Here is a 57,671-nt window from a genome sequence, read left to right on the forward strand (position 1 = left end):
GTTTGGGAGGTAGACTCGCCTGGGCGGGTCGATCTGATACCAATCGCCATCGGCATCGAGAAAGAACTGCAATCCTTCAGCCGCGAAGTGGCCAGCCATATCGTCAAAGAGCAAGTCGCAGATCAGCCCGGTTCCGCGAAGCGCCGTGTGCATCGGACGCCAAGGGTTTTCCCGATCGTGCGCTTCCCGCTCCTGTCGTTCCTTGATGGTCATTTCTCAGTGCCGATCCTTTCCTTGATAGGCGTTGGATTTTGGTTTCGGTGGCTGGTAGTCAGCCTCGCCACGAGCTGACTTCCAGAGAGGGGCGAACCCGTTCAAAGACTGGTAACCTTCGATCTCGGGCAGGTACTGCAGCGTTACGTCACCCTTGCGGCCCGACCAAGAGAAGCGAGCCTTCTTCACCCAGACGACGGTTTCGTTCAGAGCCGGATCGGGAACGTCGATCACGACGCCGTGGTCTGGCTTGTTGTACCAGGCAGCCGATCCCTCGATGTCGTACATGGTCGGAGTTCTGGCTTCGCCGCCTTTGGCGAGATCCTTGGTGGGATGCGCGACGACGATCGCCAGCACACCGTACCGAAGTGCAAACTTCCTGATCTGCCGGAGCGCCCGGTTGATGTATTGCGTCTCGCTCTCGTTTCGCGGCCGGTAATGCTCGACCTCGTTCCACGGATCGATGACCAGGACCTTGATCGAATATCGCATGACCGCGTCCGCGGCGCGCTCGAGTAGCCATTCCAGCGTCATATCATCGTCAGTCTCGCCGGTTGGATCGGCATCGATGAAGACGAAATGCTTTTGGATAAATACGTCGGCTTCGGCGACAAGGTCGCGCGTCCATTGCTTCGTTTCCGTTCCGGTAGTCGCCAGACGGAGCTTGAAGCGAAGCGCCGGCACAGTCGGGATTTCGAAAGAGGCAACGCCTACCCGCCAGCCGTGGGCACGAGCGACGTTGACGCAAAGATTCATTGTCCAGGTCGATTTGCCGTGGCCCGGAATGCCGGTGACTACCAGCAGCTCGCCGAGCCAGAGCTGAAGGTAGGGATCGAGATCCGGCCAGCCTGTTGAATAGGTTTTCGGCTCGTCGAGCTCCGGATAGTCCGAGAGCAGATAGATGCCCTTCACCGGGTAGGACTTGGCTTCGGTGAGGACCCTGACGACCGCATCGGCGCCATAGCGCATTTTGACGTCGTTGAGATCCTTACAGCCTTCAGGATAGGTCACGAACGCACAGCGGGCGGCACCAAGACGGCGAACCAGTTCCGCCGCCAGCCGCCGGCCCGGTGGATCGTTATCGACGGCGAGGATGAACCGCTTGATCCGCTTGATGCGGTGACGGTTGTTGAAGACGAACTCGAACTTGCCGTGACTGTCGTCGTCAGGAACGACGTCGTCGAGCTGGTCGGGATCTTCACCTTGCGGCACGGGTGGAGCGCCGTCAGGCACGCTGACCGTCGTGTGAAAACCACAATCGATAGCCGTCAGCCCGTCGATCTCACCTTCGGTGATGATCAGAGCCTTGTGGCCTTCCTCAAGCGCTGGATCGTCCATGCAGTCGGCATTCCAGAATGTTTTCCGGCCGCCCTTGCGCTGCCAGAACTTTTTGCCGGGTGCCCGGTACTTCTCGCCGACCGCGCTGCCGCCGTCGATGAACGGAAAGACGACGATGTTGCCGGCGGTATCTGGCTCAACCGCATTGCTGCCGTCAGCCATGGTGACCACCCTACCCGTATAGGCTCCGGAAAGTTCGGCGACCGCCGGGTCGATCTGCCGGTTTTGAAAAGCCTGGACGCCCACCGGGCCTAGCTTGTTCGTCAAAATAGTCGCCTCCTTGGAAGCCGCAGTGGTGGCAGTTGAACTGGACGCCCTGACTGTCGATGCGCACCGAGAGACAGGGCTCTCGTTTGTTCCGCCTCGACGCTGAGCACTTCGGGCATGTCGTTTTTTGATTTCCGGTTACAATACGCCGAAGGCGAATGCCGTATTTGTCGAGGATGTCGGTCGCGGTTTTCATATTCGGGGATCAGACCGTGGTCGGCCTCCCCCTCGATCACGGATTGCGGCGGCCGCGGCTACGCGCTCGGAAGCTTCTCGTTCCTTTTTCGCCAACGCTCCGCTCACGGCCGTGAACCAGCGCTTGCCTTTGGTGCCGGCCCACTCGTCCAGAGCCCATAGCTCCGCCTCGAGCGAGATATGTGGGAATGCTTTCCGCCACTGCTCCAGGTTCGCCTCAGTCAGTCGGATTGCCTGGGCTTCGAAGGCGAAAATCTGACATTTGGGGGGGTCGGCGGCAACAACATCGTCAGATGTTGTATTATCTTCTATTCCCTTCTCTTCCCTTCCCTTCCCTTCGTGCTCTGTTACAGAGTCAGTGACATTCTCTGTCACAGTGTCTGTCACAGAAGACTGACGTTGGCGTTCTCGCGCCTCCCGAGCTGCCGCAGTGCGCGTCTTGTTCGTGCGAAGCTTACCGACAGCCTCTGTGGCGAGCTCTATGACAGTGCTGTGCCACACCCGGCCGTCGCGCCGATCCCAACCCTTGAGGATATCAGCTTTCAGCTCTTCCCATTTCTCCGGTGAGCACATCGCGGCATCGGCTAAAACATCGTCGTCGTCTTCGATGCTGCCGGCGGGTATCTCATGCCAGGCACGCATCCAAAGGTTTACCATATAGAAGGCAACCTCGGGATTACGCTTGCAACGGAGCCACGCCTTCGATCTTCTCAGGCGCTCGATCTGCAGAGGCATATATGGAAGGCATTGCACGTCTAGATTCAGAATCATTGTCCGCACCCGCCCGGCGGCCTAGTCTTGTGGACGGGGAATGCTGTAACTTTGGTCGGTTGCCTCGGAGCCAGCGGCAATTGCCGACACTCCGGCAGGAAGAGGTTCGCAAACTCCTTCCACGCTGTGATAGCGGCAAGACCGTCCTCGATCCGTAGTGTTTTATCGGCCCGACGTTTCGCATCAGCGTAACGATCCCAAGCCTCGATCTGCTGTTCGGTGCTGGCGGTCAACATGCTTTGACCTCAGGCGGCGACTTGAATTGCTGCGGCACGCTCGCGGAGAAACTTGGCGATCGCGCTCTCCGGCCAAGCGACCAAGCGCTTGCCTAGCGCCACTGGACGAGGAAATTTTCCCTCACTCATCATTGCATAAATGGTGCTCCGGCTAAGGCCGGTAACATCGATAACGGCAGGCAATCTCAGGTGTTTCTCAAGCATGCGTAGCTCCCATTGGTGGGCATTGAACATGCTCGGAAGTTGCCGTGATTTTCTGGCTAATGGAATATTAGAAAAACGCAGCTTAGGCGGTTTGGCAATTATCACCAAGGGCTTAAGCTGATAGTCAGATACGGAATTTCGCTTATGCGCTGCGATCTTTTACTGGCAAGCGCCTAAGCGGTTTTATGCCGAACATTGCTTCGAACCTTGCCTTTAGTTCTCCACCGGCTTCGCCGCGTCGAATCTCCCCAATATATTCCGACACCTGACCGCGACCCTGCTTCCAGAGCGCGGGACTTTCGTCAGCGCAGATTTTAATCGCCAATTTAGCAACGGCTTCGGGACCCAACTCGCAGATGTCCGGATTATTTTTCGCTACCTTTTCCATCGCCCGCATTAGATCGAGACGCCGCGTATGTCGCGCTTGAGCTGATTTTTCACTACCGGCTATCCCAGCTTTCTTTCGCATTTCAAGAGAATGCAGCGCAGCGGATTCCACCCCATGGACCAGCGTTTCCAAGTCGCGCCAAAAATATCCAGCGGCGAAATCATCAAGTGTTATGTAATAGTGGAACTGATATAAGGCAGCCACGTACGCGGGAGACGAAGAGGGTAAATTCAAGCAGCAATATTCATAGACCGCTGCAACAGTCCAATTTTCACCGAATTGGCTTTTCAGCTTTTCAATTCTTTTCGACCCAACGGCGTCGAGGACCAACTTGGAAACGCCGCTTCTATAGCTGCTCAGGCCTGCTTGATCGAGCACATCAAAAGCGAGTCCTCCATCACCGCCGCCTCCCCTTGGGGCGAATCTGCCGTCGATACTCCCGCGCACGAAGCTGATCTGCCTGAGATCGACTTCGTGCCTGATTAGATCGATCTCTGATCCAACAGGATGCTTTTCTAAGAAGGCTTTTGCATCAGCCTCTGTTTCGAACAGGTATAGGGAGGAAGTCTCAGGTAGCAAGCCTGTGCGGGTTCGCACAAAGACTCTCCATGCCTCTTTAGATGGATCCTCGAACGCGGCCAGAGGGTGCATCGGATCTCCCGGCTGGGTGTGGGCGATGCTAGCGCTGATCACAACTGTTTTTCGAACTGCATCCGTGTAGTTCATCACCCGATCCTAACCACCTTGTCTTTGCGGCCCTCTTCAACAAATGCCGCCCACGCATCCATCATCTTGCGCCGTTTCAGAAATACATCCGACCGTGCATAGGCTCGCTCAACGGCATCGCCGGCTAAATGGGCCAGTGCCGCCTCGGCAATCTCACGCGGGAAATTGGTTCGCTCCTGAGCCCATGTTCTGAATGAGGTTCGAAAGCCATGAACATCAACGGGATAGCCAAGCTCTTTCACTAGCTTCGATAAGGTCATGTCGGAAAGTTGCTTGCCCTTTTTTGTGCCGGGGAAGACCAAGCCGCTTTCGTCATCGAGCTCCTTCGCTTCATCCAGAATGGCAAGCGCTCGCTCGCATAACGGCACTCGATGCAGTTTTTTCATCTTCATGCGTTCGGCTGGGATTGTCCAAACCCTGGCAGCGAGATCGAATTCCTCCCAACGCGCGCCACGAACTTCGCCTGAGCGGCATGCAGTCAAGATCAACAACTCGATCGCCAATTTGGTCGACTTTCCAGCCCCGCTCTTCAAAATTGTCTCAATGCAGTCGTGAACATCATCGTAGGGAAGCGCCTTTCGCTGGCCAGAGCTCTTCTCTTGCCGCGGCAATGCCAACGCCTCTGCGAGCGCAGGATTGTCTGCACGCATGCCTTCCGCGATCGCCCATTTGAAAACGGCTGAAATGCGGAACGTGAGCTTTCGGGCAACCTCCGGCGCCGTCTTACGAGCATTCAAGATAGTTTTGCGAATATCCGCGCTCGTGACCTCGGAAATGAGCGTCGATCCGAAATCTGGGAACACATGCTTTTCCAGCGTCGACAGAAACGCGGCCCGATCCTTGGGGTTTTTCCACGTCGGAGAAAGTTCGACATGCACCCGCTCTGCAGCAGCCCTGAAGGTGAGAATATCCTTCGCCTGTCGTTTATCAGCGATCGGATCTCCACCGGCGCGTGCGCTCTTGCGGTTCTCGATGGCGGCTGACCGAGCCTCAGCGAGAGAAATCAGCGACGCAGGACCAAGACCAATCTCTCGCCTCTTGCCACGAATTACGATACGCTGAACCCAATAACGGCCGCCACCGTCGTCGACGCGCAGATAAAGCCCATGACCGTCAAAATACTTTCCAGGCGTTGAGGCGCTCTTTACGAATTGCGCCGTCAAAGCTTTCTCTGGACGGCGATTTAACGTTGTCAATCTTTCCCCCTTCCCTTCCCCCAATATAGCCCGGAACAAGCGGAACGTTACTGGAACGCTTCGTACAATGGAAGAGGCAAAACCCCTATTCCACAAGGCATCTCTGGTTATCGTTGGAAATCGCTGGAAATAAGAATGGCGCATGTCGGGTGCGCCAATTTTTTCAGGCATTTTCGGGATTTGCATCAGCGGCGAAAAGCTGCAGGAAGCATATAGGAAACAAGCTCCAATAGCCTTGTCCACATCTCTCATGCCTCACTTCGCCGTTTAGCTGTGGCGCGGCGAGATCTTTGGCGCAACCTGGCACGAGGTTGTCACACGAAAACAAAAGATAACGTCGCCGCCAAAATCGTCCGGCCCGGCAGTTGTTCTTTCGATGCGAGTTATGTGCATTTAACTGCTCCTTGCGGCGGATTTGCCTTGATGCCAATGGCAGCGACCCTGACCTTGCCATGCCTCTCGACAATCTGGCTGCCATTCTATCCGAGCAGCTGAAGTGTTGGCTGACGACATCGCTGACATGGAAGATGACGACACTTACGATCTGAGCGGTTCAGTCAAATCTCTTAAATCGCGGATCTGAGGGGCACCGCGGAACCATTGATTGCCTTACGGTTTTCGTAAACTACCCTTCATTTCCGAGAGCGGTTTGAGGACGCTCCAAAGGGCATCCCGCATGAGGAGCATACAATGATCCACGAATTGCGCATCTATACATGTTTGCCGGAGAGGCTGCCGGCACTACAGCAGCGTTTCGAGACCGCGACGCTGGCGATCTGGGAACGCCTCGGCATCCGCTCACTCGGCTTCTGGACGACGATGATCGGTTCTTCCAGCAACGATCTGACCTATCTGCTCGAATGGCGGTCGCTGGCGGAGCGCGAGCAGAAATGGGCCGAATTCATCGCTGATCGTGAGTGGCAGGAAGCGAAGGCGAAGAGCGAGGCGGATGGGGCGATCGTCGCCAACATCACCAGTTCGCTGCTCAAGCCGACACGCTTCTACCGCGGCTTCTCCAACCGGTCGGAATAACGGTTACGGCCGGCCACGACCACGCGCGACACCGTCACCCTCCCTGAAGACGCCGCCAGCCGGATCGCAGATAGTTCGCGAGCTGATTTGCCGATCATGCGATGGTGATGGAAGTGCCTAAACCGTATTATGGCGAGCACCTACGTGCGAAATGATGACAGCCAAGCGGTCTACTTACACCTCTACCTTCATCGAGCCGTACGGGAGCGGCCTAGCGAGCTTAGTCATCATGCCTTCTAGCGCCATTTCTGTTTGAGCGCGCCGCCAACCGTGGACATTTGAGGCTCCCGAGTTCGACGGAACAGCCTCGATCCCACAGAGAGTCGGACAGCAGGCATTTAAGTCACTGCTAATGCTCCCCATATAAGATGCTGCGCCGGTCGGGTTCTTCGTCCGGCGTAGCGGCGTGCTCCTGCGTTCATGGATGGTGCAGTTGAGCCGCCGCACTTCTTTCTCAACGGAAGCCGAAGAAGCTCAGGATAGCGAGTACGATGACTACGGCGCCGACGAGCCAGATTAGGTTATTCACGTGAAATCTCCTTCAAGATGAAATGAGCCAAGCTGCAAGCACATAATGTGTGGCGGCAGTTCATGTTCCATTTCTCATTGCCTGGACATAGACGAGCTGCCCTCCTTTGCGCGCGGCGAGCGGATGCCTCCCGATGCCGCCGAACGAGGCTGTCGACTTCTCATATCCAATGATCGCGAAGCTGTCGCTCTGGATGCATTTGATCTTCAGTCACTCGCCGCCTCGGCCGCTCCGATAGGTGCTGTTCCGATCTTTGGCGATGATCCCCTCCCCGCTCCCTCGTAAACATCTATCGAACGAATGGGGAAGAGATCGGGAAGAAGCTCCTTGTGGAAGGCTTCGCTCGCAGCTGGAGCCCGAGGCGACGCAACGATTGGTGTGATTGAGGTCGAATAGGGGATGGCCGCCCAACGCACAGGAGATACAATGCTTGGGGTATAGCAAAGTGATCGCTGAGCAGCCCACCCACCTCAATGTTACGAGATATTACTGCAAGTAGAAGTCAATTTGTGTTTTCGTGCGAAATCGAAAAATATTCCCACTGGTTGAAAATTCATTTGTGAACGCAGAACCGTTAAAAGTAATATTTTTGAAAAATTTCTGAGCTCGTGCAAAGTAATTTGCAGCGCCCAGGTGCGCGATTCCTTCAAAAGAACCCCACTGTGCCAACCCCCGCTAAGCTGCGGGGCGCTGTTTGTCCAGCATCGTACCGGAACCGCATTGGACAATACAGGTTAACTCACCGGATCGCGGGAGAAAGCCAGTACTTCAGATCGCATAATGCCTTCCTCTCGGCGATCCACCCAGAGTTGGGTCGTGCGGAGGCAATTTTCCGGTCCACTCCCAAGCGACGCTCCGCGCGACCCTCCTCAGCAAGGCTGAGCGCCCTCAGTGGCGCGTCAGAAATCAATCCTGTCTGGTGCGAAGATGATAGCAGTTGCGTCGCTTCTTCTGATTGTCCGTTGAGGAGGGTTCCGGAATGCTGAACTACAACAGCGCAGAAAATTAAGGTCGGAATCGACCCCGCCCCCAAACCTTTTAGCAGGCCCTACTGTTCTCCCGCCAGGATCTCTGTGCTAGGCAGCCCCGAAAGCGCCACTGATGCGCGCGACCAGAGTTACCCTCTCGATATCGAAGGCAGTACGCTTGAAGGTTTACCGACCAGAGATTGACGGCCTAAGGGCCATATCGGTGATAGCGGTTATTCTCTATCACGCCGAGTTCACGGTTGCCGGCCACACGTTGCTTCAGGGTGGATACATCGGCGTCGATGTGTTTTTTGTGATCAGCGGCTTCCTGATTTCCCGGATTTTGCTGACAGAAATCGAAGCGACGGGACGTATCGATTTCCTCAAATTCTATGCCCGGCGTGCCCGAAGAATTCTGCCTGCATTGTTCGCAGTCATTTTCGCGACGATGCCCTTCGCCTATTATTTTTTGTTGCCGTTGGAACTCACTGACTACGCGAACTCCATAGGCTCTTCGCTCCTGTTTGGATCGAACATCTATTTTTATTTTACCGCCGCGCAGTACGGGGAGCCCAATACCCTTCTCAAGCCTTTTCTTCACACCTGGTCGTTGAGCGTCGAAGAGCAATTTTATATTGGGTTTCCGGTCTTGTTGCTGATCGTGCGCCGATACCTGAAATCCAGGTTTTTGCCGTGCGTGTTGGTCGCGGCAGCCCTGAGCTTTGTATTCTGTTTCGTCACGGTACGGCACGATCCGCAACAGGCCTTCTACTCGCCGCTCACCCGGGCCTGGGAACTGCTGGCCGGAACACTGCTCGCCTATTACGAGGTACGGCGTGGACGGCCTCGCCCCCAGCCGTTGCTCGCGGCGGCCGGGCTTATCCTCGTTGTTGGTTCACTCATCTTGTTTGAAAAGGGTACGGTTCATCCTGGCCGGGTCACTGTGATTCCAGTTCTCGGGACCTGTCTGGTGCTCGCATTCGCCAGCCGCGAGAACGCAATCGGGCGCCTGTTGGCTTCTCGGCCTGCGGCGCTCACCGGATTGGTGTCCTACTCCTTATATTTGTGGCATTATCCGGTCTTCGCCTTCTGGCGGCTGACGAGCTTGGATTTCGGCAACAGCGACAAGTTTCTCGCCATCACGGTGACGGTCCTGGTCTCAGTCGTCAGCTTTGTCGTCGTCGAAAAGCCCCTTCGCCACAGCAGGAGAAGCCGCGCTCTCTGGGTCACCTTAAGCTCATCCGTTGCAACCATCGCGGCTGCTGTCCTTTCAGCAATCATGATGGCCGGTTTTCCTCACAGGTTGGATGACGTCTATTCACCTCTCGCGCAGGCGAACGAAGCACGGCTCGAAAGCACGTTTTTAAGCTTGAACGACAACATTCAAGCTGAGAAGCCCGTGATCTTCATCATTGGGGACTCGCACGCCAGAAACTGGTCGATTGCGCTGAAAAATTACATCGATACCGACCGGTATCAAGTCGTGGCCCTCAGCTATTTGAACTGCATGGTCGAGATCAAGAACGATAATGTCAAAGCCCCCTCTCGCGCCAGCATTTACGACAAATACTGCATTCCCTTTGAACAATTTATCAACGACAAATCATTGCTCAGCCGAACGAAAGCGATCTTCCTCACGAGCCTTCGGCCTTTCGAGTACACCGCCAACGCGTTCAGGTTCGAGCTTATTTCCTGGATGAAAAGCCACTCGGATAACGCGCGCGTTTTCGTTTTCGGAAACTATTTCCAGCTCGACGAATCGCACTCGTGCCTGGGGCTGATGTTTCAGAGAAAATCCGATGCCTCCATATGCCTGCGGGAAGCGAGCTATCCGCCGGCCAACCAGCCTTTGGCGCAATTGCCGTTGTTCCCTTCCGATCTTGCGTTCACCTATGTCGATATCGTCAAGCTTCACTGCGATTACGACAAGGAGAAATGCCTCACCAGCAGCAAGGGTGTTCCGTTCATCACAGACTGGAACCATATGACAGCAGAATTTCTGACAACCTTGATTGGTGACATTCTGGAAAAGAGAACCGCCGATCTACGCAGCGACGGCCTGCTCGATTTCCTGGTACCGCCGCACGCCAGCCAAGCCGAACGAACGGCAAGTTCTCAGCCGAACGCCACCTCTTCCGCTTCTCCATCGAATTAAGCGGTGAGACGCCAAGCTTGCGCAACTGATCGTTAGGAATTTGTTGACCATAAACTGGCTTTACTGAGCCTGATGGATGCGGCGTTCCCGCGCGTCGTCCGAGTGTTTGGTGTGGGACGGGTTTGTTCGTGTTGAAGTATTCACAGGGTTTATCGGGTGAAGCCTTGGGCGGAATTGCCGCGCTCCTGTCGCGTGCCAAACGCTTCGCAGCGCAGACCATTCTGCCGGCTCTATTTGCGCTGCCGGCACTTATCGGTTCTGCGTCCCTCGCCTCAGCGGAAGATCGGGCGCTGAAGCTGTTCTTTACCCATACGGGCGAAAGGGCCACGATTACCTACAAGCGGGATGGAAAGTTCGATCCCAGGGGCCTGTCTCAGATCAACCGGTTTCTGCGCGACTGGCGAAGGAACGAGCCGACGCGGATGGATCCGCGGCTGCTGGACCTGGTCTGGGAGGTGTACAAGAAGAGCGGCGGCAAGGATTATATCCACGTCGTCTCCGCCTATCGGTCCCCTGCCACCAACAACATGCTGCGCAATCGCTCGCGCAGCACTGGAGTCGCCAAGAAGAGCCAGCACATGCTGGGCAAGGCGATGGATTTCTACGTTCCCGGCGTGAAGCTTTCAACGCTGCGTGCCATTGCCATGCAGATGCAGGTCGGCGGTGTCGGGTATTATCCGACCTCGGGATCGCCCTTCGTGCATCTCGACGTCGGCAATGTCCGGGCCTGGCCCCGCATGTCCCGGCAGGAACTCGCGCGCATATTCCCGAATGGGAAGACGATGCATCTTCCGGCCGATGGCCGCCCGCTGCCGGGATATAACCAGGCGGTTGCAAACTACAGGAAGCGCGTCAGTGCCACCGCGATCGAGATCGCCAGCACCGCCGGAGAAGACGAAGACGTGGCGGCGTCGAGCACGCCGAGCGGCGACACCAAGGACAGCAAGCTGGTGACGGCGCTGCTGCCGGCGCCGAAGAGCCGGGCCTTGAATGCGCTCGCGCAGCAGACTGGCGCGGTCGAGCGGGATGACAAAGGCTCTGCTTCGGATCTTTCATCTCTCCCGATTCCGATACCGGCGATGCGCCCGTCAGCCGTTGCGCAGGACGCGGGCGCGGACGACAGGCTGGAAACTGCCTCGATCGGCCCGATTGCAGCCCTTCCGGAGAAACGGCCGCCCGCATCGCCGGCTCACGCGCGCTTCCATCCCGTGGTCGGCGCACAGCAGACCTCCAGGCAGGACGTTGACATGATCGCCTCCCTGCCGATGATCGCGTCTTGGGAAGAAGCAGATTTCCTTGGATCGACGTCCGAAGCGGCGCTGATGCAATGGGCGCTGCATTCTCCCGGGGCGGCGTTTGGCTTGAGCGCGCCTCGCCTTTCTCCCCGCACGGTTCATCGCGAAGCGCATGTCGCGGCTTCAGACGAGAATCCCGTTCCGGTCGCCGCCACAGGTCCGTTCGACGCCAGCCGGTTTTCGTCGCTCCCGGAGGGTTGACCACTGGAAAACGATAGAAGGCGTTTCTAGGCTTGCGTCAGAGAATTGCTCAGTTGCTGTAGGGACAATGGCGGAGAGCTGATGGCGACGCGGCAATAACAGAGATGCTCTTCTCTCTCTTCGCGATCAGATCAGAGCGATCAAAAAGTTTCAACGCAAAGTTTGAACTATATCATCACTCGCCCAGTGCTCAAGATCCGTATTGATAGATCATGCGTCGCAGGAACTTCTTCAGTACCGGTGCGTTAGGAGTGCGAATGTGATCGTCGCTCGGTCGACCTCGCATTTGTCCTTTCCAACTCTTTGCAGCCCCGCAAGTCAGCGGGGCTTTATTTTGCAGAAGTACTTTGCTCCGTACGGCACCGTACGGAAACTCTTGCGGCCCGCGGGCGTTTCTTGCTTCGGATCGCGCAGAGGGAGCCTCTCCTGTCTCCGCGCGCACCCCTATGCTCTGTGCGATCCACAATACCTCAAGACACCGACCCACCATTTCATGCCGCCGTACAAATGCCGCCGCCTCAGGCAACATCTCACTGGCTCAGTGAACAACCGCGATCACCCGTATTCCGGCTTCCTCCGCGGCGCGAATGAGTGCGGCGCGCGCTACATGGGGCGAAATATTGCCCTGGATCGCGTCCAGGCAGGTCTTTACAGCCGCTATATATTCCCGGCCGTCATCCGTCGGCCAGGCGGCGATAAGCGCGCCGGCGACCTCGCCGAGCGACCGGACCAGCCTGTGTTTTTCCTGACCGTCCATTACAAGCATCAGAGGCGCGAAGTCTTCGCTTGTGTGCCAGTCCACGATACCGACCGTCTGTATTGCCATTCGTTGCTTTACCCTCACAAGAAGCCTTCCCTATCCCCTGAAACGCGGGGCCTGGATCGGCAGGTTGGCGCTTCGCCAGGAGGTCTCGGCGGTGTTTCGCGACAGACCAAAACCTTCCTGAGATGTCCCTTGAATCGGACGGGAAGCATCTAAGGCAGGTGATGCCGGGGAAAAGCCGGACCTAAGTCGGACTGGAAGGGCGGCACCTGCTGTTCATATAACAGAGTCATGTAACCTGCAGGTCCGTGGAGGGGCGGAACGGGAGGAGGAGATGAAGTTCGGCCCTGACAACAACAACCACGAAGAGCGCTGTCCGCAAGGCCACAGTTCGGCAGCGACCATCGCCACAATCGAAGCAGCCCTTTCCGCTGATCCCGACATCGACAGCAGCGCTATCGAGGTCAGGATGCTCGGTCCCGTCGTGCTGCTGGAAGGCTATATTACAAAGCCCGCCGACCGCGAGAAAGCCATCTCGCTGGCGGCGATGATCGTCGGCCAGGAGAATGTCCACGACCGGATGCTGAGCCGTTTCCCGACGCAGTAAGGAGACGATGGAAGCAGTCGACCGACCACGATGCGACGACGGCAAAACAAGAGCGCTCCCGCCTAGGCTTCGAGCGGCTTTCTCATTCTGATCAGGGGAACGCTTGCGCCGCCGCGTGCGTCTTCCACACGTTCAATGGCGCGGTATCCGCACGTGCGATAGAGCGGTTCACCCGATAACGTCGCCATCAATTCGATTTCCCGGAAGCCTTCCTTGTGCGCCGCCGCCTCGCAGAGCGCCATGATCAGCCGGCCGACGCCGCGTCGGGTAAAGTTCGGGTGCGTGTACATCGCCCTGATACGGGCCGGGTCTCTGACAGGATCGAGGAGAGCGGCATCGCGACCGGGCGTGCGACCGCCGCCATAGAGCGTTGCGCGTCGGCTCCATCCACCACACCCCACCAGAACGCCGTCGATCTCGACGACGAAATAGGTGCCGTCAGCAACCAGCTGACTATCCAGGCCCATGATGGCGCGGCCGGCGCGGACGCAGGAGAGCCGGATAGCCACATTGAGTGACTCGCGTTCCTCTTGGCTTGGGCGTTTACTCTATCGCTCTGGCGGAGGAAGCAGACCATGGCCATGTATCTCACACGCTTCAGCTACACGCCCGAGACCTGGGCGCGCATGATCGAAAAGCCTGAGGATCGCCGAGAGGCGGCACGCAGCTACATCGAATCCGTGGGCGGCAAACTCCATGGATTCTGGTACGCCTTCGGCGAGCATGACGGATGGAATTTGTGGGAGGCGCCTGACAACGTATCGATGGCGGCCGTCACGCTTGCGATCGGCGCCGGCGGCGCGCTCAGCTCGATCGAGACCACCGTGCTGCTCGAAGTCGAGGATACGATCCTGGCCCTGGAAAGAGCGAAGTCGATCCGATACCGCCCGCCGGCAGCCTAGGTTGCGGTAGCATCAAAGCGCCGAGACCCTTCGGATCCGCTCGCGCTTCAGCTCATGGTTTACGCAGGCGGCTGTCGAAGGATCGCAGCCTACTCGCTCTGCCTGAAATTCCGGATGCGATCGAACAGCACCGCCAGCACGATCGCGCCGCCGATAAAGGTCCCCTGCCAGAAGGCGTTGATGCCGAGCAGGCCGAGGCTGTTGCGGATCACTTCGATCAGCGCCGCGCCGACCAGGGCGCCGAAGGCGGTGCCGACGCCGCCGGCGAGATTGGCGCCGCCGATGACGGCGGCGGCGATGACCTGCAGCTCCATGCCGGCGCCGATATTGGTGGTGACGGCGCCGAGCCAGCCGGTCTGGACGATGCCGGCAATGCCGGCAGACAGCGCCGAGATCATGTAGACGGCGACCTTGATGCGGCGCACGGGAACCCCGGTCAGTGTTGCGGCGTGTTCATTGCCGCCGATGGCAAAGATATAGCGGCCGAAGCGCGTCCAGCGCAGCACGAAGCCGGTGAGCAGCGCCAGGATGATCATGTAAAGGACGGGATTGGCAATGCCGAGGAACCAGGCGCCGCCGCCGAGCGCCAGCAGCTTGTCGTGATCGGGACCGAACTGGAAAACGACGGTGTTGTTGGAGGCGACCATGGCGAGGCTGCGCGCCACTGACAGCATGCCGAGCGTCACCACGAAGGGCGGGAAATCGAGATAGGCGATCATCACGCCGTTGAAGGCGCCGACGACAAGCGCCGTGCCGATGGCGGCCGCGATGCCGATTTCGATGCCGTAGCCGGCATGCATGGTGACCGCCAACACCATGCTGCAGAGGCAGAGCACCGAGCCCACGGAGAGGTCGATGCCGCCGGTGATGATGACGAGCGTCATGCCGAGCGCGATGATGGCGACAAAGGTGACATTGCGGGTGATGTTGTAGAGGTTCTTCGCCGTCGCGAAGGAATCGGTGGCGAAGGACAGGAAGAGGCAGGCGAGAATGACGGCGATCAGCACCCAGAAGGTCTGGCTGCCGACGAACTCCGAAAGCCGGCTTCGCTCTCTCTGCGCAATCGTCTGGTCAAGGGTAACTGCCATTGCTGACCTTCTTTCCTGCCGGTGCCGCGCCGCTCAAACCTGTTCGATGGCGCCTGTTATGAGACCCGTCACTTCCTCCGGCGAACTCGCCGCAATCGGTTTGTCGGCGACTTTCCGGCCGCGGCGCATGACGATGACCCGATCGGCGACGGTGAACACGTCGGGCATGCGATGGCTGATCAGCACGACCGCAATGCCGCGATCGCGCAGCTCGCGGATCAGGTTCAAGACCTCGGCCACCTGGCGAACCGAAATGGCGGCCGTCGGCTCGTCCATCAGCACGATCTTCGCCTCCGACAGCATGGTGCGGGCGATCGCCACCGCCTGCCGCTGACCGCCCGACATCTGTTTGACGAGATCGCGCGGGCGGGTTTCCGATTTCAGCTCCTTGAAGATCTCGCCGGCGCGCCGATACATCGTCTTGTAATCGAGAATGCGGAACGGGCCGACGCCGCGGCTGAGCTCGCGGCCGAGGAAGACGTTGGCGGCGGCCGTCAGATTGTTGCAGAGCGCCAGATCCTGATGGACGATCTCGATGCCGTGCTGGCGCGCCTCGACCGGCCGGTGCATGACGATCTCCTTGCCGTCGAGGCGCATCGTGCCCTCGCTCGGCCGGAAGTTGCCGGCGATCATCTTGACCAGCGTGCTCTTTCCGGCGCCGTTATCGCCCATCAGGCCGACGACCTGGCCGGCTTCGAGCGTAAACGACACGTCATTGACAGCCTGGATGGCGCCGAAGTGCTTAGAAATATTGGTGAGTTCGAGAACCGCAACCAGCCGACCACCCTCCCCGGAACCTGCAGGTCTGCCTTCGCCGCCAGTTGCCGGTCAGACGCCTGCGATCTCGCTTTTGCCGATCTCCTCCCGGAAGAGCGATTGAGTTCATTAATGCAAAAGCGCCAGGAATCGTCAATCGAATGTCCGCTAAAACGGCCCCTCATCACAAAAATCTATTTAGTACGACAAATACAGATTGACGCGGGAAACGCGCGCATATTAGCTGTTGCTGGGGAGAGAGGTATGCTGATCCTTGTCACCGGGGCTACGGGCAAGGTCGGGCGGCGCTTCATTACTGGGCTGCTTGACGAGCCGCGATTTTCCAAAGCACGCATTCGCGCGCTTTGCCATAATCGCGTGCTTGATGAAACCGACCGCGTCAGTGTCGTGAAGGGTTCGATCGCCGACAGCGACGTCGTCGCAGCGGCGATGGACGGTGTCACCCATGTCGTGCACCTCGCCACCTGCAAGGAGATCCCCGCGGATGTGATGGACATCACCGTCAAGGGGCTGTTCTGGCTGCTCGAGGCGTTCCGCGCCAGCCCCACGGCAAAGCAGTTCATCCTGATCGGCGGCGATGCCGGCATCGGGCATTTCTTCTATCGCCATGACGGACCGGTGACCGAAAAGACGCCGCATAGCGCCTATCCCGGCTGCTACGCGCTCTCCAAGGTGCTGGAAGAGGTGATGCTCGAGCAGTTCGCCATCCAATACGGCATCAACAGCTGCTGCCTGCGCGCTCCCTGGATCATGGAGAAGGACGATTTCAAGTTTACCCTCTCTTTTGGTGACGATGTCTTCGGCGGGCCGGACTGGAAGAGCCTGGTGCCGCCGGCCGATGCGGAACGTTATGCGCGCGCCGGCACGGTGCCGCTGCTGCGCGATGCCGACGGGCGGCCGCTGAAGCGCAATTTCGTCCATGTCGACGATCTTGTCACGGCGATCCTGGCGGCGATCGACAATCCGCGCGCCGTGGGGCAGCTTTTCAACATCGCGATGGACCGGCCGGTCGATTACGGCGAGGTCGCCGCTTATCTCGCCCGCACGCGCGGGCTCGGCTCGGTCGACATCCCGAGCGAATATCACTCGAACTGGATGGATAACAGCAAGGCGAAGTTCCTCTTGGACTGGCGCCCCGTCTACGATCTGGAAAAGCTCATCGATTCAGCCTGGGAATACCGGCGTTCAAGGGAGGAGCCTCGTATCGTCTGGTATCCCGGTTGATAACAGGGCGGGCGAAGGCGTCCGCCATTTCAAAAGGGAGGAAGCTATGAGGAAGGCATTATTGCTGGCTGCTGCTGCAGTCCTGGCGTTCACGGCCGGTGAGGCCATGGCCGCCAAGAAGCAGCTGGTCATCGTCGTCAAGGGCCTCGACAATCCGTTCTTCGAGGCGATCAACCAGGGTTGCCAGAAGTGGAACAAGGAAAACGCCTCGGCCGAATATGAATGCTTCTATACCGGCCCGGCATCGACCTCGGACGAGGCCGGCGAAGCGCAGATCGTCCAGGATATGCTCGGCAAGGCCGATACGGCGGCAATCGCCATCTCGCCCTCCAACGCCAAGCTGATCGCCCAGACGCTGAAGACGGCCAATCCGAGCGTGCCCGTCATGACGCTCGACGCCGATCTGGCGGCCGAAGATTCGGCTCTGCGCAAGACCTATCTCGGCACCGACAACTACCTGATGGGCGCCAAGATCGGCGAGTATATCAAGAAGGCCAAGCCGAAGGGCGGCAAGATCTGCACCATCGAGGGCAATCCCGGCGCCGACAACATCCTGCGCCGCGCCCAGGGCATGCGTGACACGCTGAGCGGCAAGAAGGGGCTCGACGCCCTGAAGGGCGAAGGCGGCTGGACCGAGGTGGCGGGCTGCCCGGTCTTTACCAATGACGACGGCGCCAAGGGCGTGCAGGCGATGACCGACATCCTTGCCGCCAATCCCGACCTCGATGCCTTCGGCATCATGGGCGGTTGGCCGCTGTTCGGCGCACCGCAGCCCTATCGCGACCTGTTCAAGCCGATGGCCGACAAGATCGGCAAGAACGAATTCGTCATCGGCGCCGCCGACACGATCGGCGACGAAGTGGCGATCGCCAAGGAGGGCCTCGTGACCGCGCTCGTCGGCCAGCGGCCCTTCGAAATGGGCTACAAGGCGCCGACCGTGATGATGGATCTCATCGCCGGCAAGAAGGTCGACGATCCGGTCTTCACCGGGCTTGACGAGTGCACCAAGGATACGGTCGACACCTGCATCCAGAAATGACGCCCTAATCGGAGCGCCCATTCCGGTGGGCGCTCCCCTGCATTACCCTTCGATTTCCGAAAAGATCCAGTCGGAAAAAATGCGCATGGCCGGCGTGACCGGCCGCGACTGCAGGCGCGTCAGCCAATAGTTTCCGAGCGAGATGGCGGTGGCGAAAGGCTGAACGATCGCGCCCGAGCAGAGGTGCCTTGAAAACATCGCGGGCGGGGCGAGCGCCACGCCGAGCCCTTGCAGGGCCGCCTCCATCATGCCGACGGAGGAATCGAAGACGATGCCGGCATTGACTTGGGCGGCCGGCGGCACGCCCGCGGCCTGGAACCAGGTGCTCCACTCATCCGTGCGGTAGCTGCGAAGCAGCGTCACTCCGGCAAGGTCTGCCGGCGATTGGAGATCATCGGCCAGTTTCGGGATGCAGAGAGGCGAAAACGGCGCTTCGAACAGGCGCTCAGCCTGCGTGCCGTGCCATGAGCCGCTGCCGAAGCGGATGGCGAAATCGAGCCCTTCCGCCGCCGGATCGACGCGGTTGTTGTTGGTGGAAATGCGCAGATCGATGAAGGGATGCCGGCGCTGGAAATCCGCAAGCCGCGGCAGGAGCCAGCCGACGGCGAAGGTTCCGACGACGCCGAGGAACAGCAGCTCGCGCACCTGCCCTGCCTCGATCCTGCCGAGCGTCGTCGCCATCTGGTCGAAGGAGGCGGTGACCGTCGGCAGCAGCGCTTCGCCTTCCGCGGTGATCTTCAAGCCGCGGGGAAGGCGCTGAAACAGCGCCACCCCCAACCGCTTCTCCAGGCCCTTGACCTGCTGGCTGACGGCCGCCTGGGTGACGCAGAGCTCGATTGCGGCGCGGGTGAAGCTCAGATGTCGCGCGGAGGCTTCGAAGGCGCGGAGACCGTTCAGCGGAAGGAATGGACGAACCATGTAAGCCCTAGATTTTCTTTTATCTCCCGCGAGATATCATCGTTTGTGATCGGAAAACAGCGCCTTTAAACGCGGCCTGAGTGCGCTTCACGCTCTGTTGACCGACCTTTGGAGGATGACCGATATGAATATTATTGGGGTAAGAATTTTATCAGCCGCTTTGATCTCGACATGCACTTGCGCAAGCGGCTTTGCCGCCGATGCCGCGAAAGTGAGGGCGATCGCCGACGCCGCGATCAAGCCGGTCATGGAGAAGAATGCCATCCCGGGCGTTGCCGTCGGCATCACCATCGATGGAGAGCAGCATGTCTTCACCTATGGCGTCGAGTCGAAAGAGACCGGCCGGTCCGTGGCGCCGACGACGCTGTTCGAACTCGGATCGATCAGCAAGACTTTCACTGCGACGCTGGCATCTTACGCTGACGCGAAGGGCGGGTTTTCGCTTGACGGCAAGGTGAGCACATATCTGCCGGCGATGAAGGGCAAGCCGTTCGGCGATGTCGCGCTGATCAATCTCGCCACCCATGCCGCTGGCGGATTTCCGCTGCAGCTGCCTGACGACGTCAACACCGAAAAGCGGCTGCTTTCCTATTTCGCTGCCTGGGAGCCCTCTTACGCGGCGGGGACGCAGAGAAGTTACGCCAATCCAAGCATCGGCATGCTCGGCTACATCACGGCGAAGGCGATGGGCGGCGATTTCACCGCCCTGATGGAGGGCAAACTGTTTGCCGCTCTCGGATTGAAGAACACCTTTATCAAGGTGCCAAAGTCGCGGCTGGTCGATTATGCCCAAGGCTATAAGCGCAGTGGCGAGCCGGCGCGGCTGACCCCTGCCCTGCTCTCCTCCGAAGCCTATGGCGTGAGATCGACCGCCGGCGACATGATCCGCTTCGTCGGCGCCAATATGGGCCTGGTCAAGCTCGACCAAACGCTGCAGCAGGCGATTGCCAGGACCCATACCGGATATTTCAGCGTCGGGGCGATGACCCAGGATCTGATCTGGGAGCAATATGCCTATCCCGCCACCCTGGCGAGCCTGCTCGAGGGCAATTCGGCCGCGATGCTGAAGACAATTCCGGTCTCTGAGTTCAGGCCACCGATGAAACCGCGTGACGACGTCTGGATCAACAAGACAGGCTCGACCAACGGCTTCGGCGCCTATGTCGCCTTCATTCCCAAGGAACGCCTCGGAATCGCCATCCTGGCCAATAAAAATTATCCCAATGAGGATCGGGTGGCCGCCGCCTATCAGATATTGACCGCGCTTGCGGCCGACTGATCGCAAAGGGTGCAGTCTGCGTGACGGACGCGGAGCGGACTGTTTACGCGTCGTCCGCGAAGCACAGCGAGGGCAATGCTCTGAATCAAGTGCTCGTCTCGAGTCGGACCTTAGCCCGATGCGCGACTGCGCCCTTATGATAGAGAACTCTTTGCGACTGACGGACATGCTGTAGTCGAGCCGGCTATAGCATGTCCAACAGTCCGCAACTTCGCCCCGCAGTACACAGGTCGATGCTACCTTAAGTACTGAACATTAATAATTAAGATTAACGCGCGAGTATTTCTTAGAATTTCTCTAGGCAATTGCCAGTTCTTATAGGGAATGCTAATAGACAATTACCTTTTTGAAGTCATCAGGGGCAATGCAAATGAAAACTGTATTGATTTCGGGCGGAGCTGGTTTCATCGGATCTCATCTGTGTGACCGACTTCTGCTCAGGACTGACGTTCAGAAACTCGTCGTTGTCGACAATCTTTGGACCGGACTTTTCGAAAACATAGAGCACATCAAGGACCCGCGTTTCCACTTCGTGAAATCGGACGTCGAAACCCTGCAGACCTCCGATAAATTCGACGAAATCTACCACCTTGCCTCTCCCGCGTCGCCGCCCTGGTATATGAAGGAGCCGAAGCGGACGATTTCCGCCAATCTTCTCGGGGCAATGCGGCTTCTCGATCTTCTGAAGAAGGGCGGTCGCTTCGGCTTTACTTCGTCTTCCGAAGTCTATGGCGATCCGCTGGTCTCGCCGCAGCCGGAATCCTACAAAGGCCAGGTCGACTGTACCGGGCCACGCTCGTCCTACGACGAGAGCAAGCGCTGCACGGAATCGCTGCTGTTCGAAATGCAGCGCACCCAGGGGCTCGACGTCAAGGTCGTCCGCCCCTTCAACATTTATGGCCCCCGCACCCGCGCCGACGATGGGCGCGCGGTCTCCAACTTCATCACCCAGGCGCTCTTGGGCCGGCCGATCACCGTATTCGGCGACGGTCTGCAGTCCCGCAGCTGGGGTTATGTCGACGATATCGTCGACGGTTTCGCCCGATATTTCTGGATAAACCAAACCGACTATAAGGGGCCCCTGAATGTCGGCAACGATCGCGAGATCTCGGTTCTGGAGGTCGCGCAATATGTCTCCCGCCTCGTCGGCGGCGCGCCGATCGTCTTCGAGCCCTCCCCCCCGCAGGATCCCACCAACCGGCGGCCGGACCTCAGCAATGCGAACTACGTCATGCCCGAGTGGTCGTGCAAGATCACTTATGAACAGGGTGTGGCTCTGACGCTCGACTGGTTCAGGGAAAAACTGAAGACGGACCAACAGTCATCGCAATTGCGAACGGCGCGGCGCTAATCGGGCAGCTTTCGGACGCACGAAGGCTACTCCGATTTTCCGAACTGACGCATCGTGCCTTCCGAAGATCGATCTCGATTCAGGCTCGATGCGGCGCGCGTCGTAGCCCAGTTCTACGGCCAAGCCGGCCGGTCGATCAGCCGGCCCGTTTCAGCCAACCCTCCCGCAGATTTGCTTGGCAAATCTGCAAGACCTTGGAATCGCCGGACGCACTTGTCGCTTCGCCCACGGCGAAGCGGTGCGGCCGGTGGGCCGGGCATGTTTCCGCCAGGATCAAAGGCGATCGGCTCGGACGTACCTGGGTATGCCCGTCGCAAATCGCCTTTGCCCTGACGAAAACCTGCTCCGGCAGAATGCTTCAAGCTGACCCGGAAAAGCTTGTCTTATGATTTCCACGCTTCTTGTTGAGATAAAGAAGCGCCGGAGAGGACGGCCATCCTTCTCCGGCGATGGGGGACGGATCGTGAAATGGCAGGTCGACGTTCTTGCGAATGCCGGGCCGAGCTAGAGTTTGATCGCCCCCATCTTTTCCTATCGTCCTGAACGGATACCTGAGCTTTGGGCTCGGATGACAAGCATAGGAGGCGGAAAAGATGACGGATATTACCATCGGCGCGGACATCTCGAAAGACCATATCGACTTGCACCGCCTGCCGGACGGCCAAACGCTGAATGTTACCAATGACCGCAAGGGCTTTGCTGCCATTCTCAAATGGATCGGCCCAAAGGGCGCGGGGCGCATTGTCTATGAGCCAACCGGCCCCTATCACAAGGCCTTCGAGCGCTTCATGGCGATGCAGGGATTGCAGCTCTGCAAGGTCAATCCCCGCGTTGCCCGGCGCTTTGCAGAGGCCACCGGCCGGCTTGCGAAGACAGACAGGATCGATGCCGCACTGTTGGCCCGCTTCGGCGCGCTTCTTGAACCGCGCATCCTGCAAGCCAACACGCAAATCCACAATGATCTGAAAGAGTTGCATATGGCGCGGCTGGCCCTCATCAAGGACAGGACCGCCGCGAAGAACAGGGCGAAGAACCTGTCCAATCCACTGTTGAAGAGACATAACACCCACCGGCTCAGGCAGATCGAGCGCCAGATCAAGGCCGTGGACGAGGCCATCATGGCGCTCATTGCCGAAGACGCGACCCTGAAGGCCAGGCGCGAGATTCTCATCTCGATCCCTGGCGTGTCGCGGGTCACGGCCTTTACGCTGCTCATCGAGATGCCCGAACTGGGGGAACTTGACGAGAAGGCCGCAGCCGCGCTCTCGGGACTGGCGCCGATCTCCCGTCAGTCCGGACGATGGACCGGACGCGCTTTCATTGCCGGCGGAAGGGCCATCGTCCGGCAAGCACTCTACATGCCGGCCCTCGTTGCATGCCGCTTCAACCCGGAACTCAGCGCCAAATACGACCTCCTCATCAAAGCCGGCAAGCCGCCGAAGGTCGCCATCACAGCCATCATGCGAAAGATCATCCTGCTGGCAAACGCACTCCTGCGGAAAAACCAAAAATGGACACCAAAAGCCGCTTGATCAAAACGGATACTCTAGCCTCGGCTGCAGCAGTCCGGCCGCTACGATTTACTCGTATTTTCATCGAGTGCTGAACGCAATTTCGCCTGCATCCACTGGAGGTGCTGTTCGAATGCATGCGCGCGGAAACTGGCGTTATTGAGGAAGTTCAATGTGAAGTCCGACAAACGCGTAGGGACGTTGTTCGGCAGAGCCTGCCATTCGGCAAGCGCCACAGGAAGATATCCGCGTATTGCCTGACGGTTCAGCCACGGACGGAGGTGCCGTGCGTCCCACGGTTCGGCGCCGATCTGGTGACACATGTCGCCGACGAGTACCGTCCCATTCACGATACGAGCAGCGAGGGGGCGACGTTCCGCCAGCATGGCTTCGGCTGCCTCAAGGCCTTGGTCCAGATTGATCTCGAGCACCTCGATTTCGTTGGCCGAAGCAGTCGGATCCGGCGGAAGCCGCCAATCCTCACCCAACACTTCGGCGGCGCCGCGAAGATAATGATATCCATTGAGCTGCCGCTCTACCTTCTCATAGAGCCTGCGAAGGCCAGCCTTTTCCAACATTTGGAGGACGCGTGGACCAGCCTTGACGAGGGGGTCAAGGACAAAACCGGCTCGGGTGGCGATGATCCTTCGCAAACGTTTCTTCCACCCCTTTCTTCCGGCAAACCGATGGATCTCGAGCAGCCGCTGTATGTCGGGGTGCTTGCGAGCCATCAAGGCATCGGAGCGTCCCTCCTGATGCCTGCGCACCATCTTTCCGGTGAGTGTCATCGTCTGATGTTCGAGATGATAGCCGAGTGCGTCAGGAGCAAAACGAATTGGAACTCCCTTTTTGATCAAACGGAGACCAAATTCGAAGTCTTCTCGTGCACGGGCGAATTGAGGATCGAGCCCGCCCATAGCTTGAAATAGTTCCGCATCCAGCGACAGGTTTCCTGTCAGCACATCGGTAAAAGCGAACCGATGTCCAGGGAGGGACACGCGCTCGAAGTGCCTCGTCCACCATTCGCGGGCGCTGAGGCGGAAGCGGTCCGTCGCAATGTGCGGAAGTGGCGGATAGGGGCCTATCACTACGCCCCCGGGGTGGCGCTGATGTTCACCGACATGCGCCCCAACAAAGTTTTCCCCGGGCTCAATGTCGTCGTCAAGGAAGATCAATAAACGGCCGCTCGCGACCTGCGACCCCGCATTACGGGCGAGTGCCGGACCGACGCCCGGCAACGACAGGGTACGAAGGGGAACGCGGGTACGAAGCGACGCGAGCATTGTCGACGTGTCGTCCTCACAGCCGTCCGCCACAACCAGGATTTCGAATGCGGGGGTCCCATCTCGCTGAGCGTCGAGCTTGCCCAGAAGCGACCTCAGCATGGCGGCACGGTTATGCGTGGGTATGATAACGCTGATGTCAACCATCCTTATGCCCTGCCTTCGCTGCTCGCGCCCGCGCGCGCAGATAACGGACCGGGCCGCTCGCAGCCCCTCTGAACTGGGTTAAGGCGTCGTTGTAAGGCAGGCTGAATTGGTGTGTCTGTCGACGTTGAAAAACTCGCCGAAGAAGCCTGATGTAGGAACGAACCATGCGAGGTAGCGCACGCGGGTTTCCCTCGAACACGAGGGCCTTCGTCAAGATGGCGAACGATGCAGCCTCGTAGCCATACATCTGCTGCTGCAGTTCCTTGCTTGAGCGACGATGGCGGTGCCAGTTCAGAGCCTCGGGATCGTAGATGATCCGATAACCGGCTTCGAGCACACGCCGGAACATGTCCGTGTCGCCACCCGCAAGGCTGAGCGTTCCGGCGTCGAGGGCCTCGTCGAACCATCCTACCGCGTCAACGATGGTTCGGCGCAATGCCATATTGACGCCGGCACCCGCATGCCATCCGGTGAACGGGTCAAGGTTGTGGGCGTCATAGACCTGGCGCCTGAAGCCACGGCAAAAACCGCCAAAATGTTGAAAGGCGATCTGCGAGTCCGTTTCCAGCTCTGCCGCCATGGTGAGGCCGGTTACGGCCAGCACCAGGGGGTCCTCGAAATTGCGAAGCAAGGTTCTAAGCCATAGCGGGTCGGGGACCGCATCGTCGTCGATGAACGCAACGACGTCTGCTCGTGCGTTGCGAAGGGCAGTATTGCGCGCGACGTCGAGACCAGGGCGCGGTTCGCGCAGATATCTCACAGTGTTGAAGCGGCTGACTAAATCTCGCGTGGCGTCGTTCGATGGGGCATTGTCGACGACGAGGATATCGGCCTTATCGGGCATAGCCAATAGCCCGATGAGGCAGCGCTCCAGATCTTCGGTACGATCGCGCGTGCAGATCACGACGGAAGCTTTCGGCAGCTGACTAGGCCTCGGCGACGGGTCAGGGAGGGCCAGCCGATGCCTCAACCAGGCCTCGAACACCGACGAACCGGCCGCAGACAGAATTCGTTCCTTAATTGGCGTCTTGCCGCCTTCGGTGTCGAAGGCGATCACGGCTTGGCCGCACGGACGACCGGCGACCCGGATCAGCACAAGTGCACCCTGATAGTCACCCGTCGGTTCAAAATCCGGCGGAAGGTCAAGAATGTCGATGTCTCGAACCGCAAGGCGCATCAGGAGTTCGGATCCAATCTGGGCTGACCCAATGAGCCGTGGTCCGGCGAGGCGGCGGGGCGCGACTGCACCTGCTGCCACAGTGTCGGAGGATTCAGCATACCCTTTCTTGGGCCGGGTCCGGTCACGGCGAGCGGATAGACTTCGGCATGATAATCGTAAACCTGCTGCCAATCTGCCGAAAAAAGGCCCACCGTAACGCGATAGTCGCCCGGAGCCAGGTCGATTCGATTGAGTGTTGTTTCGATGCGCACCGTGTCCGAGTCTACGACAGGAGCGAATTCGGCCAACTTGCTGTCGATCTCGAAGCAGCACGTATCGTCCGCAGCGTAGACGCCGATGACGATAATGGCATTGCGATCTCTGGTGGCACCAACATAGGTCAATGAAATTGACAGCCGGTCGCCCGCAGCGATGGTGCTTGTCGGCGTGCTTTGCTCATTCAGCAACGCCACGGCTGTGATCTGGAGTTCACCATTGCCGAACCGGCTGACCTGCGGCACCAGTTCGACGGGCAATTTTGTAACGGCGAACTGTTCGTGCTGGACGCTGGCGACCTTCGCCTCGACAGCCGAGGTATAAAGCGGCAGCATTTCGTCGATTGGCCCGTAGCCCACGACGCGGCCGGCTCTCAGGAACAGCACGTGATCGCAGATTTCTCTTATCTGCGAGACGTCGTGTGACACGAAGAAAATAGTGGCGCCGCCATTCAGTATCTCCTTCACCCTTGCAATGCACTTCTGCTGGAAGGCTTGGTCGCCCACGGCGAGGGCCTCATCGATAAGCAAGACGTCCGGGCGCACATGGACTGCCACGGCGAATGCTAGGCGCATGCGCATTCCGGTGCTGTAACTGCGAACCGGGTTCTCAACCGCCGCCTCCAACTCGGCGAAGGCCACAATCTCGTCAAACCGCTCGGCAACCTCGGTTCGCCGCATTCCCGCGATAACGCCCAGCAAGTAGATGTTCTCGCGCCCCGTCAAGTCGTCGGTCAGCCCCGCCCCAATATCGAGCAAGGCGCCAATTCGACCCACCACCTTGATCCGCCCTTCGTCGGGACGACCAACGCCGCCGATCAGACGCAGCAAAGTGGACTTCCCGGCCCCGTTCAGCCCGACAACGCCCACAGCTTGCCCTGGCGTAACCGCAAAGCTGATATGGCGCAGGCCCCAAAAGCTTTTCGACTGCACCATGGACCGCCTGGACAGAAGGTAACCCTTCAAGGTGGTGGAGCGCCCCCCCCCTTGCGCACGATAGCGTTTGCCGACGTCGTGGACGGTGATGGCGCCTTGTCTCATAGTTCGTCCACCAGGCGCGCGCTGCCACGCTCGACCAGCAAAATGCCGGCGAAGAGCATCGGCAAAGAAATCAGCGCAGTCTTCCAATAGATCGCAACGGGAGGCCACGCGTGTTCGACGAAAATGGCGCGGTAGCCCTCGAGAATCCAGGCCATCGGGTTCAAGGTGTGAATTAGCGCCATCGGCTCACTCGCCTTAAGCGGGCTGTAGAACACGGGCGTCAGGTAGAAACCCAGCATCAAAAATACACCTACCAAATGTTGAGTATCGCGGAAATGGACATGCGCGATCGCAACAAGATAGGACAGACCCATCGTGAACAGCGCCTGCGCAATGAAAACGAGTGGAAGTGCCGCGATGCTTAAAGTAAGGCCCCCGGTCTCGATAAACGAGATGATGAAGAGGAGTGGCAGAGCGAGCAGAAGGTGCACTGCCTGTGTGATGACTGCGACAACAGGGAGTATCCCGATCGGAAAGCCTGGCCGGCGCACCAATTCGCTGCTGCCGGTTATGGAAGTCGCCGCTGCGGGTACAGCAGTGCTGAACCAACCCCAGGCCAACACACCGGAAAAGACGAAGGTGGTGTAATGGGGAATATTTAGGGGAAGGACGTGACGAAAGATCAGGGAAAAAATCAGCAGCTGGCTCAATGGCCGCATCAAGGACCAGCCGAGGCCAATTGCAGACCGTTGATATCTCATCTTCAGATCGCGTGCCAGAAGTGCTAACAGCAGATCGTTCCATTGCAGACAGATGTGAATCAACGCCTTCCACCGATCACGACGCCAGTATTGGTCCCCTCGCTTCGCGCGATCCAGCGCATGATCCTTGAGATGCTCAGGCATTTCGGCTCACTTTTGCCATCGGTTAAATACACCTTGCCTCAAAGTAGTAAAGATCATCATACTCGCGAACTGACACGGTAACTCCAGCGTGATCTTTATCGCAGGAAGCAACAATTATGCCCATAGTTTCCATCATTACACCGGCGCATGGAGCGGAAACAACACTTTCCTCGACGTTGGAGAGCCTGATAGCGCAAAGTCATTCTGACTGGGAATGCATCATCATTGATGATGGCTCAACCGATCAGACCGCCGAGATCGCGGACCGTTTCGCAGCTCGGGATACGCGCTTCCGCGTGCTGCGGCAGGAGCAGAGCGGCGTGTCAGTTGCTCGCAATGCGGGGCTGGCAGAGGCGAAAGGCGAGTGGGTCGTCTTTCTCGACTCAGACGACGCGTTGGCACCGTCCCATCTCGAGATCATGCTGCATCACACACGAACTTTGCCGCAGGCCGACATTCTGCATTGTGGTTGGCGCCGCCTGAGACATGGGGCTCCCTGGTGGCAGCCTCACCCCGCGGTGAAAATGGACAATCCGTTTGCCGAAACAGCGCGCTATTGCCCCTTCGCGATTCACGCCGCCTTGCTTCGCCGGTCCCGGCTTGCAGAAATCGGCGGCTTCGATCCAGAGATGAAAATGTGCGAGGACTGGGACCTGTGGCAGCGCCTCGCCCGGGCTGGCGCCGAGTTTGCGCCTGTCGAAGGCCTGATGGCTGATGTTAGCGTAACGGCCGGCTCGCTGTCGTCAAACAGGGTCAAACATCTCGATTTTGGTCTTAAGGTGATCCGGCGCGGCCACCATTCCGATCCCCGCGTCACCGATCCGGTGCCGGCGCTCGCCCAGGGAATAACGCAGGCCGCGTTGGGAACAGCGTGCTGGTATCTCGCAATCTGGCTCGTCGGCGCCTCAATAGGCCAAGGCGACAATCCTGGCGAACTGCTCGACCGAGTGGCAGAGCCTATTCCACCTGACGCCGATGTCTACGCGCTCATTGCGGTAATGATAGACGGCATTGTGGTCGGCGCCTTCGCGGACGAGCCGATTTGGCCCGGACTTTGGGCGAAGATCCAGGACAAGCTTCCCGAACTGGAGGCTTGGTTTAATCGGCATGGTCCCCAAGAAGCTTTTGGTTCCCTGTTGGTTCGTTCAATGGAGCGAAAGGTCGCTGACCAACTACCCACCAACGTGCTCACCACGATCGGAACAACAAGGATACAGCCAATTGACTTGGATCGCCCTATCGTCGACCTCATCTTGCCCGGCATTGAGCGGTTGCGCTGTTGCATCTGGCGAGGTCCGACCCCGCTAGGGCAAGTGGAGTTTGTTGTCTTTGGAGCAATCGAAGCCGATACGATACGAAATCGACTCAGGATGGTGTTCGGCCCGGAGTTCGATCAGGATGACCGGCGCGCCTCCTCCGCCAACAGGGCAGCGCCAAGCCACCGCGGAGTAGCTCGACGGGTGCTGAAGCTCATGGCGAAAATATCATATTGGGCCAAAGCTAAGACAGTCGCGCGTCGGTGGAGCAGAGAGGAGCCGACACCGACACGCGTCGAGTCTATATCGGGCATCGCGCATGCTGGGCGCGTTGAATTCGATCGAATCGTCGAAGAGGAACGTCAGCGGGCGGTTGCAGCCTCGACCCGGATGTTAAAGGAGACGCCGTCGAAAAAAACCGGACCGGTGGGCGATGAGGTGCCAAGGTACGATACGGAAGCGTACTGGGAGGAGCTTTTTTCCCAGGTCGATCCTTGGGACTACCGAAACAACTATGAGACTGTGAAATATTTCCAAACACTGTCGTTGTTGGACGATCGGCGCTTTTCAAACGGCCTTGAGCTGGCCTGCGCGGAAGGAACCTTTACACGGATGTTGGCCGCCCGCGTCGACAACCTGCTGGCAACCGACATTTCGGCGTCGGCGGTCGCTCGAGCGGCCTCGCTTCAGGACCATGATTCCACGGTAGCCTATCGCCAGTTGGATCTTTTGCGCGACGACCTGGAAGGGCCTTACGATCTCATCGTCTGCAGTGAAGTTCTGTACTATTTCGAGAACAGAGAAAAGCTCCGGCAGATAGTCGATAAGATTGCGGGCAGTCTTCGCACTGGTGGTTGGTTCGTTACCGCCCACGCCAACCTCCTGGTTGATAGGCCGAATGAGACAGGATTTGGGTGGCCGCATGAATTCGGCGCGATTGGCATAGGTGAGATGTTTGACCAGCATCCGGACTTAACTCTCTCGGTTGAAGCCAAGAGTCCGCTCTATAGAATCCAAAGGTTCGAGAAGGTAGAGCACGGGGGCTTCCTTGAGCCGACACGCGTGGAAGTAAACACGGCGCAGCCTTTGCCTCTTCAGGTCGCCAGCCAAGTGCGCTGGAGAGGCGGGCAGGTTGTGGAAGCGGCCGCCGAATGGAACGATGTCCCGATCTTGATGTATCATCAGGTTTCCGACGACGGCCCGGAACAGCTTTCTCGATACCGCCAGTCTCCGGAGGCTTTTGAATCTCAACTGGCCTTCCTGCGCGACGCCGGATGGCGCGGAATAACATTGGATCGGCTGCTTGCCTGTTTCGACGAAGGTGCCAAACCGCCCGAAAAGACATTAGTTCTAACCTTCGACGACGCTACACGCGATTTTATGACGCATGCCCTTCCGCTGCTGCATCAATACGGCTTCCCATCCTCACTCTTTGTCCCAACCGAGAGGGTCGGCGGCTCTGCAATATGGGATTCGGCCTATGGACCGCCAGCTCCACTGCTAACTTGGGAGGAACTTGCGGCGGTCGCGAACAGCGACGTGACGCTGGGCGCCCACGGTGCCCGGCACGTGCGTTTATCTGCCCTGGCACCGGAGAGCCTGTTGCGAGAGCTTGCTGGCTCCAAAGCTATGCTTGAGAAATGCCTAGGTCGCGAAGTGCTGGCGGTCGCATATCCGTACGGCGACTTCGACCCCGCTATCCGGGACATAGCCGAACAGTGTGGCTACCGGATCGGGCTAAGCTGCGTCGGTGGCACGGTGCGGGCGGATGCAGATAAGCTCGCATTGAAAAGACAGGAGGTTTTTCGCGGGATCACCCAGTCAGAGTTCGCAAATCTGCTATTTGGCTGAGACAAGAACGGAGGGTTCCACCGTCCAACCCGCATCGTACTTTGTTCCTAGAGCAAAGCGATGATTGGCGTTTGGAGAGAAACAAGATTCCCGTTTCAGCCATGATCGGGCCTTTCTTTTGAGGCTCCTCATTGCCTTTGATCCCGTGTCGACCGCAAGCATCTTGGCGGCAATTGGCTTGTCATGTCGCGACATTGTTGCCACAAGTTCGATGAGCGCGCGGTATCGGCCCTGTTCAACCGCCTTCTGGACGAGCCACCGGCCACAGCGGCGTAGGCCGACACGGATTACAAAATCCTTTTCCGGGTGTCTCTTGAGCATTTCCTCCGCGACCAGAATCCAGGACCTTAGCATTCGCGTCAGGTTGGATGACATGTTGTCGGGGGTTTGGCGATAGCCGACAAGATGATCCGGCACCACCACAAAAGATGAGAATTCAGCGGCCAAGCAGTAGAAGAGGAGATCTTCACATCCCTGCGCGTCACGCTGTTGGAGTGAGGCGTCAAATCCTCCCGTCGCATCAAGAATATTCCGCCGTACGAGTGGCGAGCTTGCATTTCCAATGAAGTTATCCGCAAGTACCTCGTCGAGCACATCTCCCTCGATGGAAACTTCATTGCTGCGGTAAATGATGTAATTCTTGTGGTCAATCATCGCATACCAAGTGTAGACCAGCCCGACTTTAGGACCGCCTCTCTCCAATGCCGCCAATTGTCGCTCAATTTTATCAGGTGACCAAAGGTCATCCGCATCAAGGAATGCCACTAGGTCGGCAGACGTAGAGCGCCAACCCGCATTTCGAGCAGCCGCGACGCCGGAATTTCTTTGCTCTAATACTCGCACGCGCGGATCTATGTCAGCGATTGCTTGCGCAATAGCCAGGGTATGGTCCTTAGAACCGTCGTCCACCACGACGATATCGAGCGCTTGATGTGTTTGATTACGAACGCTGCTGATTGTTTCAGCCAGAGTTCGTTCCGCGTTATAGGCCGGGATTACAACAGCAACAGTTACATCACTTCTTGCCGATTTCTTCAAGCTCTCAACTCCGAAGTCTCCACGATCGCAATTAAGATACACCAAGATGCAGGCTTGAGTGTCAATAGATGGAATAGTGGTTACTCGACAAAGGTATTTCTAGCCAGCAGCTGTTGGTATTCGATAGATTGCCGGTCCCGCTTCGCTTGGCGCGGGCCGCGCCAATCATGCGCGTTCGCAGGATGCCGAGCTCAAACTCGCCGATGCCGACATTCATGCCCAACAACGAACTTTAGCCCGACAAGGAACCCACACCCGTCGAGATCGATGACGCGCAGGGCTTTGGCCAAAGTGCGGCCGCTCAGAGGAATTGGACCCCCTATCCCGCTGGTCGGCGGATGGTGACGCTTCAGGACGAAGGCCTTGTTCCGGCACCTATCGAAGATCGGCCGGTGCGGCGGAAAGTCCGTTGCGACGCCTCGAAGATGGAGCATCTCCGCCAATCGAGAGAAAACGAAATGCTTCGGAACGCCGGCGCTTCCACTCTATCGGCAAGACCCCTCCTTTTAAGTACAATTGAGAAAACCACAAATATTAGGCACACTGAAAAGGCGATAAATTGTGGGAAAAGCATAATCCACAATAATAATCCGTGACAATATCGAATTTAATGGCAATCATAGCTTCGTACTGCGCAGGCAATCTTGCCCGAGGACCCGTCACCACCCCGGCGGGTCCTCAGCTTTGCTGACCAGAGTCTTTCAGGGTTAGCTTGAAGCATTCCGCCGGGCCAGGTTTTCGTCAGGGCAAAGGCGATTGGCGACGGGCATACCCCTGGTAGGTGCGAGCCGATCGCCTTCGGCTGGAGATGCCGGACTGATCGCCGGCCGACTCCGTTTGAGCCAACGGCGATGGTTCCGGGGTCGGACAAGACGAAATCAGCGACAACACAAGCAAGGACCGAAGCTCCGGTGCAATGACGGGGCAGTTACGCAGGTGATATTATTGTCGATCAGAGATCATCCTGCTGTGGGTTATATTTGGTCACCACATCTTATACATATCATTAGCAAAATCTCATTCATCTTTCGGTAGAAATATAAATGCAACTTTTGTCTGAAATGAATGTTTTCATGGTTTGATATAATTTGATTTGTATTATGCTATCCTTGGGGCTTATTAATTTCTGACCGGTAGATAACCGATATGAATTCTTGTTAGAAAACATAAAACCGCTCCGGTTATTTTGCCCATCGCCGTGTCGGCTGCGCAGCAACCAAATAATACTTTTGAAGGGGCACAACGACCGGCGACCCGGCAGTCTTCGGATCGACCGGCACCGAAGACGTGGCGGCGCAATTCGATATCAAAGAATGATGATCTTGAGGCGAATGACGCTTTGAAACAGCGGTGAATCAAGGAATTATCGCCGTTCATCACGCCACCGACCAGATGGCATGAAGCAGCTTTCGACTGGTCATGACAATTCGCGTGATGAGCCGAGACCCTCGGTAAGACAAGCCGCAGCCTAAGAGACGTCCACCCTTGTTCAAGCGCCCCCGCATGGAACGATGGCTCCGGAGCACCCAACGCCTCGCCGCAGGCAACAAGCCCCGAATGTCCGCTCACGACCAAACCTGTGTCGAAATGGTCGCACCTCGTCATCGAATTAACCGTTCATAAAGCATTTACTTGCTCAACTTGTAATTTGTGTCATGGTCACTGCAAGTAGTGAGGAGCCGATCTGATGAGTGATATGGCATCGCAGATTCCGGAATTTGGTTATGATGAACGCGTGATGATCTGCCGGAAACAGATTGAGAAGGCGGTTTATCAGTTCATTGCAAACACGAAGGTCGAGGGGTGCGATCCGGCGGAAGTCGCAATGGCTATCGCCGACATTGCCGACGATTACATTTTACTGCTGGCACAGAAGCGCAATTTGACCCATTGAAATCAGGGATCGGCCAGGCCGGCCGGCGCCAGACGCCCCTGAAACGAGCATCGCCGCCGTCTCCTTGCCCGGAGACAACGTCAACGAAACCGCTTACCATTCATTTGAGCCTATCTTTCTGCCGGGCATCGAACAAATTCTGACCAAGCGGCAATCATCCGACAGCCCACGAGGCGCCGGGCCTCTCCGAAGCTAATAATTCAGATGGATTGCCGATACACTGGGCCTGCAGAGCAGCTGGCATTTCAGCCGGCAGCACCCGTCTCTTGAAACGATCGAGACCCTACTGTTCGCGACCATCACCGGTACACGGGCGCCCATAACCTCGGAGCCCACGCTATTTTTCACGGTTATCAAAGTTCTGAAGCAGCAAGGCACCGACCGGCACATCGCCGGGAACCGCAATCGATTTTCGGAAAGCGCGATGCCTGGATCAGGGTGTTAAAGCGTCCTTTGTGCGTCCTATAGAACGCACGGGGCTCTAATGACTTTTTATGCTCACGAGGGGAACCGGAGAGCTCAATTCGGCCAACTCTCTGGTCAGCCCCTCCCCGACTTCCTGCTTCACCGCCTCAAGAGCAAGGTCGAGGCAATTCGTCGCGAATTGCAGTTTGACATCCTGAGCAACCTGGCGGGCATAGGCGATCATCCGTGCCAGTGCGACCAGTTCATCCAGACCGTCTTTCGCCCCTAAATCTCCATCTATTTTTACAGTCGATGTCACGCCCATGCCCATTTCTCCAACGAATGGAAGGGATGATACGCGGGCTGACGTGGTCGAGCCCGTGAAAAAAGCGTGACACAACTCTCGGTGACGGTCGTCGGCTTCACTTCACAATACAGGCCGTGTGGAGAACGAGGTTTCGCGCAGTTTCCAGGGCAAATCGGCATGCACGCGAATATCGGCGGTCGACTGCACCACCTTTAGCAATTCCAGTGCATCGACGCGCTTTTGATCAACGGAATGCGACACGAGGGCGGTCAGAAGCTGCGGGCGATCCGGCTCAGCTACGCCAGCGCACTGCTCGACGATTGCCCGCCACGTCCGTCTCTTGAAGAATATTGCGCTCGCGGCGTCCTCGATGACTTGGCGCCGCTGATCTGGGAGCAACTCATTCCTTTCCATGGCATCGAGCGTGGCGCTGACATTGACGAGCGGTATCGTCAGCGGCTTGCCGCCCAGTGCGCTCGGCGCATGCACGAGCGCGACGGCGGCATCATCGACCAGCCGACCCGTCCGGTAGTCTTCGAAAATGCGGCCAATCCCGATCATCCCGAATGAATGACATTCCGCAGCGCGCAGCGCGCCCATGCTTGCCGCCCCAAAGACCGTCACGCCAAGCGAAAGAGCACGGAGAATTTCCTTGTGCCAGACCGGCGCGGCGTATTCGAAACCGCCATCGATCAGGCCGATGACATTGGCACCCTGTTCCACCACAGCCAGAACATCGCCCTGCGTGGCGGGCGGCAGGACGCGTATCCCCTCGCCGGCAAGTGAGGCTGCGTCGGGAAGACTGGGACCCGCGAAAATGACCTTCAAAAACCTATCGCTCTAGCGAGCGCCCTTGTTCCAAACTGGCGAGCACGCGGCCCCTCCGGATTTTCGAGTTCGGGGATAACGACCTTGACGACGCCAAAGGGAAGCGTGTTGTCGCTCAGGCGTACGGCAATGACCGAACTGATCCCCTTGTTTCGCAATGTCTCCAACACATGCTGCACCAAATGCGCCAGATCCCGTTGTTCCGGCGTTCGGTGGCGGAAAGGACCGGCAGCCGGCGAGACCGGAACTGCGTCGAAGGCTCGCCGCATCAGCGGCGGCAAGGATCTCGAGAACGTGGCGGGAGAAATATCGTCCCTGGCTCCGCTGATATAAGTAAGTCTGGATTGCGCGGCTTCCGTTACCGCCCGGATGGCCGCGCGCACGGGAGACGGATGGGCTCCCGTACCACCGGTCACCTCGACAAGGCGAATGTCGCTGCCGCCGCGGCAATCCCGCTGGCCTGGAGCGGAATCGCCGGGACCCAGAATGGCGGTGAAGCAGGGAATGGCGATGTCGCTTGTGATATCGAAGAGCCTGAGCGCCAATCCTGGTTTTTCGATCTTGTCGATCAACCCGGTCAGTGCATCGTCCCGGAAGCCGCGGGGGTCGACGCAGCCGGCATAACGATCCCTTTCCGCGCCAACCTGCCACAGCACATGCGCATCCCGCTCGATCCGTTCGAGCACCCCGTGGAAAACGGCCTCCTCGATATTGTTTCCCGATGCCAGGCCGTCAGATGACATCCAGTATCGCGCATCACGCGTGCGGTCGAGCAGCACTGCTTCAAAAGGGATATAAATCGTTTCGCCGGTGAGGATGTTGATGCCGGCCACCCATTCCGTCTCCTCGTCCGGCCCGAGATCGGGTTTATGCATGGCGATCAGGCAGTTCAGCGTATCGATCTTGTGCCCCATCGCCTGTAGACCGAACGAGGTGCTGCGGACAAGATCGACGAAAGGTTCGCCGGCAACTGCCCGTTCAATGGCCTCCATGACAGTGGACACCTTGGCATCGAGATCGGTCAGGCCCTTTCCTTGAGCAATCACGATTGATCGCGAATTCGGAGTATAGGCGCACCAGACGGGAATTCCGACGTCATCAAGCCCGGTATGTCGCGCAACCCTCGTTATGCCGAACCGAGCCAAAAAAGGCTCGACGCGGGAAAGGGTTTCCCGCGGCGATAGGATCCTGTCGGAATACATGGACCGGTCCGTCAGAATGCCGGCTCAGCCGTCGACGTGACCGGAAAGCGCGACCTGCGCCGACGAAACGGCGACGGCTAAATCGACGCCCTTCACGAATATGCCGCCGGCTTTGCGCAGGCTGCTCGCAGTCGCCAATTCCCCCGTCGGATTGAGCGGCTTGACGGTGCCTGCGTCGAGATCGGCTAGCCAAAGACCTTCCTCGCCCGGTATTCCTATAATGACAGCTTTCGCCATGGTATGCCCCTCAGCTATTGTTAAAAACCAGCCTTCAACAGGCCCTCCCGATATAGCTCTTTTTGCCAGTGCTCCTTGAAGGGAACGATGGCGAGCCACTTCTCGACGTCGAACACCGGGTTGATGCTTTCGGCGCGCTGCCGATGGAAGAGTGCCCGTTTTCGATCGCCGATCATTGCGCAACTGGCCGCGGCGATACGATGGGCCGGTGCTTTGTCTTTCATCGCCTCGACATAGGCGATGGCCTCCTCATACTGTTCCAGGAAGAAACTTGCTCCCGCGGCACACCAGAGATAGGCGTCAGGTGCGATCGGATTGAGCGAAATTGCCTTTCTGATCTTGGCGAGCGCGTCGCCGGGGCGGGATGCATGCACGAGCGTGTCGGCATGACTGTAGATGACATCGGCAAAATGCGGACTGAGCTCTTCCGCCAGATTAAGGGCTGCGACGCTGGCATCCACATCACCCAGATAAAGTCTGGTGACCCCGAGCTCACGATGGCCCGCCGCCGATTCCGGATCTCGCTCGATTGCGCGAAGCGCATGCTGCTCCGCCAGGTGCAGCAGTTCATCGTTTCCCTGCGCCGTCACGAGCCACTCGCTGGTGAACGTTCTTGCCAGCCCCGTAAATGACGGGGAGAAATCCGACCTATGCGACAGCGACAGCCTGAATGCCTTCCTTGCCCGCCGGATATGCGGCAGCGTCAGCTTGCTCATCAGGCTCGAGCCGACGAGATAGGCGTGATAAGCCTCAGGATTGGCTTCGAAACGTAGCCGTTCCTCCTCGTTTTCAGCCAGCTCACGCGCCACCGACTCGGTCAATTGCTGGGCGATAACCCGCCTTTGACGCGGCAATATATCGGGGGTCATCTTAAAGCGATTGGCCCAGACGATCTCATCCGTGGGGAAATAGATCAACTGGGCGAACAATCCCTCTTCGGAAAGTCGGGTATCGAGAAGATAGGCGATCGAGTGCCTGGCGACCACCGCGGCTTTTTCGGAGTCGCGGCGGATCTGTCCGGCCGTGTGCGGAGCGACAATGGAAATATGCCGAAGCGCACAGAGTTCGATTGTGACGTCTTCGATCAGGGCGTTGGCAAGGGCAAGTCCGGCATCGGCGTGCTTCGCCGTCGGGGGAAGCAACACCAGACGGGGAAGGATCCGCGGGATCGGCGATATGCGTTCGATATCGGTCGACTGGCTGCCGGACTCGGGACGCTTCACCTCCACCCTTGCATGACCGCCGCCATCCGGCAATCTCTCGCCGAACGATGAGCCGCCGGATAGCCGATGCAGCAATGCCCTGACCTGCTCGTCATTTGGATCCCGCTCGAGGATTTGCAGGGCGGCGCTGGAAATGATGCGCGCCGCACCCGGCTTTTGCACATCGGGCACCGCCTCCAGCAATGCTTGCCGCAACTGCAGCGCATGGGCGTCACGCTGCGCCCTAATCCAAGCCTCTATCTGCTTTGTCGCCGGCTTGATATTTCCGATGAACCCGCGCTGGGTCGATTCGGCGATCGCCTGTAGTCTATCCAGCGGCGGGCCGCTGGCCCGAAAGACATCCAGATCGCTGGAAACCGCCTGCTTGTTGAGACACACCATCGTGGCACTGAAATCGAAAGCTATTTCGGTGCGTCCGCCGTCCATCTCGCGGATGCGGGACAGCATTTTGCGCAAATTGAGCCGCGCCAACTCGGGCTCGACGTCGCTCCATAGAAACTGGGCCAGTTCATAACGGCTGAGTTCATGGCTCCCACCCGCATAGATATGGGCCATCATCAACAGACCCTTGATCGGATAGCGAACCGGCTCGCCATCCGATTCAGTCAGCCGCAGATCGCCGAATGTCTGCAGATGAAGCACGGCCCGTCCTCAGTTGTGTATAAAAGGATCCTGCAGGTCGCTGTCGACGTCAGGCAATCCCGTCATCGCCAGAGTTTTGGCCAAGGCCACCAGCTTCTGCCTGATATTGGGATCCTCGATGGCGATGAACGCTTTATTGAGCGCGAGCCCTTCCTTCGAGGATAAAAACTTGTTCAATTCGCTCGTCTCGCCTTCGATCGGCCCGGAACCACCGTTCTCGAAGAAGAAGCCGACCGGCACGCGAAGGATCTCGGAAATGCGCTGAAGGCGGCTGGCGCCGATCCGGTTCGTTCCTTTTTCGTATTTTTGAATCTGTTGGAAGGTGATGCCAAGAAGTTCGGCCAAACCATGCTGGGTCATCCCGAGCGTCTTTCGCCGAACTCTCACGCGGTTGCCAACATAGACATCGATGGAATTCGGCGATTTGGCCTTCATGTGCTTAAGTCTCCCGCTTCATCAGTACGCGCGCTGTATAATGGAGAGTTTAAGCAAGAATGCAACTAAAAGTAAATATTTCGTAACGTTTTTTTCAGCACAGCATGCAGTAGAAACCAACCCTGAACTACTGCGGCGAACGACACGATGTCGCGCCGACTGGCTAAAGCGGCTTGTCGGCGACGGCGATCATTGATTTGGCGAAGGCAGGAATTCTTCCAACATATTCGAAACGGACGTTATCGAAGCCGGTCTCCAGCAACAGTGTGCGCAACGTGTTCTTCGACCAGAACTTGATATGCCCATGATCCTTCAACGGCATGAAGTGATCGTCCATTTTTCCCGTCGCAGCCAGTGCAAGATTCTTCAGATAGCCGTGATAGGGCGTCGATATCACCGCGATGCCGCCCGGCTTGACGAGATCAAACATCGTCGAGGTGAAGCTCTTCGGATCGTAGACATGCTCGACGACCTCCAGGCTGATAACGGCACTGAAACTGCCATAATCCCGGGACAGGTCGTCATAGGCCGAGCCAACGCTCAGCGCCAGCCCGGGATGACGGATATTGGCCTTTCCGATCCCGTCGCTGGAGGGATCGACGCCGACGACATCATATCCTGCTTTCGCAAGAGCCGCGGCGGCCCCGCCGGTGCCGCATCCGAGATCGAAGACGTCATTTTCCGCAGACCCGTCGAAATGATCCCCCAGTACATCGAAGATTTTGGGCAATATGTAGGAGTGTGCGGTTGTCGGTTTGGCGTGAATATAGGTGGTTGCGTCTAGCTCGATGGACATGGTCTCTCCTTTCTGCTGTTGCACGCAAACCCTATCAATTAATACGTCGAAAATTTGATCGAATTCACCTAAATTCGTCAGCATATAAATATATGTTCTGCAAAACCTGGAATTCGTTGGATAATTTTAAATGCTTTGCGCGAAAAAATTGCGGAAATTAAGCTAATTTACCCGATAAAGATAGGAAATATCCAAATATTAACGACCGTTAGTTGAAATAAACATGTCAATTCAACAATCTTTTCAAAAAACTCGAATTTATTTCAATCCAGGTCCGAGAATGCCCGTTTATGCGATCACAGAAGCGGCAAGATCAGCGGCTACCTCTCGCGGAATTGCCGAACGCTGTGGTGGAATTCTCGGCTGGAATGCTGTTGAAGCGCTTTCGGCGAACCTGTCGCGCTTTTCATGAGGGCGCGGATGAAAGAGCGCGCTCGGTTGCAGACACGAAGCCAAAGATATTTAACCGGATCATGTATACTCCAGACAGACCAACGAAACCCTTCTCGCGTGCCGGAGAAGACAAGCTTGCCCGATAATTCGTCGCCCGCATATGCGAAACAGCCGGCAGGAAAACCGCGGATTCCCGTGATCTTCTGGTTGTTGCTGACGATTTCCCTCTCGCTGGTCATCGGAACGGTGCTTCTGTCCAACGACATGAAACATTTAAAGGCGGTTGGGCATTATTTCGGCTTCGACCTTTCCCCCCCTGAGGTTAAGCCGTCACCGCCCAAAACCCTTCCCCGACCGGCGCCGCCGGCAGTCTACAAGCTTCCCCTGCATGCCACCGAAGCGCCCATGGCACAGACCGCGTCGGCCTTTCTGCGCACATGGCGCATATCCGGGCCTGCAATGTGCGCGGCGCTGCGCCAAGCGGGCGTTCAGACCAGCGAATGGGCGGCGGCCAGCTTCAACGCCGGCACGTTCGAGTGCTTTTACGAGCACAGCGCCAAGCGCGAAAAGGATCAGCTCGCGAATTCAATCTTCGTCATTGTTCGTGGCGATGCCGCCGGCACGATCAGCAGTATGCGCGTGAAGGTCGTCAATCCCGGAACGGATCAGAACGGCCAGCTCGATCCGGCTATCCTGCGCATTTTCGAAACCATGCTGCGTCAACCGCAATGGCTCGATTTTCATGAGACCCTGAATGCGATAAAAAACCTGAAGGATATCAAGGAAGACGGCTTCGGAGCCAACATCGCCTTCACCCAGGAAGTGCTCAATCCGGAGCGCTACAATTTTACCCTCTCGCTGGATGCAACGTCGGGCCCCCAAAGAAGGGCGAGGAATTACTTTTCCGGCAGAACATGGCTTCCTGCGCCGGAGCCCACAATTGCGGCCAACCGCACGCAGCCGCAACTTCCCCGTCAAGAGCCGCCGGCAGAAAATCGCAATTAGAGCCGCGTGCGGCGCACTTCAGACGATGCGACTTGTCACCGTGATGTCTGGACAGGATCCTGTAAAGCTCCATCAAGCTGACTGAACCTGGCCGTTCGGCCCCTTCACCGCCGGCCAGACGCCAGAGACGCTCCACATTGAGGTCCTGAGTAGCCTGCGCAAGTTCGTCGTTGAGCGAGCGGATGACGCGTGCCGATCGACGCAATCGCAACGAGGTTCTGACGAGCGCGCCGAACAGGAGGAGAATGATGCCGACTACGCCGAGAGCAACCGTCGCGAACTGCCGATCATCAAGAAGGGATACGCCGCTGCGAACAGTCGCCATAAAAAAAGCGGCATTTTGAAATGCCATATAAAAATAGCTCATCAGGTAATTAAACCGATCTTTCATAGCGAGCTTCCTCCCGCAGCGGTTTGATATCTTGGATCATGCAGAAAAATCTGGAAATTACCGTTGTTATCCACACCGCTGAAAAGACATCGAAAGCTGTACCGATATCCTAATTAAGATCGCCGTCGATGGATCGCAGTCCGCAAGCTTGACCCGTCGATTCCGCCGCAGACGTTAAACACAGCCAACAGTGAGAGAAAGAGTGAATAGAAGACGTTTCCTCGCCTCCATTCCGCTCGCCCTGTTATATGCCCGCGAGGGTCAGGCTTTGGCGCAGGTGCCGCCGTCCGCGGGGCTGCGCGCCCTTGCCGACAGAAAATCGTTTCGATTCGGTTCGGCGATCGATCCGGAGGATGTCGGCAATCCGATTGCGTCTCAGATATACATCGACAACGTCAATTCGATAACGCCGCGAAATGCGCTGAAGTGGAATGCAACGGAAAGGCGGCCAGGCGTCTTTTCCTTCGGGCCCGCCGATCAAATCGTTGCGTTTGCACGCAAAAACAACATGAGGGTTTATGGACACACGCTCGTCTGGTATCGCACGCCCGACTGGGTGTCCGCCATCACCGACGCTGAGACCATTCGGGCGGCGATGAACCGTCATATAAAACAGGTTGTCGCTCGCTATAAGCGGTCGATCGATGCGTGGGATGTGGTGAACGAACCTTTGGAATATGATGCGCCGGATCTGCGGGACTGTATTTTCCGACGCCTTCTTGGCGACGACTATATCCGCATGAGCTTCGACATGGCACACGAGGCCAATCCCGACGCGGTGCTGGTTCTCAACGAGACGCACCTGGAGAAAAAATCCGGCGTGTTCGAACAGAAGCGTGCACGCATCCTGAAGATTGTCGAGGATCTCGTCGCCAGAAAGACGCCGATCGGCGCCGTCGGGCTGCAATCGCATTTCCGCCCCGGTCTCGATCGGATCGATCCGGAGGGAATGGGCCGATTCTGTGCAACGCTGAAGGGTATGGGTGTCGGGGTTTTTATCACCGAACTCGATGCGTCCTGCCACTTCCTCAGCCGCGACACGAGCTCCACGCCGGTCTCCTATGCCGAGATTTTCGGTGACGTGATCACCATCGCAGCCGAGCGTGGTGACTTGAAAGGCGCCACCGTTTGGGGCATGTCGGAGAAATATGGCGGGCTTGACGAGAAGGACACCAAACCCGGCGCCACATGCACGAAGCGCGTTAATCTTTACGACGAAAACAACGATCCGAGAAGTTCGATTGACGGCATCAAGCGGGCAATAGAGGCAATGTGATCGCCAAGACAGTGGAGACGCGAACAGATTCATGAGAAAAGCCGTTATTTACGTGGAAAAATTTCTGCCTGCCAGCCAGGCATTTGTTCTCAACCAGGCAGTGGCGTTTCGCTCCTTCCAAGCTGAAATTCTTGCCGGTTCGCGAATCTCTTCCGCCCATACGAAAAAATCCACTGTCCCGGTTCATGACATCCGCCGGTCTCCGGTCGCGCGGGCCGGTGAGCTGCTTCTGAAAATCCCGCAGATCGGGCTGCCCTTCCTGTTTCCCGCGATCAGCCAAGCCGATCTTGTCCATGCCCATTTCGGCAAGAACGGCTATGTCATCGGTCCCCTGGCGCGGGCCGCCGGCAAGCCACTGGTCACGACATTTCACGGCTTCGACGCCACCTATCGCGGCGATCCTAAGAAACCGGGCGGCTTCAATCAGGTGCGTTTCTTCGCCAAGGGCCGGAGCGAGATGGCAGGCTGGAACAGCTGGAACATAGCCGTTTCCGATTTCATCCGAGAGCGGCTGCTGGCGCTCGGCTTCCGCGCCGACCGCGTCTTTCGCCATCACATCGGCATCGATCTCGATCTCTTCAAAATGGAGCCGCGTCCCCGAAAAAAGGGATTGGTGGTTTCCATCGCCCGTTTCGTCGACTATAAGGGCCACCGCTTCATGATCGACGCGCTTTCACGCGTGGCGGCCGCCGGTACCCCGGTTGAATTCGTCATGGTCGGACAGGGACCATTGAAGGAGGAAATCGAGGCCTTGGCGCGCCGTTCCTTGCCAAGCGTCACGATCCATGAAAATCTGTCTCAGACTGAGATAAGGGATCTGCTCGCCAGTGCGGAACTCTATCTTCATGGCAGCGTGACGCTCGACAATGGTCATGCGGAAGCCTTCGGCCTCGCCAATCTGGAAGCCGAAGCCGTCGGTACTCCGGTCGTCGCATTCCGCTCGGGGGGCGTGGGCGAAGCGATCGAAGAGGGGAAAACTGGTTATCTCGTGGAGGAGCGGGATGTCGCGGGCATGGCGGAAGCGGTCGGAAGGCTGCTCAACGATCAGGCCCTGTGGACAGCCTTCAGCGCGCGGGCACCGCTTCTGGTGGCCGAGCGCTTCGACATATGTCGTCAAACGGGGATGCTAGAGGACTACTACAGTTCCGTTCTAGACGAATTTTCCAGCCGGGGTCGGACTTGATGGTGCAGACAGGAAAGAAGCCGAAATGGGGACTGAACGTATTTCGGCCGCTGCGGAACGGGATCGTTAAGGCCAAGTGGCTCTATTACACGAAATTCTGGGGTATGGACATCGATCCGACTGCCAGCTTTTCACTCAGCGTGCGCTTCGACAAGACCAATCCGAAGGGACTGCACATCGGCGCCGAAACCTACGTCGCCTTTGAAGCCGCCATCCTGACCCACGACCTCACGCGCGGGCTTTACCTTCACACGAGGATCGGCAAACGCTGCTTCATCGGCGCCCGCAGCATCATCCTGCCCGGCGTCGAGATCGGCGACGAATGCGTCATCGGCTCCGGCTCGGTGGTGACCAAGAGCGTGCCGCCGCGCTCGCTCGTGGCCGGCAACCCGGCCAAGATAATCCGCAGCGACATCAAGATCATTTCGCGTTACGGACGCATGGCCCGCGAGGACGAAACGGTCACGCAGATCGTGACGCACTTGCCGACTGGAGAAGCACGATGAAGATGTTTGCCTATCGCGGGAAACACGAGAATTTCGGCGACGAACTGAACCATTGGCTCTGGGAACGTCTGCTGCCCGGCTTCTTCAATGACGATGAGAGCCGGCTCTTTCTCGGCATCGGTTCGATCCTCTACGACAATTTCGACCCGGACCTACAGAAGATCGTCTTCGGCTCGGGCTATGGCGGCTACACCAACGCGCCGAAGGTCGACGGCACCTGGACCTTCTACTTCGTGCGCGGAAAGAAGACTGCCGAGGCCCTCGGCATCGATCCGAGCTACGCCATCGGCGATTCGGGCATCCTCACGCGCAGTTGCTGGGATGCAAAGAGCGTTGAGAAGCGCTACCCCGTCTCCTTTATGCCGCACTACGAAAGCGCCATGTACGGCAGCTGGGACAAGGTCTGTGAGCTCGCCGGCATCCATTACATCGATCCCCGCTGGTCGGTGGAAAAGGTTCTGACCGAAATCAGCGCATCGCATAAGGTCGTCTCCGAGGCGATGCATGGCTGCATCATATCGGATGCGCTGCGCGTTCCGTGGCGGGCGATCCGGCCGATCGCACCAAGCAATCGCGCCAAGTGGTATGATTGGGCGAGTGCGCTCGATCTGGAGATCGATTTCGATCCCATCGGCCCTTCCAACCTCGTCGAGGCAGGCGCATCTTTGGTGCGGAAGAACACATATCTGTTGAAGAACATCACGTTCCGTCACCGCCGCATCCGGCAGCTGACCGGCAACTATGTGTTCGGCTCGACCGTCAAGACGCTGCAGCGGGTGGCTGAGAAGCCCGGACAGCTCAGCTCCGACGAGGCTATCGGAAGAGCGCACGAGAAAATGCTGGTCGAGCTGGATCGGCTGAAGCAGGATTTTTCCAACGGCCAGCGCCCTTTGATGTCGCAGACCCCGTGACGAGGCAATAAGGCATGATGCTTTCTAATTCCGCCAATATTCACTGCTCCCGCAAGGGCAAGAAGTACTCCGGATGGACCCGCAGCCCGCTGAAATGGTCAACGTCATCGACCTCAGGAGCCGTTCGCCCATGAGCAGTGTTACCGACCGGCTGATTCAGGGCAGCATGTGGCTGAGTTTGTCCCGCGCCATCGTCAACGGGCTCTCGGCGCTTAGCACCTTCGTGCTCGCCTGGTATCTGGTGCCGGCTGATTTCGGTCTCGTCGCCATTGCAACGACGATCCAGGTCATTCTGAGTTCGGTCACCGAACTCTCGCTCAATCAGGCGCTTATCCGCCACGAGTCGCCCAGCGAAACGCACTTCAGCGCGGTCTGGACCCTGAGCGTGACGAGAAGCGCGATATTGGCGCTGCTGTTTGCCGCCGCATCCTATCCGATCGCCGAGTTTTACAACGAGCCGCGGCTGACGAGCGTCATGCTCGCCTTGAGTTTCAGCCTGCTCTTGAGCGGTCTTGCCAATCCGCGCCGTGTCATGCTCCAGCGCGATCTGATCTTCTGGCAGGAATTCGTCCTCAACGTCTCGCAAAAGCTGGTCGGCTTCATCGTGACGGTGGCGATTGCGGCCATCTATCAGAGTTACTGGGCTCTCGTGATCGGCACCCTCGCCTATCAGGTGACCAATATCATCGTTTCCTATACCGTCCTGCCGTTCTGGCCGCGCATCACCTTTCGGCATGCACGCGAATTGTTTTCGTTCTCGGTGTGGCTCACGGCCGGACAGATCGTCAACACGCTGAACTGGCGGATCGAATATCTGCTGATCGGAAAGCTGCTCGGCGCCACGCAGCTCGGCCACTACACGGTCGGCAACACCCTTTCGACGCTGCCGACGCGCGAGGCCACGGCGCCGTTGAACCAGACGATCTACCCAGGCTTCTCCAAGGTCCGCAACGATCCGGTCCGGCTGGTCGCAGCCTATCAGCGCGCCCAGGCGCTGCTGGCCGCCGTGGCGCTTCCGGCGGGCATCGGCATGGCGGTGGTGGCCGAGCCAATGATGCGGCTTGCCTTGGGAGAGAAGTGGATTCCCGCCATCTTCATCGTCCAGGCGCTCGCATCGGTGTTTGCCCTGCAGACACTCGGCTCGCTCGTCCAGCCGCTCGGCATGGCGAAGGGCCATACGAAGATGCTGTTCATCCGCGACACGCAGATGCTGGTGGTCCGCATTCCCATCATCATCGCCGGCCTCATGATGGCCGGGCTTCCGGGCGTCGTTTATGCCCGCGTGTTGACCGGCCTGATTTCCACCGTGGTCAACATGCTTCTCGTCAAGCGCTTGATCAATCTGCCGTTCTTCCAGCAGCTCGCAGCCAATTTCCGCGCGCTTGCCAGCGTCGCCTTGATGGCCGCCGGCGTCTGGGGATTGTCGCACATTCTGAGCATGCCTACAGACAAGCTGCACTTGGCGCTCTATCTCGCGTTGCTCGTCATCACGGGCGGCATCATCTACGCCGGGTCGAGCTTTGTTCTCTGGGTTGCGATGAAAAGGCCCAACGGCCCGGAAACTGAAGTTCAGCGTATCGCTGTCAAGTTCCTGTCAAAAGCAAAACGTATTGCCGTACCCAAATCGGCCTGAAGTTAAAACGAACATCAACAAGAGAGGCAGAATGACCAGCCAATCCAGATCGGAGCTGATCGCAAAACTCAACGGCATGATCCATGATTGCCTGAAGGACTATGTCTCGCGCGATGAACCGCTTGCGATTCTCGACTTTCCCGACATCCGCAATTGCGGCGACTCGGCGATCTGGCTGGGAGAGATGGCCTATCTCAGGGATCGCTTCGGAAAGCGCCCGGACTATGTCTCCAGGCTTCACGACTTCTCCGCCGACGAGCTGAAACGGCGTGTGCCGACCGGCCCGATCTTCATTCACGGCGGCGGCAATTTCGGCGATATCTGGGTCGCCCACCAGGACTTCCGTGAAATGATCATGGAACGCTTCCCGGATCGGCAGATCATCCAGTTCCCGCAGTCGATCCACTACAGCTCGCCCGAGCGCATCGAGCAGTCCAAAAAGGCCATCGGACGCCACAAGAATTTCGTACTGCTGGTGCGCGACGAAGAATCGAAGGAGTTTTCCGAGAAGCACTTCGACTGCACCGTGCGGCTGTGCCCGGACATGGCCTTTGCCATCGGCCCGCTGCCGGAAAGGGCGACGCAGATTCCCGTCCTCGCCATGTTGCGCGAGGATGCGGAACGCGTCGGCGGCGGTGATCGCAAGATTCCTTCCGATATTCCTGTGGAAGACTGGATTACAGAATCGAAGCGGAAGGTGGACATCGCCAAGAAGTTGGGCGTAGCCTCGGCTTATCTCGCATTGAAGCCGAGCGAAGTTGCCTTGCGCAGACTGGACGCTGCGGCTCATAACCGCTTCGAGCGTGGCATCAGTCAGATTTCGCGCGCCCGCGCGATCGTGACCGATCGCTTGCACGTCCATATCTGCTCGCTGCTGCTCGGCCGTCCGCATGCGGTGCTGGACAACAGCTATGGAAAGATCCGCCGCTTCATGAATGCTTTCTCCGGCGGTACCGACCTTTCCTACAAAGCGACATCGCTCGAAGACGGAATCGAGTGGGCGCGTCAGCAGGCTGCCAACGGACGCGTCGCGGAGAAAGAAGCTGTGGGCCTGCGGGCTTAAGGGGGAATTCGATGCCACTTGTCACCTTCATCATCCCGGTCCGACATCAGGACAACGCGCGCGATTGGAGCAAGCTGAAGGCAAATCTCAGCCAGACCGTGGCCTCCATTTCCAATCAGACCAATGGAGATTGGCGCGGCATCATCGTAGCCAACGAAGGCGCCGACCTGCCTGATCTGCCGGAGAAATTTTCCGCCGTTCGTGTGACGTTTCCGCCGAACGACATGCACGAACTCGGAAAGGGCAGCAAGGAAGACTTCCTCGATGCCTTCCGCGCCGACAAAGGCCGGCGCGTTCTGAGCGGCATGCTGGCCGCGGCCGACAGCCGCTTTTTCATGATTGTCGATGACGACGATTTCGTCAGCTCCCGGATCGTGCAATATGTATCGGAAAACCGGGATGCCAACGGATGGACGATCGACAACGGTTACATCTGGGACGACGGCGGCAATTTTCTGCTGGGACATGACGACTTCAGCCATCTCTGCGGCACCTCGCTGATCATTCGCGCCGATCTGTATGAACTGCCGCAGCGGTTTGAAGACGCCTCTCTCGACTGGATCAAGTCGATGCTGGGCAGCCACGTCCGCATTGCGGACATTCTTGCCCAGCGCGGAGCGCCCTTGACCAAACTGCCTTTCCGGGGAGCAGTCTACCGGGTCGCCCATGGCGGATCGCACAGCCGCGCGCCGAGCCTGATGCGGCAGTATTTTCTCAATCGTGGCGTACTTCTGAAGCCGCGACGGTTGTTGCGCAATTTTCGCAAGCTGAGGGTTCTCGGCGGCGGTTATCGGCGCGAATTCTTCGGCGGGACGCGGTCGAATCCCGCATAGCAAAACGATCCGTCCAATAGGCATAGGTAGTCAAATCATGAGGCTTTTCTCTTTCGACTTCACCAAGAGGGTTGGTAACTGATGTCGGATCTTTTCGTCAGCGTGCTCTTTTCATCCTATAATGGCGCCAGCCGCCGGCTGCGCCATACTCTGGATTCATTGGTGAGCCAGGAGCTTCCCCATGATCGATGGGAATTGATCGCTGTCGACAATAATAGCAAGGACGATACGTTCGACCTTCTGAAATCGTATAGCGAGAAGCTTCCGATCACCATCCTGCAGCAGCGCAAGCCGGGAAAATCCAGCGCGCTGAATCTGGCCTTGGATCGGGTGAAGGGGGATCTCGTTGTCCTTACCGACGACGACATCCGCGCCGAACCAAATTGGCTGAAAGCGATCGTCGACTGTGCCGCAGCCCATCCGAGCTATGGCGTCTTCGGCGGCAGAATCGTTCCAGATTGGGAGGAGGAGCCGAAGGACCGCTTTATCGACTGGATTCCCATGGGATCGACGTTCGCGATCGTCGATGAAACGCAAAGCGGACCGTGCGATCCGACAAAGGTTTGGGGCCCGAACACAATCGTTCGGCGAGAGCTGCTGGGGACAAGCGTACGCTATCGAGAAGATATCGGCCCTCTTCCGGGAAAGATGTTCGCAATGGGTGAAGACGCTGAAATCATCATCCGCCTGGCCGCGGGCGGAGCCAAATCCTATCGTTGCGCCGAAGCCGTGGTTCACCACTGGATCCCGGCATCGAGCGTGACCGAGGATTGGGTGCAGAAACGCGGCGAGCGGCTTGGCTACGGCATGCCGGCACTCTTTCCTGATGAGGTGCCGGAGGGCGTGAGGATAAGCGGCGTTCCATTGCCGACCTGGATCGAAAGCGCACAGTGGGCTTTCCGTGCTGCCCTCCTCTATCTCCTGCCGCGGTCAAAGAAGCGTTTCTGGGCGATTTGGAAATATTACTACATGCGTGGCTATCGTGCCGGCATTCGCCGGTACGCGCCGCTGGGGCGGTAATCGATTGGCCCAGGAGGCGGTAATTTGAAACTTTCGGTGCTGATCAACAATTTCAATTATGGGCAGTTCCTGCGCCCATGCATCGACAGCGTCCTGTCGCAGACCTGTCCCGACTACGAGGTGATTGTCGTCGACGATGGCTCCACGGATGATTCCAGGGAGATCCTCGCTTCCTACGGCGAGCAGATCCGATCCGTATTGAAGGAAAACGGCGGGCAGGCCTCAAGCTTCAATGCGGGTTTTGCGGCCGCGAGTGGCGGCATCCTCTTTCTCCTTGATGCCGATGATGCGTTTCTGCCTGGCAAACTCGCGCGCATCGCCGAGATCTATGACCGCAACGAGATCGACTGGTGCTTCGACCGTGTGACGACCAACGAAGGCGACCTGCCTCCCGCGCAGTTGCAGGTGACGCTGTTCGACAAACGGGACACACTGCGCAGGGGCGGCTTTCCCTCGCTTCCGGTGCCGACCTCCGGCTTGAGCTTCCGACGCGATCTTCTGTCCCAGATCCTGCCAATGTCGGTCGCGAAAGATGTCGTGCTCAGCGACAATTACATCAAGTTTGCAGCCGCCTATCTCGGTCGCGGAGCCATTGTCGAAACGCCGCTGACCTTTCAGCGCATTCACGCCTCGAACCGCTATACGGGCACGAACAGGGCAAAAACACTGCGCCCACGGATCATGATCGCCACAGGATTGGAGCTGGCGCGCCGCTATGATGGGCTGCATGCGCTCGGCAAGAGCCTGGTGGCGGGAGGCATTGCCGAAACGACATCGCTCTTGAAACTGAGGAGCGAAGCCCGCAACACGGTGGCCGGCGGTCCGTTCGGCGATGATGCCGTCAACGAAGTGGCCTTGATGGCAGCGCGCAAGCGTTTGGGCAATATGTTGCGGAGAGGACAGTCATGAACCAGCAGGACACCTTTCCGCATTCATCCGCCGGAACTGATCCGTCAGGGGCGCCGCCGTTGAACATCGCCGTCGGCGTGCTGACTTATCGGCGGCTGGACGGAATTGCCAAGCTGCTCAATGTGATGACACGCCAGACCAGGCACCCGGCTCGCCCCTATCATCTCACGATGGTGATCGTCGACAACGATGCCGCCGGCAGTGCAAGAGCCACGGTCGAGGCCTTTGGCCAAACCGGCGCCTACGATCTAATCTATGTCGTCGAACCGAACCAGGGCATTCCCTTTGCGCGCAATCGCGCGCTCGATTCGGCCCCAGCCGGCACCGACCTCTTCTGCTTTCTCGACGATGACGAATGGCCGGTCGACGGCTGGCTCGATGCGATGCTGGAGACCCGGGAGAATAATCGCGCCGATTGCGTCTACGGTCCGGTCCAGCCGGTCTATCCCGAGAATCCGCCGGAATATTTCATCAAGGCAAGGGTTTTCGAGCGCAAGAAGAACAAGGACGGTCAGCGCATTTCCTATGCGGCTTCGAACAATGTCATGTTCGATTATCGCCTCATCCGCTCATGGAATCTACGCTTCGAAGAGAAAATGCGCTTCACCGGGGGCACTGACTATCTCTTCTTCAATCAGGCAATTCGCCGTGGCATGCAGGTTTTCTGGGCTGACAAGGCGCTCGTCTATGATATTGTTCCCGCCAGCCGCATGACTTGGAAATGGGTGTTGCAGCGACAATACCGGCTCGGCAACACTTTCGCCGTCAGCGAAGTCCTGCACGGCAACCTCAAGCGCCGGCTCTATCGCGCGGCCTATGGCGCCACGAGAGTGATGCTTGGGCTGGTCATGCTGCCGGCGATCCTGGTTTCACCCTATTGGGGCATGCGGGCACTCACCCATGTGCTACGCGGTGCCGGCATGGTGAACGGGATTCTCGGACACGCATACCAGGAATACAGGCCCAATGCCGCCTTCTGATACTGTTTGCAGGAGTACCCTCGGATGAGTCTCGGCCATTCTTATCTTCCGGACCAGGAAATCATCCTGCGGCCAGTCGTCCGGCCGCGGCCACGTCGCGGCATCAGAAAGGAAACGCTTGTCCGCGTCCTTCTCACCGGAATGTTCTACCTAACACTCTTGCGAACAACCGGGATGTGGTACGGCTATCCCTCAAACTTCAATGAAGATGCATCTGTTGATCCGTTTGCGCAGAAACTGATGCTGTATAGCCTCATTCCGTTGATCGGCCTTTACTTCGTATTGGAACCAAACCGTTTCCTTTCCTATTTTCGTAGGATACCGGTTCTGGTTTTCGTCGTTATTATACTGTCAATCATTTCCCTTGGGCTTTCCATCAGTTTTAGCGCATCCGTGCGCGGCATTGCCGCCGTCGCCGTACTGACAGTAGCGCCGTTGCTTTACCGGCATCGATACGGCAGCGTTGAAACCTTCCGGCTTCTGGCGACCTTTGGTATGTTCGCGGCGTTTGCCAACATCCTGTATACCGTGGCCTTGCCAAGATATGCTGTGATGGGAGGATCCTATGCCGGCATGGTTAAGGGTCTATTCTACCACAAGAACGGTCTTGGTCAGTTTTGTGCCGTCAGTTTCATAACCATGCTGTCGCTGGGAATACCAAGAGGACCATTACGCTATAGCCAACTTCTACGCTGGGCGGCGTTGCTGTGTACTCTCCTACTCATCGTTGTTTCCAAATCTTCGACTGCGGTTGTTATGGTGGCGATCGGCGTGGCCACATTGGCCGGCTCACGTATGATGCAAACCGTGGGAAACTCCCTGGCGCGCTCCTTCATTGTTTTCTTCTTCTGCATTATATTGGGGGTGGCGGCATCCTTCGCCTATCTTGGCGTTGCACAAATGATTGCGGACGCATTTGGAAAAGACCTTACCTTTTCCGGACGGACCAACATCTGGGAACAGTTGATGCCGCTGGTGTACGACCGCCCTCTTTTTGGTTACGGTTTTGCCGTTTTCCGTCAGCCGGAAATTATGGAGCAATATGTCTCGCTGACCTTCGACGCGCGCTCCACCCACAACACCTACTTGGAACTTGCCCTCAACATCGGGGTTCCGGGCATGATTGCCTGGACAGCCTTTATTCTTCAGCGTTTGGGCGGCCGTCTAGTAACGATCCAGCGTTCAACCGAGCTTCGCGCCACACATTCCAAGGAAGTTGCAATCATTCTTCTGATCGTGGTTGGCTCAATGATGGAAGCGGGAATGATGCTGGCGCCAGTCATTCTCTGGCCTTACCTGGTTGTTTCGCTTCCGCTAAGCAGAATGAAGCGCGATGGCTCGTCGATGAACACACAGAGTGGATAGAAGTTTTAAATATTTTTTGAGAAACCATACCAAATACACTCGACAGGAAAGAACCAACAGCCGTCACGACAAGGGGTAATGCTGGCGTGCCGGCGGCCCGCTTTCGCGTGAGGTCGCGCGCGAATAAGGGGCAAGGGGATGCTCACCAAACAGAAACCACAAGAGATTTTATCACTTCAATATCTTCGTGCTTTGGCAGCCATCGGAGTGTTGCTGTATCACCGATTCGAGATATTTTGGATCGGGGCATATGGCGTTGACTTGTTCTTTGTTATCAGTGGCTTCGTTATGATCGCCACAACTGACGCGAAAGACAAAAGCCCGTCTGCCTTCCTGCTCGATAGAGTTATTCGCGTGGTTCCAATGTATTGGGTCGCGATTCTTTCCGCCGGCCTTTTGGTGTTGATCGGAATTCCGGTTCATCAATATGAACCCAGTATCGTTCCGGTGATCTTGTCTATGCTCTTTATTCCATACGAGAACATGGACGGAGAGACTTGGCCTGTGATCCTGCAGGGATGGACCCTGAACTACGAGATGTATTTCTATGCCGTGTTCTCTCTTATCCTGCTCATCCGGCAAAATCTCCGCATTTGGGCACTGGCGGGGTGTTTCGTTGCGCTGGTGACATTGGGACAGATCGCACCGCTGCAAGGCGCAGCCTTTAAAATCTATACCAACTCTCTTCTCCTTGAGTTCTTGGCCGGTGCGATTTTAGGGCGAACATACGGCTTGACGCTGCAAAGTGTTTCGGTATTGCGGTCCGTGTTGATATCCTTAATTCTCGCCGCCAGCTTGTTCGCCTGCTCGTACCTGCTGGGCAGGCTAGCATGGAGTGGGCTTGCGGTGCTGGTCGTCGTCGCGGCGTTGACGAGCGAGAGGCTTGGCTGGGCACCTAACATACCGTGGTTGAGATTTTTGGGCGCTGCGTCGTTTTCGGTCTACATATTTCAGCAGCTGTTCTTCACCCTGAGCCGAACGCTGTTCAGTGATCTGACCGCACTTTCAGGCATAAATTTTCGCTATCTTTGGTTCTGGCGCCCGATGGATGTGGCGATTGCTGCCGGTGGCGGTGCTCTGATTTATATGTTCATCGAAAAGCCAGTTGGGCGCTACCTCAAATCCATCAGCCTCAGAGCTAAGGTTGTTGCGGCGTAGCGCCTTTGCCCGAAAGTTGGAATCGATCTTTGGGAAAGCACGATGCGTGGATTGAAAGCGACGCGCTTTAGTCGTGCGTCCCAAACGACGCACGTCATCCGGAACACTGGAAGCCGCCAATCTTTCAACTGGTCGATCCCATGGCGTCGAGGCCGCGGATGACAGCGCATTGATTGCACCGGCGCTCGGGCGCATTCGTTGCGGGATCTGAAGAGGTGAAAGTCACCACTGTTCACAGGAGCTGAGGCGAACTCAGCGCACCGGCATGTCAATATGCCTCACAATACCAGTCACCCGAGACTGTTTGTCGGAAAAAGACGTCGTCCTCATTTTCTCCTCGTCATCTGCCGGAAGGACCGCCCTGGCGGCAACTTCCGAGCCGACCGTCGATAGATGCTGGTTGTCTATGAACAACGGGGCGCCGTCGGCGGTGGAAAAACTGCACCGAGCTCGCGGGCAAAGCGCGCTGAAAGGATCGACCAGGATCACGCCAGGCGGTGATTTCTCCGCGACACGCGTGATGATATCCCTGACCGGATCGTCGAAATTCGCGACAGCTTTCATCGGAGCATCATATGGTGTCAGATTACGATCGCCGTCGAGCCATCCTCCAAACGCAGCTCTGAAGGGTATGGCACGCTGGAGCACGGCGCGGACAGGATTAAAGTTGAACAGTGGAACGTCTTGCAGAAGGACGACATCCTTGTTCATGGCCCGCAATTGAGCGATCTGCGATGCAAGTGCCGACTCCAGGGTCGGCCCATTTTGGTTTTCGGCCTGCTCTGCGCCATTGGCTCCTGGGCTGATATAGCGCGAACCGGTCTCTGCTTCACGCATCGGAGCAGACCAGTACCCGGCCAAGATAACTTTCTTGATCGCGTCGTTTTCGCGCAGCAAACCCAATACTTTGGCATTATAAGCCGAGCATTCTGCAGCATGGAGCGGATGGTTGGGCATATAGCGCGTGGCGCTTGTCAGCGGCGGGCAGGATGTTTTTGTAAAGACGTAAAGCTGGTAACCCCGCTCCTGCGCGATGGCTCGCAATCCGGGCGCAAGGGCAGCCGCATGGCTGTCGCCGATCAAAGCTATCGCAGGCTCGGTATTGCCTGCAGGTTGGCAGTTGCTGCCGAGAGCTGGGGAGGTTGCACCATAAGATACGAGGCACGCTTCACGCCCGCCTGCGATCTGTTCAATCCTGGCAACCTGTGAACCAAATCTCTGTGGAACGCCGGCCAGTAGTGCGGTCAGCGCGAAAGGAAACGCGAAAACCGCCAAGGCCGCGGCGTAGCGCCAAAGTGTGCGGCCATTGGAAAGACCCGGGCGCCGAAACGGTTTCTCCACGAGATAATACGTCAGAACCGCCAGAATAAATGAGGTTCCAACGATGAGCAAAGCCGTCGATTGCGGCAATGGCCAGACGGATGCGACGCTGGCGAAGCTCAAAAGAGGCCAATGCCACAGATACCAGGAATATGAGACAAGCCCGATAAAAACGAACGGCCGCGAACCGAGCGCAAAAGCCACGATCGAGCTTGGGGTCGCAATCAGCAGCGCCGACCCGAGAACCGGCAAAAGCGCCGCAGCTCCGGGAAAAGGCGTGGAATCGTTGTAGACGCAGATCGGTAGGACAACCAATATCGCGCCGATCAATGCAATGGCATTGACGACTGCGCTGCCCCCCCGGTCGAGACGCAAACCCTTTGTCTCCATAACAGCGAGAATGCCGCCAATCCCCAGTTCCCATGCGCGGGTCGGAAGCAGGTAAAAGGTGAAAGCGGGATTGATCTTCAACGCTGCAACGGAAAATATGAAGGAGAGTACGACAAGCGTAGCGATCGCGGGAAGAATAGCCTGTTTAAAGTAGCGGTTCAGGAACAAAATGATCCAGGGAAAGACCATATAAAACTGTTCCTCCACGCCGAGACTCCAGGTCATCAGCATGGGCAGCTGGTCGGATGCCGGCGAGAAGTAGTTGCTGGAAAGCCAATAATAGACGTTAGAAAAGCCTAACATGGCGGCAACGGCACTATGCGAAAATTTCCTGAACTCGCCCGGGGACAGGAGGAGAAAACCGATCAGAAACGAAACGGCCAATACGAAAAACAGCGCCGGCAATATGCGCCGTGCCCGCCGCGCATAGAATCTTGTGAATTTGAATTCCGATTTTAGAATGTCGCCATAAATATGTCCTGTAATGAGATACCCGGAGATGACGAAGAAAATATCGACACCAACGAATCCGCCCGAAAATGACCTCAGACCTGCATGAAATAGCACAACGGAAATGACGGCAACCGAACGAAGACCATCTATATCGGGACGGTAAGCGCGTACGGGATTGTTGTGCATCCGATTGTCCTTTCGAGGTGATACAAGACGATACACTGCCACTCGTGAAGTCAATGCCGGCCGAGCCGCTTGCATTGCATTGCATTCAAAAATGATGCATTGCAATAGGAAATCACACTCTCCAACGCATGGCTCGCAAAATGTGAACAATTCTCAGCGGGCTCTAAATATGCTGAGACACCATAGCAGCGCGAACCATAAGATAGTGCGAGGATGGACCTAATATGACTGACGGAAAAAAACGGAAAATTCTCGCCGCTTCGTCCGGAGGTGGTCACTGGGAACAGATGATGGCTATGCGCGCTGCCTTTGAGGGTAGCGAGGTATTTTTCGCCACCACGATTCCCGGTCTCTTAAAAAAGTACGATATCAGCAATGGCTTGGTTTTGCCCGATTGCAGCCGGGACTCGATCGTTATGTCAATCAAGTGTTTTTTCAGCGCGTTCTACATTGTCTTCAAGCTGAAGCCCGATGTCATCCTGTCGACGGGAGCAGCTCCAGGCCTGTTCTGCCTGTTGGCCGGCAGGCTCATGGGCAAGCGAACGATCTGGATCGATAGTGTCGCCAATGTCGAGAAACTCTCCTTATCGGGAAAATTGGCCGGCCATATTGCAACGCTCTGGCTCACGCAATGGCAACATCTCTCGCGGCCGGATGGC

51 protein-coding genes and 2 pseudogenes (2 of these 53 only partly in view) are annotated in these 57,671 nt (G+C 57.6%); 28 read left to right on the top strand and 25 right to left on the bottom strand.

The window, feature by feature from the left end; genetic code table 11:
- From NL154_RS15235 to NL154_RS15260, 6 genes are all read right to left on the bottom strand, one after another.
- Positions 1–213: the 5' portion of a hypothetical protein gene (locus NL154_RS15235; RefSeq protein WP_434732912.1), read on the bottom strand. Its footprint begins 75 nt before the window's first position; the window shows 213 of its 288 coding nt (coding positions 1–213); its start codon is at positions 211–213; the stop codon falls past the left edge of the window.
- A 3-nt stretch (positions 214–216) separates the two neighbouring features.
- Entirely contained in the window at positions 217–1,818 is a 1,602-nt protein-coding gene (locus NL154_RS15240; RefSeq protein WP_434732913.1) for a bifunctional DNA primase/helicase, read from the bottom strand.
- Between the two features lie 192 nt (positions 1,819–2,010).
- Complete coding sequence (locus NL154_RS15245; RefSeq protein WP_434732914.1) at positions 2,011–2,784, bottom strand: DUF1376 domain-containing protein; 774 nt, start codon at positions 2,782–2,784, stop codon at positions 2,011–2,013.
- A gap of 245 nt (positions 2,785–3,029) precedes the next feature.
- The gene (locus tag NL154_RS15250) at positions 3,030–3,224 is read right to left on the bottom strand and encodes a helix-turn-helix transcriptional regulator (protein WP_434732915.1); all 195 of its coding nucleotides are present in this window, start codon (positions 3,222–3,224) and stop codon (positions 3,030–3,032) included.
- A gap of 142 nt (positions 3,225–3,366) precedes the next feature.
- Entirely contained in the window at positions 3,367–4,338 is a 972-nt protein-coding gene (locus tag NL154_RS15255) for a hypothetical protein (RefSeq protein WP_434732916.1), read from the bottom strand.
- On the bottom strand, positions 4,338–5,786 hold the full coding sequence (locus NL154_RS15260) for a tyrosine-type recombinase/integrase (protein ID WP_434732917.1): 1,449 nt from the start codon (positions 5,784–5,786) through the stop codon (positions 4,338–4,340). The genes NL154_RS15255 and NL154_RS15260 overlap by 1 nt, the downstream gene beginning before the upstream one ends.
- Positions 5,787–6,224: 438 nt before the next feature.
- On the opposite strand from NL154_RS15260, the gene NL154_RS15265 reads away from it, so the two are divergent.
- The gene (locus tag NL154_RS15265) at positions 6,225–6,566 is read left to right on the top strand and encodes an NIPSNAP family protein (protein WP_434732918.1); all 342 of its coding nucleotides are present in this window, start codon (positions 6,225–6,227) and stop codon (positions 6,564–6,566) included.
- A 595-nt stretch (positions 6,567–7,161) separates the two neighbouring features.
- Here NL154_RS15265 and NL154_RS15270 read toward each other — a convergent pair.
- Positions 7,162–7,365 (bottom strand): annotated as a pseudogene (locus tag NL154_RS15270) (non-homologous end-joining DNA ligase); the annotation flags it as partial.
- A 2-nt stretch (positions 7,366–7,367) separates the two neighbouring features.
- Here NL154_RS15270 and NL154_RS15275 point away from each other — a divergent pair.
- The 3 genes and pseudogenes from NL154_RS15275 to NL154_RS15285 form a co-directional block, all read left to right on the top strand.
- Positions 7,368–7,481: pseudogene (locus NL154_RS15275) on the top strand (thermonuclease family protein); the annotation flags it as partial.
- A gap of 760 nt (positions 7,482–8,241) precedes the next feature.
- Positions 8,242–10,218 (top strand): acyltransferase family protein, encoded by a 1,977-nt coding sequence (locus tag NL154_RS15280; protein WP_434732919.1) that lies wholly within the window; start codon positions 8,242–8,244, stop codon positions 10,216–10,218.
- 128 nt (positions 10,219–10,346) lie between these two features.
- Positions 10,347–11,714 (top strand): DUF882 domain-containing protein, encoded by a 1,368-nt coding sequence (locus tag NL154_RS15285; protein ID WP_221164396.1) that lies wholly within the window; start codon positions 10,347–10,349, stop codon positions 11,712–11,714.
- A gap of 538 nt (positions 11,715–12,252) precedes the next feature.
- Here NL154_RS15285 and NL154_RS15290 read toward each other — a convergent pair.
- Positions 12,253–12,540, bottom strand: a complete 288-nt coding sequence (locus NL154_RS15290; RefSeq protein WP_259665254.1) for a DUF982 domain-containing protein — start codon at positions 12,538–12,540, stop codon at positions 12,253–12,255.
- A 271-nt stretch (positions 12,541–12,811) separates the two neighbouring features.
- Here NL154_RS15290 and NL154_RS15295 point away from each other — a divergent pair, with 271 nt between their 5' ends.
- On the top strand, positions 12,812–13,084 hold the full coding sequence (locus NL154_RS15295; protein WP_210630298.1) for a BON domain-containing protein: 273 nt from the start codon (positions 12,812–12,814) through the stop codon (positions 13,082–13,084).
- Positions 13,085–13,146: 62 nt separating this feature from the next.
- On the opposite strand, the gene NL154_RS15300 is transcribed toward NL154_RS15295, so the two are convergent.
- Positions 13,147–13,593 (bottom strand): GNAT family N-acetyltransferase, encoded by a 447-nt coding sequence (locus NL154_RS15300; protein WP_434732920.1) that lies wholly within the window; start codon positions 13,591–13,593, stop codon positions 13,147–13,149.
- A 66-nt stretch (positions 13,594–13,659) separates the two neighbouring features.
- On the opposite strand from NL154_RS15300, the gene NL154_RS15305 reads away from it, so the two are divergent.
- Positions 13,660–13,986 (top strand): GYD domain-containing protein, encoded by a 327-nt coding sequence (locus NL154_RS15305; protein ID WP_210630292.1) that lies wholly within the window; start codon positions 13,660–13,662, stop codon positions 13,984–13,986.
- Positions 13,987–14,075: 89 nt separating this feature from the next.
- Here the strand turns inward: NL154_RS15305 and NL154_RS15310 are convergent, their stop codons facing one another.
- Positions 14,076–15,074: an ABC transporter permease gene (locus tag NL154_RS15310; RefSeq protein ID WP_085779084.1), complete on the bottom strand. Its 999-nt coding sequence runs from the start codon at positions 15,072–15,074 to the stop codon at positions 14,076–14,078.
- A 33-nt stretch (positions 15,075–15,107) separates the two neighbouring features.
- On the bottom strand, positions 15,108–15,851 hold the full coding sequence (locus NL154_RS15315) for an ATP-binding cassette domain-containing protein (RefSeq protein WP_210631578.1): 744 nt from the start codon (positions 15,849–15,851) through the stop codon (positions 15,108–15,110).
- 243 nt (positions 15,852–16,094) lie between these two features.
- On the opposite strand from NL154_RS15315, the gene NL154_RS15320 reads away from it, so the two are divergent.
- Together NL154_RS15320 and NL154_RS15325 are read left to right on the top strand one after the other, a co-directional pair.
- Positions 16,095–17,075, top strand: a complete 981-nt coding sequence (locus NL154_RS15320) for an NAD-dependent epimerase/dehydratase family protein (RefSeq protein WP_210630291.1) — start codon at positions 16,095–16,097, stop codon at positions 17,073–17,075.
- A gap of 46 nt (positions 17,076–17,121) precedes the next feature.
- Entirely contained in the window at positions 17,122–18,114 is a 993-nt protein-coding gene (locus NL154_RS15325; RefSeq protein WP_221146920.1) for a sugar-binding protein, read from the top strand.
- Positions 18,115–18,156: 42 nt separating this feature from the next.
- Here the strand turns inward: NL154_RS15325 and NL154_RS15330 are convergent, their stop codons facing one another.
- Positions 18,157–19,032 carry a LysR family transcriptional regulator gene (locus NL154_RS15330; protein WP_221146919.1) on the bottom strand — a complete coding sequence of 292 codons (876 nt, stop codon included), beginning with the start codon at positions 19,030–19,032 and terminating at the stop codon, positions 18,157–18,159.
- Between the two features lie 124 nt (positions 19,033–19,156).
- On the opposite strand from NL154_RS15330, the gene ampC reads away from it, so the two are divergent.
- The 3 genes from ampC to NL154_RS15345 all read left to right on the top strand — a co-directional run bounded on the left by ampC (position 19,157) and on the right by NL154_RS15345 (position 23,194).
- Positions 19,157–20,311, top strand: a complete 1,155-nt coding sequence (gene ampC / locus NL154_RS15335; RefSeq protein ID WP_221146918.1) for a class C beta-lactamase — start codon at positions 19,157–19,159, stop codon at positions 20,309–20,311.
- Between the two features lie 370 nt (positions 20,312–20,681).
- The gene (locus tag NL154_RS15340; protein WP_210630284.1) at positions 20,682–21,662 is read left to right on the top strand and encodes an NAD-dependent epimerase/dehydratase family protein; all 981 of its coding nucleotides are present in this window, start codon (positions 20,682–20,684) and stop codon (positions 21,660–21,662) included.
- Positions 21,663–22,255: 593 nt separating this feature from the next.
- A complete protein-coding gene (locus NL154_RS15345; protein ID WP_434732921.1) occupies positions 22,256–23,194 on the top strand; it encodes an IS110 family transposase in 939 nt (312 codons plus the stop codon).
- 41 nt (positions 23,195–23,235) lie between these two features.
- Here the strand turns inward: NL154_RS15345 and NL154_RS15350 are convergent, their stop codons facing one another.
- The 4 genes from NL154_RS15350 to NL154_RS15365 form a co-directional block, all read right to left on the bottom strand.
- The gene (locus NL154_RS15350) at positions 23,236–24,603 is read right to left on the bottom strand and encodes a glycosyltransferase family 2 protein (protein WP_221146917.1); all 1,368 of its coding nucleotides are present in this window, start codon (positions 24,601–24,603) and stop codon (positions 23,236–23,238) included.
- A complete protein-coding gene (locus NL154_RS15355; RefSeq protein WP_210630280.1) occupies positions 24,596–25,780 on the bottom strand; it encodes a glycosyltransferase family 2 protein in 1,185 nt (394 codons plus the stop codon). Before NL154_RS15355 ends, NL154_RS15350 begins: the two co-directional genes overlap by 8 nt.
- The gene (locus NL154_RS15360) at positions 25,780–26,973 is read right to left on the bottom strand and encodes an ABC transporter ATP-binding protein (RefSeq protein WP_259665253.1); all 1,194 of its coding nucleotides are present in this window, start codon (positions 26,971–26,973) and stop codon (positions 25,780–25,782) included. Before NL154_RS15360 ends, NL154_RS15355 begins: the two co-directional genes overlap by 1 nt.
- A gap of 101 nt (positions 26,974–27,074) precedes the next feature.
- A complete protein-coding gene (locus NL154_RS15365) occupies positions 27,075–27,923 on the bottom strand; it encodes an ABC transporter permease (protein ID WP_434732922.1) in 849 nt (282 codons plus the stop codon).
- 116 nt (positions 27,924–28,039) lie between these two features.
- Here NL154_RS15365 and NL154_RS15370 point away from each other — a divergent pair, with 116 nt between their 5' ends.
- Positions 28,040–31,030, top strand: a complete 2,991-nt coding sequence (locus NL154_RS15370; protein WP_434732923.1) for a glycosyltransferase — start codon at positions 28,040–28,042, stop codon at positions 31,028–31,030.
- On the opposite strand, the gene NL154_RS15375 is transcribed toward NL154_RS15370, so the two are convergent.
- Complete coding sequence (locus NL154_RS15375) at positions 31,019–32,068, bottom strand: glycosyltransferase family 2 protein (RefSeq protein WP_221146913.1); 1,050 nt, start codon at positions 32,066–32,068, stop codon at positions 31,019–31,021. The two genes, NL154_RS15370 and NL154_RS15375, sit on opposite strands and share 12 nt — an antisense overlap.
- Positions 32,069–33,755: 1,687 nt before the next feature.
- On the opposite strand from NL154_RS15375, the gene NL154_RS15380 reads away from it, so the two are divergent.
- Positions 33,756–33,962, top strand: coding sequence for a hypothetical protein (locus tag NL154_RS15380; protein ID WP_004676311.1), 207 nt, complete (start codon positions 33,756–33,758; stop codon positions 33,960–33,962).
- A gap of 481 nt (positions 33,963–34,443) precedes the next feature.
- On the opposite strand, the gene NL154_RS15385 is transcribed toward NL154_RS15380, so the two are convergent.
- From NL154_RS15385 to NL154_RS15415, 7 genes are all read right to left on the bottom strand, one after another.
- Positions 34,444–34,692 carry a hypothetical protein gene (locus NL154_RS15385; RefSeq protein WP_434732924.1) on the bottom strand — a complete coding sequence of 83 codons (249 nt, stop codon included), beginning with the start codon at positions 34,690–34,692 and terminating at the stop codon, positions 34,444–34,446.
- A 102-nt stretch (positions 34,693–34,794) separates the two neighbouring features.
- A complete protein-coding gene (locus NL154_RS15390; protein WP_434732925.1) occupies positions 34,795–35,502 on the bottom strand; it encodes a TfuA-like protein in 708 nt (235 codons plus the stop codon).
- Complete coding sequence (locus NL154_RS15395) at positions 35,499–36,704, bottom strand: YcaO-like family protein (RefSeq protein WP_434732926.1); 1,206 nt, start codon at positions 36,702–36,704, stop codon at positions 35,499–35,501. Before NL154_RS15395 ends, NL154_RS15390 begins: the two co-directional genes overlap by 4 nt.
- Positions 36,705–36,728: 24 nt before the next feature.
- A complete protein-coding gene (locus NL154_RS15400; RefSeq protein ID WP_085779099.1) occupies positions 36,729–36,941 on the bottom strand; it encodes a hypothetical protein in 213 nt (70 codons plus the stop codon).
- Positions 36,942–36,961: 20 nt separating this feature from the next.
- A complete protein-coding gene (locus tag NL154_RS15405; RefSeq protein ID WP_221156456.1) occupies positions 36,962–38,806 on the bottom strand; it encodes a peptide antibiotic resistance protein in 1,845 nt (614 codons plus the stop codon).
- Positions 38,807–38,815: 9 nt separating this feature from the next.
- A complete protein-coding gene (locus NL154_RS15410) occupies positions 38,816–39,241 on the bottom strand; it encodes a helix-turn-helix domain-containing protein (RefSeq protein WP_210630264.1) in 426 nt (141 codons plus the stop codon).
- A 163-nt stretch (positions 39,242–39,404) separates the two neighbouring features.
- Positions 39,405–40,037, bottom strand: a complete 633-nt coding sequence (locus NL154_RS15415) for a class I SAM-dependent methyltransferase (RefSeq protein ID WP_184453866.1) — start codon at positions 40,035–40,037, stop codon at positions 39,405–39,407.
- 223 nt (positions 40,038–40,260) lie between these two features.
- Here NL154_RS15415 and NL154_RS15420 point away from each other — a divergent pair, with 223 nt between their 5' ends.
- From NL154_RS15420 to NL154_RS15485, 14 genes are all read left to right on the top strand, one after another.
- A complete protein-coding gene (locus NL154_RS15420) occupies positions 40,261–40,449 on the top strand; it encodes a hypothetical protein (RefSeq protein ID WP_434732927.1) in 189 nt (62 codons plus the stop codon).
- Between the two features lie 116 nt (positions 40,450–40,565).
- Positions 40,566–41,435, top strand: a complete 870-nt coding sequence (locus tag NL154_RS15425; RefSeq protein WP_434732928.1) for a DUF6030 family protein — start codon at positions 40,566–40,568, stop codon at positions 41,433–41,435.
- A 593-nt stretch (positions 41,436–42,028) separates the two neighbouring features.
- Complete coding sequence (locus NL154_RS15430) at positions 42,029–43,102, top strand: endo-1,4-beta-xylanase (RefSeq protein WP_434732929.1); 1,074 nt, start codon at positions 42,029–42,031, stop codon at positions 43,100–43,102.
- A gap of 31 nt (positions 43,103–43,133) precedes the next feature.
- The gene (locus NL154_RS15435) at positions 43,134–44,285 is read left to right on the top strand and encodes a glycosyltransferase (RefSeq protein ID WP_434732930.1); all 1,152 of its coding nucleotides are present in this window, start codon (positions 43,134–43,136) and stop codon (positions 44,283–44,285) included.
- Complete coding sequence (locus tag NL154_RS15440; RefSeq protein WP_064804382.1) at positions 44,285–44,791, top strand: acyltransferase; 507 nt, start codon at positions 44,285–44,287, stop codon at positions 44,789–44,791. Before NL154_RS15435 ends, NL154_RS15440 begins: the two co-directional genes overlap by 1 nt.
- Positions 44,788–45,702 (top strand): exopolysaccharide glucosyl ketal-pyruvate-transferase, encoded by a 915-nt coding sequence (gene pssM / locus NL154_RS15445; RefSeq protein WP_210630253.1) that lies wholly within the window; start codon positions 44,788–44,790, stop codon positions 45,700–45,702. The genes NL154_RS15440 and pssM overlap by 4 nt, the downstream gene beginning before the upstream one ends.
- Before the next feature lie 130 nt (positions 45,703–45,832).
- The gene (locus NL154_RS15450; RefSeq protein ID WP_221146907.1) at positions 45,833–47,335 is read left to right on the top strand and encodes a lipopolysaccharide biosynthesis protein; all 1,503 of its coding nucleotides are present in this window, start codon (positions 45,833–45,835) and stop codon (positions 47,333–47,335) included.
- A 31-nt stretch (positions 47,336–47,366) separates the two neighbouring features.
- The gene (locus tag NL154_RS15455) at positions 47,367–48,398 is read left to right on the top strand and encodes a polysaccharide pyruvyl transferase family protein (protein ID WP_210630251.1); all 1,032 of its coding nucleotides are present in this window, start codon (positions 47,367–47,369) and stop codon (positions 48,396–48,398) included.
- Between the two features lie 11 nt (positions 48,399–48,409).
- Complete coding sequence (locus NL154_RS15460; RefSeq protein ID WP_210630249.1) at positions 48,410–49,231, top strand: galactosyl transferase; 822 nt, start codon at positions 48,410–48,412, stop codon at positions 49,229–49,231.
- A gap of 81 nt (positions 49,232–49,312) precedes the next feature.
- Positions 49,313–50,251, top strand: a complete 939-nt coding sequence (locus tag NL154_RS15465; RefSeq protein WP_221164989.1) for a glycosyltransferase — start codon at positions 49,313–49,315, stop codon at positions 50,249–50,251.
- A gap of 24 nt (positions 50,252–50,275) precedes the next feature.
- The gene (locus tag NL154_RS15470) at positions 50,276–51,160 is read left to right on the top strand and encodes a glycosyltransferase family 2 protein (RefSeq protein WP_210630245.1); all 885 of its coding nucleotides are present in this window, start codon (positions 50,276–50,278) and stop codon (positions 51,158–51,160) included.
- The gene (locus NL154_RS15475; RefSeq protein WP_210630243.1) at positions 51,157–52,140 is read left to right on the top strand and encodes a glycosyltransferase family A protein; all 984 of its coding nucleotides are present in this window, start codon (positions 51,157–51,159) and stop codon (positions 52,138–52,140) included. The genes NL154_RS15470 and NL154_RS15475 overlap by 4 nt, the downstream gene beginning before the upstream one ends.
- A 24-nt stretch (positions 52,141–52,164) precedes the next feature.
- A complete protein-coding gene (locus NL154_RS15480; protein ID WP_210630241.1) occupies positions 52,165–53,505 on the top strand; it encodes an O-antigen ligase family protein in 1,341 nt (446 codons plus the stop codon).
- Between the two features lie 138 nt (positions 53,506–53,643).
- A complete protein-coding gene (locus NL154_RS15485) occupies positions 53,644–54,663 on the top strand; it encodes an acyltransferase family protein (RefSeq protein ID WP_221164986.1) in 1,020 nt (339 codons plus the stop codon).
- A 252-nt stretch (positions 54,664–54,915) separates the two neighbouring features.
- Here NL154_RS15485 and NL154_RS15490 read toward each other — a convergent pair whose 3' ends face one another.
- Positions 54,916–57,012: an acyltransferase family protein gene (locus tag NL154_RS15490; protein ID WP_210630238.1), complete on the bottom strand. Its 2,097-nt coding sequence runs from the start codon at positions 57,010–57,012 to the stop codon at positions 54,916–54,918.
- Between the two features lie 224 nt (positions 57,013–57,236).
- Between NL154_RS15490 and NL154_RS15495 the strand changes: the two genes are divergently transcribed.
- A protein-coding gene (locus NL154_RS15495; RefSeq protein WP_210630236.1) for a glucuronosyltransferase crosses the window boundary here: on the top strand, positions 57,237–57,671 show its 5' portion. The gene runs 27 nt beyond the window's last position; 435 of the gene's 462 nt are visible here — the first part of the coding sequence; its start codon is at positions 57,237–57,239; the stop codon falls past the right edge of the window.

This window comes from Rhizobium sp. YTUHZ044, assembly GCF_051123975.1.
Taxonomy (GTDB): Bacteria; Pseudomonadota; Alphaproteobacteria; order Rhizobiales; family Rhizobiaceae; genus Rhizobium.

Bases quoted from the DNA above. Each gene is read 5' to 3' on its own strand.
- NL154_RS15245 (WP_434732914.1), bottom strand. From the start codon at position 2,784: ATGATTCTGAATCTAGACGTGCAATGCCTTCCATATATGCCTCTGCAG.
- NL154_RS15250 (WP_434732915.1), bottom strand. From the start codon at position 3,224: ATGCTTGAGAAACACCTGAGATTGCCTGCCGTTATCGATGTTACCGGC.
- NL154_RS15255 (WP_434732916.1), bottom strand. From the start codon at position 4,338: ATGAACTACACGGATGCAGTTCGAAAAACAGTTGTGATCAGCGCTAGC.
- NL154_RS15260 (WP_434732917.1), bottom strand. From the start codon at position 5,786: ATGAGAGATGTGGACAAGGCTATTGGAGCTTGTTTCCTATATGCTTCC.
- NL154_RS15265 (WP_434732918.1), top strand. From the start codon at position 6,225: ATGATCCACGAATTGCGCATCTATACATGTTTGCCGGAGAGGCTGCCG.
- NL154_RS15290 (WP_259665254.1), bottom strand. From the start codon at position 12,540: ATGGCAATACAGACGGTCGGTATCGTGGACTGGCACACAAGCGAAGAC.
- NL154_RS15295 (WP_210630298.1), top strand. From the start codon at position 12,812: ATGAAGTTCGGCCCTGACAACAACAACCACGAAGAGCGCTGTCCGCAA.
- NL154_RS15305 (WP_210630292.1), top strand. From the start codon at position 13,660: ATGGCCATGTATCTCACACGCTTCAGCTACACGCCCGAGACCTGGGCG.
- NL154_RS15310 (WP_085779084.1), bottom strand. From the start codon at position 15,074: ATGGCAGTTACCCTTGACCAGACGATTGCGCAGAGAGAGCGAAGCCGG.
- NL154_RS15320 (WP_210630291.1), top strand. From the start codon at position 16,095: ATGCTGATCCTTGTCACCGGGGCTACGGGCAAGGTCGGGCGGCGCTTC.
- NL154_RS15325 (WP_221146920.1), top strand. From the start codon at position 17,122: ATGAGGAAGGCATTATTGCTGGCTGCTGCTGCAGTCCTGGCGTTCACG.
- NL154_RS15330 (WP_221146919.1), bottom strand. From the start codon at position 19,032: ATGGTTCGTCCATTCCTTCCGCTGAACGGTCTCCGCGCCTTCGAAGCC.
- ampC (WP_221146918.1), top strand. From the start codon at position 19,157: ATGAATATTATTGGGGTAAGAATTTTATCAGCCGCTTTGATCTCGACA.
- NL154_RS15340 (WP_210630284.1), top strand. From the start codon at position 20,682: ATGAAAACTGTATTGATTTCGGGCGGAGCTGGTTTCATCGGATCTCAT.
- NL154_RS15345 (WP_434732921.1), top strand. From the start codon at position 22,256: ATGACGGATATTACCATCGGCGCGGACATCTCGAAAGACCATATCGAC.
- NL154_RS15350 (WP_221146917.1), bottom strand. From the start codon at position 24,603: ATGGTTGACATCAGCGTTATCATACCCACGCATAACCGTGCCGCCATG.
- NL154_RS15355 (WP_210630280.1), bottom strand. From the start codon at position 25,780: ATGCGCCTTGCGGTTCGAGACATCGACATTCTTGACCTTCCGCCGGAT.
- NL154_RS15360 (WP_259665253.1), bottom strand. From the start codon at position 26,973: ATGGTGCAGTCGAAAAGCTTTTGGGGCCTGCGCCATATCAGCTTTGCG.
- NL154_RS15365 (WP_434732922.1), bottom strand. From the start codon at position 27,923: ATGCCTGAGCATCTCAAGGATCATGCGCTGGATCGCGCGAAGCGAGGG.
- NL154_RS15370 (WP_434732923.1), top strand. From the start codon at position 28,040: ATGCCCATAGTTTCCATCATTACACCGGCGCATGGAGCGGAAACAACA.
- NL154_RS15380 (WP_004676311.1), top strand. From the start codon at position 33,756: ATGAGTGATATGGCATCGCAGATTCCGGAATTTGGTTATGATGAACGC.
- NL154_RS15385 (WP_434732924.1), bottom strand. From the start codon at position 34,692: ATGGGCGTGACATCGACTGTAAAAATAGATGGAGATTTAGGGGCGAAA.
- NL154_RS15395 (WP_434732926.1), bottom strand. From the start codon at position 36,704: ATGTATTCCGACAGGATCCTATCGCCGCGGGAAACCCTTTCCCGCGTC.
- NL154_RS15400 (WP_085779099.1), bottom strand. From the start codon at position 36,941: ATGGCGAAAGCTGTCATTATAGGAATACCGGGCGAGGAAGGTCTTTGG.
- NL154_RS15410 (WP_210630264.1), bottom strand. From the start codon at position 39,241: ATGAAGGCCAAATCGCCGAATTCCATCGATGTCTATGTTGGCAACCGC.
- NL154_RS15415 (WP_184453866.1), bottom strand. From the start codon at position 40,037: ATGTCCATCGAGCTAGACGCAACCACCTATATTCACGCCAAACCGACA.
- NL154_RS15420 (WP_434732927.1), top strand. From the start codon at position 40,261: ATGTCAATTCAACAATCTTTTCAAAAAACTCGAATTTATTTCAATCCA.
- NL154_RS15435 (WP_434732930.1), top strand. From the start codon at position 43,134: ATGAGAAAAGCCGTTATTTACGTGGAAAAATTTCTGCCTGCCAGCCAG.
- NL154_RS15440 (WP_064804382.1), top strand. From the start codon at position 44,285: ATGGTGCAGACAGGAAAGAAGCCGAAATGGGGACTGAACGTATTTCGG.
- pssM (WP_210630253.1), top strand. From the start codon at position 44,788: ATGAAGATGTTTGCCTATCGCGGGAAACACGAGAATTTCGGCGACGAA.
- NL154_RS15450 (WP_221146907.1), top strand. From the start codon at position 45,833: ATGAGCAGTGTTACCGACCGGCTGATTCAGGGCAGCATGTGGCTGAGT.
- NL154_RS15455 (WP_210630251.1), top strand. From the start codon at position 47,367: ATGACCAGCCAATCCAGATCGGAGCTGATCGCAAAACTCAACGGCATG.
- NL154_RS15460 (WP_210630249.1), top strand. From the start codon at position 48,410: ATGCCACTTGTCACCTTCATCATCCCGGTCCGACATCAGGACAACGCG.
- NL154_RS15465 (WP_221164989.1), top strand. From the start codon at position 49,313: ATGTCGGATCTTTTCGTCAGCGTGCTCTTTTCATCCTATAATGGCGCC.
- NL154_RS15475 (WP_210630243.1), top strand. From the start codon at position 51,157: ATGAACCAGCAGGACACCTTTCCGCATTCATCCGCCGGAACTGATCCG.
- NL154_RS15480 (WP_210630241.1), top strand. From the start codon at position 52,165: ATGAGTCTCGGCCATTCTTATCTTCCGGACCAGGAAATCATCCTGCGG.
- NL154_RS15485 (WP_221164986.1), top strand. From the start codon at position 53,644: ATGCTCACCAAACAGAAACCACAAGAGATTTTATCACTTCAATATCTT.
- NL154_RS15490 (WP_210630238.1), bottom strand. From the start codon at position 57,012: ATGCACAACAATCCCGTACGCGCTTACCGTCCCGATATAGATGGTCTT.